This is a genomic window from Alicyclobacillus acidiphilus NBRC 100859 (assembly GCF_001544355.1).
Lineage (GTDB): Bacteria > Bacillota > Bacilli > Alicyclobacillales > Alicyclobacillaceae > Alicyclobacillus > Alicyclobacillus acidiphilus.
The window spans coordinates 1-41,067 of the sequence record NZ_BCQI01000026.1 but is presented as its reverse complement, the minus strand read 5'-3'; the positions used below and the strand labels follow the sequence as shown (position 1 = coordinate 41,067).

The window sequence follows — 41,067 nt, the reverse complement described above, 5'->3', positions numbered from 1 at the left end:
TCGAACGCTTATTTCGACCGCGAATTAGAGCGGCCGCGTCTCACAGCCACTTCGCCGAAGCCGTTTTGGGACTTGAAGTTTCTCCGTAACTCCCCCAGTGACGGAGGGCACTTACGAACACTTCTTGAACCACGTCATATACGTCATTTGGATCTCCGAGCGTGAGCCTTGCGTACCGATAGATGTCGTTGAATTCAACTCATAGAGTGAAAGAACGGATTCCTGAGCGCTCAGTGCGTTGTTCAACTTGTCTTCTCCACCTCACTGCCTACACTGTATTAAACGTACTTGGAATATGATTTGCAGCAGTTCACTGCAACCAAACCCTTCCTCTTCCTGCTGTTCTCACCTTGTATAATGAGAAGATAACGACAAAAGCGTCACCCGACCGTCTCTACACTGGTCCAGGTGACGCTGTATTTACATATGCGGGTCATATGCGCGGTGAATGGCGATCCCGCTCCGATGACGCGGTTTAGGCGTGCGCTTCCGCCAACTTGCGGAACTGTTCGTTGACGTTGTCTGTGCAGAGGCCGCCGTGGTAGCAGATGACAGTCTCGATATCGTAGTTCGTAAACTTGGAGATCGACTTCCACGCCAGATCCAAATCAGGCGTGAAGTTTTCATTGGGGCCAATCAGCTGACCTTGGTTGGAGATGATCGCGTCGCCGGTGATCAGCGTTTTGCTCGCCTGATGATAGAGGCTGATGTGACCCGGCGTATGACCTGGCGTAAAGATCACCGTGATGCCGCCGCAGTACGGCAAGACATCGCCGTCCTCGACGGTGACATCCACCTTCGAGCTTGGTGCGGGGCCACGAGAGGGATCGTGCTTGATGAGCGGCTTCTCTCCCTCGATGTACGGCTTGTCCACCGGATGGGCCACAACCTCGACAGGATGTTCCGAAGCAGCCAGCAGTTCTGAGACGCCTCCAATGTGATCGACATCCTGGTGCGTCAGAATCACTTTGGAAAGATGGTTGAACAAGACACCGGCCTGTTGGATTTCCTTGCGGAGCGACGGGAATAGGCCAGGCATTCCGGTATCGACCAAAATGGCGTGATCGTCATCCCACAACAAGGTTGGGTGCAGTTCCATCTGATGTTCGCCAAATTGTACAATCTGATCTAGCATAGCAATACCTTGGGCGACTTGTTTCATCGTATACAAACCCTCCTCCGACATTTCATCTCCATTGTACTAGAGAAAATTAAAATTACGATTGAAGGTTTCAGGATTCAGTATAATGATGGAAGATTGACAATCCATGCGGGCAACCCAAGTTCATGATCCAATCCAAATTGCTGCTGGAAGCGATCGCGGTGGAGGCTGGATTCAATGCCGAGGGCGGATCGAGAGGGAATCAATTTTCCACGGTGGCGACGGAAGCACCGTCGTCCGAATACCTGCGGCTGAGTTGGTTGCCCAACGCGACAGATGGGTTCTTCTTCCGCGCGAGAGTCTCTTCAATTTCGCCAGCTACCTGGACGACACCGTCAAGGAAGCCAGGGTCGATCCGTATGCAGCGTACGCCGGTCGATCGTTGCACGAACAATCCCACGGTGAATCGTTCCTCAACTTGTTTCACAGACGGCTGTCCAATCGCCGACCCGCATTCGCCCATCCTGTTAGGCTATCCTGGGGCGACGTTGCTCAGCTTTGACGGCGAAAGGATCGAGCCCATCGACTATCATGACACGTCACACTACATCATATCGAAGCAATTTCTGCATGCCCCTGAGAAGATGCTGCACGAGTTATTCCGAGATGACTAAACGTTCAAACCGAGGAGGAAATGTGTCATGCCCAGGTACAAACGCGTTTTGCTCAAACTCAGCGGCGGAGCTTTGGCAGGAGAAACGTCGTTCGGGTTTGCGCCGGATCGACTCAATCACATCGCGTCGGAGCTGCTTGCGGTGGCCGACCTTGGCGTCGAAGTCTGCGTCGTCGTGGGCGGCGGGAACATCTTCCGCGGCAATATGGCCGATTTGTGGGGCATTGAGCGAGCGGAAGCGGACAACATCGGCACGCTTGCGACAGTCGTCAACAGCCTCATGCTTCGCGGCGTGCTGAGTTCAAAGACGGAACGAGAGGTTCGAGTGATGACTTCGGTGCCTATCAACGCTGTGGCCGAGCCGTACATCCGGCTGCGCGCCATCCATCACCTGGAGAAAGGCTACATCGTGATTTTCGCTGGCGGCAACGGTCAACCGTACGTCACGACAGACTATCCATCCGTCCAGCGCGCGATTGAGACGCGCTGCGACGCGATATTGGTGGCTAAGCATGGCGTGAACGGCGTGTACGAGTCGGATCCAAAGAAGCATCCGGACGCCAGGGAATATGCTAAGCTCAGTTACAGGGACGTGATTTCCCGCGATATTCAGGTCATGGACCAGTCCGCAATTCTACTGGCGCGCGATCACGGCCTTCCCATGCACATCTTCAACTTTGAATCCGTCGGCTCGATGCGGCGCATCTGCGAAGGCGACGATCTCGGCACACTCGTGCACGAGGGCGAATCGCTGCTTCGATAACGTGAATCGAGCAGCTCGACAGGAGGTTCACCATTGAATCAGCCAGAGGGATCCTTGAACTTGCCCTTCAACCGCGAACGGCTCCAACACCTGAAAGGACTTGCGATGGTCCTGTTGGGGGCAGTTCTGTGGGGCATTTCAGGAACAGCCGCACAAGTGCTGTTTCAACGAGCAGGCGTGCGCCCCGATTGGCTGGTCGCAACCAGAATGAGCGCCGCTGGCATCCTCTTGCTGCTGTGTGTGGCCTTCCGCTCCGGGCCAAGATCGGTCCTGCGAGTTTGGACTCAGCGCGGAGATGCCCTGCGGCTTGTGCTGTTTGGAATCGTCGGGCTGCTCGGGGTCCAATACGCCTATTTCGCGTCAATCCGCTACGGCAACGCGGCCACGGCCACCATTCTTCAGTATCTCGGCCCCGTGTTCATCACGGTCTTCCTATCGTTGCGGCAGCGGCGTTTGCCCCGAGCATCGCAAACTGCCTCCGTCTGCCTGGCCCTCGTCGGCGCGGCGTTGCTCGTCACGGACGGCAACTTCCACCGCTTCTCCATTTCGCCGATGGCCGTCGTCTGGGGACTGATTTCCGCGATCGCGGTGGCGTTCTACTCGCTGTACCCGCAACGGCTGCTCGAGCAATACGGCCCTGCGGCGACTGTGGGATGGGGGATGCTGATTGGCGGGATCGGCATATCGTTCGTATCGCCTCCGTGGGCCTTCGTCGGTGCCGGATCGATCACGACCTGGGGGCTCACCGCCTTCGTCGTCCTATTCGGGACGTTTGTCGCATTCTACGTATATATCGCCAGTCTGCGCTACATTTCCCCAGGGGAGGCAAGCGTCCTGTCGTGCGGCGAGCCGCTGTCCGCTTCCATCATCGCGATGGTCTCGCTGCATGTGCATATGGGCTTTGCGGCGATGATTGGCGCGCTCTGTGTGCTTGTCACCGTGACGATGGTGGCTGTGGAAAAATGAGGACTGCATAGCAAGCCTCGATGACGGCATCGGGATATGGGCGGACCGAATCTATGTAACTGATCCATTCGGCAATCGGCTGGAGTTCCTCGAATGGATATGACAAGCCAACACGGCAAGGAGGCAACCATCGTGAACAAACGGGCGACGATTCAGGATATCGCGCGCGAAGCAGGTGTGTCGATTACAACGGTATCCCGCTTCCTCAACGGCCGATTCGATTCGATGAGCGCCGCGACGAAACAGAAAATCGCAGACGTGATTCATCAGTTGGGCTATCGGCCCAACGCGCTCGCACGAGGGCTCAAAGCGAGCCAGACCAAATCGGTTGCCGCCATCGTGGTCAACATGAGCTACCCGTTTTGCGTGGGCTTTCTGCGCTCCCTGAGCCGCGTGCTGTCGGTCCACGGATATCACCTGTTTGTCGCCGAGACGGGAGGCGCTGCGGAGGTCGAGCGGGACGTCATCCAATCGATGTTTTCACAGCGCGTGGACGCGATGGTGCTGCAATCAACTGGGGACAACAACGATTTGCTCGCGACCATCGCGGCCCAGGTGCCCGTCGTGCTGGTGGACAGGGCGTTCGAGATCGATGGCGTCACCAACCTCATCACGAACAACGCCGAAGCTTCCTTCGAGATGACGAGCCACCTGCTGGGACAAGGCTATCGCCAGGTCATCTACGTGACGGAGCCTGAAGCGGCTGTCCCTACGCGCGTGGATCGACTCCGCGGGTACACCGAAGCGTGCTCATCCTATGGCGTGCCACCTATGGTATTCCATGTTGATCGGGAAAACTCGGAGTCCATGCTCCATGTCACGAACGCGATCCAGTCGATGGCAAACGAAAGGCCATTCGCCGTGTACACAGCCAATGGCCTCATTATGATTGAATTGTATAAACCGCTGCGCAAACTGGCCTTCGGTGTTCCGCGCGAAATGGGGCTCGCCACGTTCGATCAACCGGACTGGGCAAGCTTGGTGGAGCCGACGCTCACCTGCATCCGCCAGCCGGTTGAGGAGATGGGAACATTGGCCGCCAATGTCGTCTTGGAGCGAATCAAGGGCGAAATCGAAACTTCGGATCCATTGGATGAAGATTCCCCTCGCGGCGAGACCCATATCATCCCGTCCACCTTGGTGCCGGGCGGTTCCACGCTGTGACGGCAGGTCTCAGATCAGTCCGAGGCGTTCGCACCAGGCGCGATATTGGTTGAAGCGGGCATGGAGCAGAGGACCGTGTTCTTCGCGCGGTTGCACGACGTCGCCCTGGCGCAGAGCGGGCGGCGCCAAATCAAGCTCCGCCACCTTCGCCGCCACCAGGGCAGCGCCATACGTCGCTCCATCGATTTCAGCCTGGGTCTCGACGGCCAGTTGAAATAGATCGGCGATCCACTGGCGGACCCACCCCTGCTGAAACAACTTGCCGGAGACAATCAGCTTGTCGGGCTTGCCCAAGGCGTTGGTGAACGTCTGGGCAATCCAATACGCGTTGAACAGCATCCCCTCGATGGCGGCGCGCATCAGATGAACCTGGCGATGGTGAATTTTGAGTCCAACAAACGTCCCGAACGCCGATTCATCCCACAGGGGCGCGCGTTCTCCAGAGAGATACGGAAGGCAAAACAGATCGCCCGGTTCGACGTCTCCCGCTTCTTCACATAACACCGGAAACCGTTTGTCGAACTCTTCGCCATCGACGGTGAACACATTCCGATACAGCCAGTCGAGCACGACCCCGCCACTGTTGCTCGGACCGCCCAGCACGTAATGAGATTCGTCGAGAATATAGCAGAACGTGCGGCTGACCACGTCCGTGTGCGGTCGATGCAGCCCCATGCGCAAGGCCAGACTGGTCCCCAGCGTCAAAATCATCGATTTTCCGTCCATGACGCCCGCGGCGAGTGTCGCCAGTACCCCGTCCGAACCGCCGATGCAGATTTTCGCGTCGGGGGCGAAGGGCAGATCGAGATCGACCAGCAGTTCCTCGGCCAATCGCGCGTAAGACAGCGGCACAGGCGTCGCCAAATTCCTCTCTTCGATGCCCGCCCACTCAAGCGCGGGCGGATACCATGTCAACGTGTCCGCGTCGAACAGGCCGGTCGCGGAAGCCATGGCGTAGTCCACTTCCCAGCGGCCAAACCAGCGGTGCCACACATATTCCTTAATGGAAACAAATCTGCTCGCCTTCGCAAAGATATCCGGGTGATGCGAGCGCAACCAGCCGATCTTCGCGATAGGCGCCATTGCATGAATGGGCGTCCCGGTACGCCGATAGATGTCTTTGCCAATGTCCGCAGCCCACAGGTTCTGCGCTTCTTCGCCCGGCCGGGCGTCCATCCAGGTCATGGCCGGAAACAACGGCTGATGCTGATGGTCCATCGGGATCAACGAGTGCATCGCGGCGCTGAAACCGAGGCTCGCGACCTGCACGCCCTGCTCCCGCAGCGAGGAAGCCAACTGCCGCAGCGAATCCGTCGCGGCCTGAAAAATGGATTCCGGCTGCTGGACCGCTTTTCCATGCTCATCTCGCGACGTCTCCACCAAAACCGAATGGCTCCCGATCTCGCCGCCATCCAAGGCGTACGCCACCGCTTTTAACGATGTTGTTCCCAGATCCAGACCGACGATACAAACCTGCTTGTTCATTTCACCACTACCTTGACAAAGGTTCCGAGCTGCGGTCGTCCGATTCTGCAAAGGCGGATGGGATCGTTTCGATTCGCCCAAGCATAAAGACGTAACACAAAATCCCCAAAATCAACACCAAGCCCGCGATGACAAACGCGGATTGAAACGATCCCGTGGCGTTTACCACAACCCCTGTCACGATGGGCGCCGCAATGCTCATCAAGTTGTTGACGAAATTCATGATACTGCCCACGATTCCGACCGTTCCCTTCGGCGCGATCAGAGACGGAATGCTCCAGCCAACAGGCGCCGAGAACGCGAGACCGCCGAGGGCGACGGCAATCCAGATGACGGCGATATTGGGATTCGAGGTGTACGCTGCCGGGATGACAGCGAGCCCAAGGATCATGCCCACAATCAAGACGGTTCGTCGAACACGTGTCCCATCGTAACCCCGGCTGATCAGTTTATCAACCAACCATCCACCAATCACCAGGTCGGTGATGGTCGCGACCAGCCATGGACCAGCAGTGTACCAACCGGACTTTAAAATGGTCATGTGCATCTGTTTTTCCAAATAGCCTGGCAGCCAAGTCAGAAACAGATAAAACGAATAGCCGTACGCCGCGAAACCGAGCGTCAGTCCCCAGATCTTTCGGCGGCTCAGCAAATACCCCATATTTCTTGCCACGCCGCCAGGCGCGACACCTGTCTGTTGCGCTCCACCTTCGCGCAGTAATTCCGCCTCTTCCGGAGAAAGCTTGGAGTCCTTTGGATCGCGATAAAATGACCAGTACAGAATGAGATACGCGACACTCAAGACACCCGTAAACCAAAATCCGCCTTTCCATCCCCAAACGGTCACCGCCCACGCGATGAGCGGCGTGCCGATCACATTCGAAAACTTCGCCGACGCGTCGAAGATCGATGTCGCCAACCCACGTTCGCGAACGGGGAACCAATACCCAGTGGCCTTGGACGCGGCAGGGAACGCCGGCGCTTCCGCGACGCCGAGCAACACACGGGCGAGAATGATGAGACCCATACCACTCACCATCGCGGTCAGAAAAGTCGCGATTGACCATAACACGGAACCGAGTCGCGAAAGCCATTTCACCCCGATTCGATCCAGCAGCAGGCCGACCGGAATTTGAAACGCGGCGTACGACCAGCCAAACGCCGACAAAACAACACCCATTTGGGCTGAATTCAAATGATAAAGATTGGATAACGGTTGTTGGGCGACCGACAGGTTTGTCCGATCAAAGTAGTTGATCAGAACACCCAACCCAATGAGCAATCCGATGCCCCAACGTTTCATAACGTGCCCCTCCCTGATTCGTGTCGTACGCCATTACCGAATGCCTCTTTATGATTTACTTCGGCGCAAGACCCAAGCCGGATATCCCAAACTCGTGTCGTTCACGGACCGTGTACCAGAAGCATCCTATGTAATGGCTATGACCATTCCATGAAAATTTTGATGAAAACGATATACGAAAACGTTTTACTAAAACGATGTACTTAATATACCGAGATGGCTTTCGATGTTCAAGCAAAATTTTTAAATGGATACATATGGATGAGGTGGTGAATGCGGCGCAGCGGACGAGGGGGGAACGGCTGAACCCAGGCTCACCCCCTCGTTCAGGGGTTCATGTCAGCCGTCGAGCCGTTTCGCCCAATGCTTGAACGTCTCGAAGGTTCCTTGAGGACTTGCTTTGTATTTCGCGTGAATGACGATGTGTTCCAAGGCCGACGAAACGCCGCCGATGTAGTACGCGACATCGGCGACCTCAAATTGGTGATCGCCCAGCCAAAGCTTCTCGCCAACCCGCGGAACGACATCGGATTCGCATTCATATGTCGCGGTTTGCCCGCCGTTTCTCGCAATCACTTTTAGTCGCACTCCGATATCCCTCCGATGGTTGGCGTTTGATCGCGATGCGCGTTCACCGTTCCAATGACCATTCGCGCCGTCACAGGCCGCCGACGTCACAAGTAATCTTCGACGATCCGCTGGATCCGCGCAATGCCTTCCCACTCGTCTCCCGGCGCATCGTACACGAGCGTGATGGGGCCCGCAAATCCGGCTTCACGGACGAGGTCCAAGCAGCGACGATATTCTGCTTCGTCTGGCATGCCGTGATCGTCGTATTGCGCCTTGCCGTGGACCGAGACGGCAAATGGCAGGAGTGCCGCGATGGCGTCGTACTTGTCTGAACCTTTGAAGTTGCCAAAGTCGCACACAAAACCAAGCTCACCGCCGCACGCGTCGTGCAGATAAACGCAATTGGCCGCTGTCGACGTCAAGGATCGGAAGTTCTCAGTCACCACGGTGACGCCTCGATTCTTGGCATGCTTCGAGAGCTGCTGCAGGCTGACGGCGGCTCGCTGCAAGCCGTCGCGATCCGCTGGATGGGCCTCGCCAGCGACCACTCGAACCGTCTTCGCGCCGACTTGCGAAGCGATGTCAATCCAGCGTTCGATAAAGCCGATGTCGGCCTGATGACGAACCGCGTTCGCGGTCGAGATGTCCCCGTAGTCGACGAGCAACGTGTAGAACTCGACGCCGTGATCGACAAAAGCCTGTCGCAGGGACGCCAGATATTCGGACGAAGTGCTGGGAAAGTGAAAATGGCAGATGTCCAACGCCTGAATCCCTCGCGCTTTGGCGAGACGTGGGAGATCAAGCAGTTGAATGAGATCAGGCTGCGGGACCTCTTCCATGATATGGGTTTGAGCACCTTCGTCCCATTGGGTCATTCGAAGCGGTCCCAAGCTGCGGTGCAGACTCCAGGACGTGAGTGATAGATACGGCATAGGAATGCCTCCTTTATGTCGCGGATCGTGTGATGACATACGTACCGCCCTGGATGACAGGGAACGCCAGCACGGATTGTTCCATTTCATAATACACCTGTGCGCCATTCTGACGGACGGCAATTCCAGGTTCGCCGTCAGTTTCCATCCGACAAACGCCGTCGCGCGTGGCCCGGACGACGACCTTGGTCCAGACGCCTTCGGCCCAGTCGAGATCAATCTCGCAGCCGCCGCGGCACCGTATCCCGCGAAGCGCGCCTCGCTTCCACGCCGACGGCAGCGCGGGCAGCAGTTCGATCACGCCGCGATGAGACTGCACCAGCATTTCGACGATACCCGCCGCAATCCCGAAGTTCCCGTCAATTTGAAACGGAGGATGGGCGTCAAACAGGTTGCGGTACACGCCGCCGCCGCGATAGCCCAGATTCGCTTCCCCCACGATGGTCAGCATCCGGTCCAGCAGTTTCCACGCCCGATCACCGTCGCGGAGCCGAGCCCACAGGCACGCCTTCCAGGCCAGGCTCCAACCGGTGCCTTCGTCTCCGCGCCGCTCCAAACTGCGCTTCACGGCGTCGAGGTAATGCGTGTTCCCTGGCAAGGTGAGTTGATAACCCGGGAATACGCCGTACAAATGGGAGACGTGGCGATGATGCTCTTCCCAATCCTCCCAGTCGCAAGACCACTCCTGCAACTGGCCGTGTTTTCCGACGGCGAGCGGACGCAGGGCGTCGACTGCGCGCTGCCACTGTGAGTGCAGGGATTCGTCGAGATTGAGCAATTCCGCTGCTTGAATCGCGTGCGTGAACAGTTCCTTGAGGAGCATGACGTCCATCGTGGAACTCGCCGAAACGGCGCTCGACTGCCCATCTTCCGTGATGAAACCGTGCTCTGGCGAAGTCGACGGAATCGACTGCCGCTTCCCTGACGGATCCGCAGCCAGCCAATCGAGCGCAAACAAGGCCGCGCCGCGCATCAATGGATAGGCCGTCTCCCGCAAGAAGACATCGTCCCCGGAGAAGCGGTAATGGTCCCACAAGTGCGCACACAGCCATGGACCGGCCATGGGCCACATCGACCACGATGGATTGCCTTCGCCGCAACCGCCGGCGGCGTCCGTCATCCGCCACAAATCCGTGTTGTGATGCGCGACCCAACCGCGACAGCCGTAATCTGCGGCCGTCCGCTGCCCATTCTCGGCAAGTTCGCGGATCATGCGGAACAAAGGTTCGTGACACTCGGCGAGATTGCAGGTTTCGGCGAGCCAGTAGTTCATTTGCGTGTTGATATTGAGCGTCAGATTGCTGCACCACGGCGGTCGCGTCTCGCTGTTCCAAACACCTTGCAGATTGGCTGGCTGCGATCCCGGCCGCGAGCTCGCGATCAACAGATAGCGCCCATACTGAAACAACAGTTCGATCAACTTGGCATCGTTCGCCCCATGCCGAATGATCCGTTCGTCCGTGGGCAGATGGGCGTCCCCGCCGCCGTCCTCCAGCCCTAGCCGCAATTCGGTCCGGCCAAACAACGACTGATGATCTTGGCCGTGCGCAGCTTTCAAAGCCGCATAGTCGTGCACCCTCGCGGTTTCGAGCTGCGCTTCGACGCGGCAGATCTCGTCGACGCCGCCATCGGCTCCGGGGGCTCGACCGGGCATCCGATGGAAACCCGCAAAACTCGTCGCGGCCGCAAACAGCAGTGTCACGTCGCGGGCATCCACGACGCGCAGCCCGTCGCCGGACCACTCGAGCCGCCCGTCGCAGCTGGTCACCGTCGTCCGCGCGTGAAATCGCATCTGCCGCTCGTCCGTCGGTGAATCGGCGTACTGCAAGGGATTGTCCGATTCCTGATAACTGGCCGCGACATGGACCGGGGTCACGCCGTCGATGGCGAGATCTCCCGCTTCCTGGCGAACGGAATACCGCAATTTGCCGTCGAACCTCACGGTAAAGTTCAGACGCAACGGGCCATTTGACGAGAGGTGGACCACCATGACCTGGTGCGGGTGCGACACGAAAACTTCCCTCTGAAACCGCGTCGCCCCAATGGCGTACTGGGTTCTCGCGATCCCGGCCGCCAAATCGAGACTCCGTTCGTAATCCGCCGCGAGATCTCCGTGCTCAAACGAAAGGAGCAGGCTGCCAAGCGGCAGGTACGATTCGCCATATGGCCCGGAGACTCGCCGGCTCAACTCGTGCGCTTCCTGGTAGCGACCGGCCACGACGAGCGAACGAATCTCCGCCAAGGTCGCTTTCGCGTGCGGCATCGGCTGGCGGTGCGGATACCCTGACCACAGCGTGTCTTCGTTCAAATCGATCCGCTCCCGCTCCACGCCGCCAAAGACCATGGCGCCAATCCTGCCGTTGCCGAGCGGCAGGGCGTCCGTCCACTCCCGAGCCGGAGATGTGTACCACAACCTCAGACTGTCCGGTGCGCTCGGGGCATCGCTCATGATTCAAGCACCCAGACGTCCTTCGGATTGACGCGCACCTGGCCCGTGACGGTTCCCCCGCCCAGCAGATCCTTGTATGTCCCATCGCCGAGATCGACCGTATGAACCACGTCCCCGTGATTCAACAGGAATGTGTACGATGAAGCGCCTTTCCGCCGGACCGTGACCTCCACGTCGGCAGGTGCGGCGACAGGCGGACGGATGTCGTGCCGTTGAAGAATCGTCGCGGCGAGATCGTCCAGGAAACTCGGTTCCGGGCTGGATGCGACGTACCAAGCGTGCCCCTTGCCGAATGGGTTGCGCGTGACCGCCGGCATACCCTTGTAGAAATCGTGTCCGTACACGGCGACGATGTCGGCGCCTTCGCTGTGCAGGAGATCGCAGAGCATACCGCAGCGATACTCGCCCTCAACCGCCCCCGCGGGAGACGAAACGACAAAGCGATTGTGCATGTCGGGCAACAACGCGTCGATCTCCTCGACCCAAATCCCGAGCAGCTTTCGCAACTCGCCGGGATAACCGCCTTGAATGACGAGATCGTTCTGATTGACGAGTCCGCTGAAGAACGTCGTGACGAACGTTCCGCCTGCGCTCACGAAATCTTCCAACCGTCGCGCGACACCCGGTTTCACCATGTACAGAACCGGCGCCACGACGACGTCATACTGGGAAAAATCGCTGTCGACGTGGATCATATCGACAGACACATGGTGTCGGTAAAATGCGTCGTAGTACTTCTGCACTTCGCGAAGATACTGCAAATCGCGGCTCGGTCCGCTGGAGAACTCGACAGCCCACCAGTTGTCCCAGTCGAACAGGATGCCGACTCGGCTCTCGACGCGGGAATCGAGCAGTGCGTCCCCCAGTCTCTGCAGTTCCTCCCCCAGCGCGGCCACTTCCCGAAAGACGCGCGTGTTCGTGCGGCCCGCGTGCGCAATCACAGCACCGTGGTATTTTTCACAGGCGCCGATCGATCTGCGCAACTGAAAGAACATCACGGTGTCCGCCCCGCGCGCCACCGCCTGGTAACTCCACAGGCGCATGACGCCCGGGCGCTTCAAAGCGTTGTACGGCTGCCAATTTTGCTGGCTCGGCGTCTGTTCCATCAGCATGAATGGCTGGCCGTCCTTCAATCCGCGCATCAGATCGTGGCGCAGCGCGGTGACGCTGACGGGCGTATCGTAGGCGGGGTAATTGTCCCAGGAGACGATGTCCATCTCCCTCGCCCACCGAACGTAGTCGAGTGGTTTGTACGTGCCCATGAGGTTCGTCGTGATGGGGATATCGTGCGAATGGCGGCGGATGGCGTCGCGTTCCAGGCGGTAGCACGCCAACAAGGAGTCGGACATGAACCGCATGTAATCCAGCGAAATGCCTTGGAACGCTGTCGCCCGATCACCCCATTGTTCACTCAGGACGTTCGGAACGACAATTTCATCCCAATCGTAAAACGTGTGTCCCCAGAAACGGGTGTTCCAAGCCCGATTCAGTTCGTCCAACGATCCATATCGATCTTTCAGCCACACCCTGAAGGCGCGCTCGCACTTGTCGCAGTAACAGGCTCCGCTGTATTCGTTGCTGATGTGCCAAACCAGCACGGCCGGGTGATGGCAGTAGCGCTCTGCCAGCTTTGTCGCGATTTGGGCCGATTGCCGCCGATAGCTGGGGCTGTGTGGACAAGCGTTGGCGCGGCCGCCGAACTTGTGCTGCCTGCCTTCGAAATCGACGCGCAAAATGTCCGGATACTTTTTCACCATCCAGGCAGGCGGCACAGCCGTTGGCGTCGCCAAACAGACGTAGATGCCATTCTCGTACAAACGGTCGATTACGGTATCCAGCCACGCGAAATCAAACGTGTCTTCCCCTGGCTGCATCAAGGCCCAGGAGAAGACGCCGAGCGTCGCAATGTCGATGCCAGCCTGTTTCAGCATCTCGATGTCTTCCTCGAGTGTCTCAAGATAGAACTGCTCTGGGTTGTAATCGCCGCCGTAGAAGATCTTGGGGAGTTTCGCGTTGATCATCGATATCCTCCATTCTCATTCGGAAGCCGTCAGGGCGCTGTCCGTCACAATTCAACGACCAGTTCCGTCCGCCCCTCGTCCGGAATCAATTTGACGCCTTCCTCCGTCTGCTCCACACGGCCGCCAAGGACCGTGCGAACGCCGTCGATGCCATGCAGACGAACGGTCCAATGGGTCGCTTTGTCGCCGCGAACCTGCACGGTAATGGTCCGCTCGTTACGGGTCGCCCTTGCCGCCAACCCAAGTTCGCCTTCCTTGGTGAACACATTCGCATTCGCCGCGGCGCCGTCGTCCAGCGCAAACAGATGCAATTCCACGCCATCCGTATAGTCGTAATCGGCCTGCGCCGCACTCTCCGCCGCCGCGAGCAGGGTGTTCGGCCTCACAAACAGCGGCAGACTCATGTAATCGTATTTCTCCGTCCGCCACGTTCCACCTCTCACGCGCTCGCCGTTCAACAGATGTGTCCAAGTTCCCGCAGGCAGATAGTACGTGACCTTGCCGTCTTCTCGGAAAATCGGCGCGACGAGCAGCGCGTCGCCGAGCATGTACTGCCGATCCAAATGCTCGCACGCCGGATCGTCCGGAAATTCGAGCAACATCGCGCGCATCATGGGTACGCCTGTGTCTTTCGCCTCCACGGCTTTCGCGAACAGGTACGGCATCAAGCGATTCTTCAGATTCGCAAAATGGCGGAGGACGTCCACCGCTTCCTCGTCGAACAGCCACGGCACGCGGTAGGACGAGTTCCCGTGCAGTCGGCTATGGCTCGACAGCATGCCAAACGCGACCCAGCGCTTGTACAGGTCCGGCGTCGCGGAATCTTCGAATCCACTGATATCGTGGCTCCAAAATCCGAAGCCGCAGATGCCGAGCGACAAGCCGCCGCGCAGGCTCTCCGCCATCGAAGCGTACGACGCGGAACAATCTCCGCCCCAGTGGACAGGGAACTTTTGTCCGCCCACCGTGGCTGATCTCGCAAACACGACCGCTTCCTGTTCGCCAAGTTTGTCGCGCAGCGTCTCAAAGACCACTTGGTTGTAGAGATAGCTGTAGTAGTTGTGCATTTTCACTGGGTCCGATCCGTCGTGGTAAACGACGTCCACCGGGATGCGTTCGCCGAAATCGGACTTGAACGCGTCGACGCCCATGTCGATCAGCCTTGCAAGGTGATCGCTGTACCATTTGCGGGCGTCTGGATTCGTGAAATCGACGATGCCCATGCCCGGCTGCCACAAATCCCATTGCCACACGTCGCCGTTTGGCCGTTTGAGCAGGTAGCCCTTCTCCACGCACTCATCGAACAACTGGGACTTCTGGGCAATGTACGGGTTGAGCCACACGCAGATTTTATGCCCTTTGTCTTTGATTCTGCGCAACATGCCGACCGGATCCGGGAACCCATCCCGATCCCATTCAAAGCTGCACCATTCGAACGCCCGCATCCAAAAACAATCGAAGTGGAACACGCGCAGAGGAATGCCGCGCTTTGCCATCCCATCGATAAAATGCATGACAGTCGTTTCGTCGTAATTCGTCGTGAAGGACGTCGTCAGCCAAAGGCCAAACGACCAAGCAGGGGGCAAGGCCGGACGCCCTGTGAGGGCCGTGTACTTCGCGATGACTTCTTTCGGCGTCGGCCCATAGATGATGAAATAGTCGAGATCTTCGCCCGCCACGCTGAACTGCACTTTCGAGACGTGCTCCGATCCCACTTCAAACTCCACATTTTCCGGATGGTTCACGAGCACACCATAGCCGCGGCTGCTCAAGTAAAACGGGATCGTTTTGTACGCCTGATCTGTGCTCGTGCCGCCGTCCCGATTCCACGTATCGACGGTCTGTCCGTTTTTGACAAACGGCGTAAACCGTTCGCCGAAGCCGTAAATCTGTTCGCCCACGCCGAGATCGAGCAATTCGCGAATGTACGGCTCGCCGCGATCGCGCACATACGCCAGCCCTTTGCGCCCGCTTCCTGTCAGGCGATCCCCGTGTCCGAAATACTCGATGCCCCAGTCGCCGCCCTTTCGGACGCGGACGGTCAAATTCCCGGACGTCAGCGCGACATCGGATTCGGTTTCCGCAGTCAAGACCGCGCAGTCACTGGTCGAGATCGAAAACTTTGGACCGGGCCTTCGCTGACCCTTGAAGTGGTAAACCTGCACTCGAATGACGTCAGGCATAGGCGAGGAAAGGCGCAAGGTCAAGGCCGGCCCCGCAAGCGTCGCGCCGCGATGGCGAATGGGCTGGCATGGCGCGAACACGTCCAACGATGCCGCGCTCCTCGTGATTTCGTAAGCTTCTGCACACGCGTGAATCGACACGCCCTCGCGCGTGAGCCAGTTTCCGTCTGTAAATTTCATAAGCTGACCACCTGACGTTGCGAAATTGGTATAAGGAAGATGGATGAAATGATTGAAAGCGCTCACATGATTGGTGAAAAGTCACTTGGAGAGAACGCCCCCAGCGTCGATGATTCGCATTATACTTACATCTCATGAGGATAAATTGAACTTTCCTGATGAAAACCGGTACAATTTTAGCATCTGAACAGCCGTCGCTCGAAGGAAGGTGCTGGCCCTTATGGAATCGCGAGATTTGCTGGAAATCCGTGAACATGGGTCAACCATGTTCCATTTGCAAGTCTATGAGGTCGTCCTGACTCGGGGACCGAAGCAGCAGCCTGTCAATCTTCATTGGCACGCGGAAACCGAGTTTGTTCTCGTGACAGAGGGCACGGTGCGAATTCGAGTGGGCACCGACTGGGTGGACATCGAGAAAGGTTCGGCAGTCATGATCAACGGCGAAGAACTCCACAGTATGATCGCTCCAGATGATTTGCCGAGCGAGTGCAATGCCATCGTGTTCGACCTAAGTTTGCTCGACAGCGCCCGGTACGATTTGATCCAGCACCAGTACATCCAGCCATTCGTCGAAAAACGCTACCGCTTCCCTCGGCTCGTACGTCCAGGCTCCGTTTGGTCCGACGCCGTCTTGCACGACTTGTCGCGCATCTGCGATCTGTCTCTGACGCGGCCGATCGCGTTTGAAATGCGCATCAAATCGCATCTCTATTCCATCTTGGCCGAGTTGTACCAGCACAACGCGTACGACGGTGATCGAAAAACAAACAAATTTCAGGAGGATAAATTCGATCGCCTCAAGCACGTCCTCACCTACATCGACGAACATCTCAGCGACCGCCTCCGCCTGGACGAACTCGCGGCCGAAGCGCACATGAGCGAAGGCCACTTCTGCCGCTTCTTTCGAGAAATGACGCAGCAGAAACCCATGCGCTACATCAACGAAAGACGGGTGCAACACGCGACGCGCATGCTGGAGGATCCGGATCGGAGCATCACGTCCATCGCCCTCGATCTCGGTTTTCAAGACGTCAGCTACTTCATCCGCGTGTTCCGTTCTTTCAATCACTGCACGCCGCTCGACTATCGCAAACGTTTGATGCAGGCAGATGTCCGCGCAAATCCATGAGCAATCCAGGCGGGTTGGGGGGCGGAGGCGGCAAGGGCGGAGGCACCAGGGGAGCGCCGGGCGGGCGAATAAGCGGCGCTCAGCCGCTTATTCCGGCGAATCCGCCGGATCGAAGACAAATAAGCGGCCCCACGCCGCTTATTTGTCTTCATTTATCCCGGAATGGCGCGATTTCAGCCGATTAAGCCGCCTGGCCCCCCCTTATTCCGCACAGATTCGCCGATTCGACACACTTAAGCGGCCTGAGACGGCTTATTTGCCTTCGCAGCCCGCTAGCGTGGCCCGCGAGTGTGACCGGAAGCCCGAGGCGAGCGCCGCGGAGGCGCGATCGCGATGCCGAGCCATGACCCTCGTCGATGCCTCGACCAAGCTCACGAAGGCTTAGGAAGCGACCGCCTTCAATTCGCGGCCGATTTTGCTTTTCCTGTCCGCGATGATGAAGTACACCAGCCCAGTGACGATCGGGGCGGCAAACGCGGTCAAATCGGCACCGCCGAACCAGGCGTTCGACAGCGGGCTCACCCACAACGCGCTGTTTGCGGTGAAGAAGGTTGCTGCGATACCGATGATAAACGCAATCATCGCCCGCCAGTTGACGCCGCCGGTAAACCAATAGGTCGATCCCGGCGCCGTATCGACCAACGCGTCTGAATCGTATTTGCCGCGATGGATGAAGTGATGGACGAGGAAAATCGTCGCCCATGGCCCGATGGCCATAATCATCATGTCGAGGAAGTTCTGAAAGAACGTTACGAAATTATTGGAGAAAAAGAGCGCGTAAATGCCGATGATGGTACAGATGGCTCCGTCAATCGCCACCGCCCAATACCGCTTGAGACGAACGCCCATCGACAAGAAACTCATGCCCGAGCTGTAGGCGTTCAAGTAGTTTGCGCAGATATCGCCGATCACGACGGCAATCAGGAACGGAATGGCCGCCCATGCGGGAATCGCCTTCGCGATCGCGAGGACAGGATTGCTTTCAAAAGCGGTGGGATTGACGAACGTCCCCAACAAAATGCCGAGGCCCATCATCACGAAGCTGGCGATACCGCCGCCCAAAAACGTCACGCCCACGATGCGGCGGGTCGGCGTTTCCGTCGGAAGATAGCGCGAATAATCCGCCGCGAAGTTGACCCATCCGTAGAACGTACTAGCCAGGCCAATGGAGAGCGCGAGCAAAAATGTCGGAAAGGAGCCATGCGCGGCCATATCCTTGACTGGCGTCGAAAATCCCCAGTGCACGGACGGCAGCACGGCGAAGACCACAATCACTGCGCAGATGCCCAAGACGAATGCGAGAATCCGCTGCATCGTGACCAACGTCGCATGACCCAGGATGGGCACGGTATAGGTCAAGATCAAGGTGATGATCAGCGAAACGACCGTCGGGCCAACACCGCTTGAAGGAAGTCCAACATATTGAGCCAGGCTCAAAATTGCCCACACGGTCAGAACCATGGTGACACTTTCCCAGCCGACGGCGGTCAACCAGCTGAAGAATGCCGGAACCTTGTTGCCATGGACGCCAAACGCCGCCCTGGAAATGGTCAGCGTGACAGTGCCGGCTTTGGGACCGGCGGCGCAAGCAAACCCGAGCACTGCGAACGACAAGGAACAAAACAGCGCGGCGAGCAAGCTCTCCCACACATTCAAGCCGAGCGAAGTGAACAATTGCCCTGTGATGACACCCGTGTAGGTCAATACTGCGGCGAACCACACGAAAAACAGCTCTCGCGGCATGCCGTGTCTCTTATCCTGCGAGATGATGCCGTTACCCTCGGTTTCCAGATGGAATGCGGCATCGGTCTGCGCAGCGTTCGACATCGACGCTTGCGATATCTTTGTAGCCATCTCCTCGACTCCCCCTAGAAATGAAAAAGACCCCTGCCAGTGAGGACTCGTCAGTCAACTTCACCAGTAGAGGGCGTCGCGAGAAAGTATTTCAGGCAATGCCGAGACGCAGGCACTCACGCCGGAACCACCATCAGGTACCCAGAGCGGGAGCCGCGCAAGGATCCGCACGCCACCATTCACAACGTCCTCGTAGGCAAGTGATTGACGGTCACTTGGTAGAGACTGCCGAGCCATATTCTCGGCATTATACGAGGTCTAATAAGTTCACACCTAGTCTACTGGCCGAACAGCCAAAGAAGCAATAGTATTCCTACGCAAATGAGGCAAATTGTATCACTTTGTTTGCATTTGTCGAAATTCGGACAAGGGAGGATCGGGCTATTTTGGTGGTGTTATCCATGGGCGGGATCGAAACGCGGCGGGAGACCCTTACGGCCGTGAGACCCTCACATGCCCCTTCGCGCGATGTCGATCCGCCTGAAGCAGCAGGGAAGGACCAACCAGGCGGATTATCCAATCCGCACTGGTTGACCCGATGTCGCTGACTCATAGGCCGCGAGGGCCACTTCGAGCGCGCGCAGACCGTCCTCGCCCGTTACGGACGGCGAAGCCTTTCGTTCAGCTACGCTTCGGATAAAGTCCGCGACGAGCAACGAGTCCATGTCGTCTCCCCAATTTTCGTGTGTGGTGTGTCCGCTGAGATCGCTGTGGAGCAGCATATGTTGACGAAAGACATCCAGCGAGAGCGTTCCTTCCGTGCCGATGATTTCCACCGTCACGTCGCCCCACGTCGGATAGGAGGCGCATCGCGACCAACTCGGATCGTGCGACGCGATCACGCCGTTTGCGAATTCCAGCGTCAGCAGCCCGCAATCGTCCACCGCGAGCGAGTCGTGAAAGCGTGTGTCGATCTCGGCGTACACTTCGCGGACCTCACTGCCGGTGAACCAGCGCATCAGATCGACGACGTGGACGGTGTGATCCAGGACTGCGCCGCCGCCGGACAGAGCCGGATCGACGAACCATCCCCCCGGGTTCTGCCCGCGGTTGGTGCCCCGCATCGCCAAAATCCGTCCGACGCGCCCTTGCTCCAAGAGCCGCTTGACCCGCTGAACCGCAGGATGGAAGCGCACCGGGAAAGCGGTTTGCAACAGCACGCCGGATTCCCGACAGGCGACGATCATCGCTTGCGCGTCAGCCAGCGTGGTCGCGATCGGTTTCTCGCACAGGATGTGCTTGTTCGCCTTGGCTGCGGCGATCACGACTTCGGCATGCCTTGCGTTCTCCGTGCAGACAATCAGTGCATCGATGTCCTCAGCCAGCAACGCCGGATAGTCGCCGACGTACCGAACGCCGTATTGATCTGCGGCAGCCTGTCCCCGCTCTGGAAGATCATCCGCAATGGCCGCGAACTCGACACCTTTGATGGATTGCAGGGCGTTTGCGTACGAATGGGCATGCATGTGCGCGAAGCTGACGATTCCGACTTTCATGATCTCACCTCCAGCTCGATTGGACGGCCGGTCGCAGCCGATTCCAGGGCCGCGAGACTGATCCGCAAGGCCTCGTAAGCGTCCCTTGCGGTGACAATCGGCTCTGCTCCAGACTGGATGCACGCCAAAAAGTGTTCCAGCTCCAACTGATACGGATCTTTCGCCAGCGGACTTTCAGGTACGGCGACCCCTTCGGATCGGCCGATCCGTTCGCGCAGCGAGAGGTGAATCGGCATTTCCTCATCGCCGACGTGTTCCAACACGCCGCCCGTCCCCGCAATCTCAAGCCGGGTCTGGAAACCGGACGGATAGGCCCAAGTGCCTTCGACGTGGGCGATCACGCCGTTTTCGAAGCGAAGGCTGACGAAGGCGTGATCGAGCCGATTCAAATCGCGCCCGCGCAGACTCTTCGCATAAACCCGCCGGACGTCGCCAAAACACCACCGCAAGAAGTCAAAGTCGTGGATGATCATGTCGACAATCAACGTGCCGCTGTTCTCCGCGCTCGCATACCAGTCGTTCCACGATGTCGGAAAGACGCCGCCGCGGGTTGTCCGCACCGTGCCTACCTGGCCAACCGCGCCAGCCTGCAACAACTCGTACGCCTTCCGATATTGCGGAAAGAAGCGCAACACTTGCGCGATGAACAATCGCACGCCGTTTTCCTCGCAGACGTCGATCATCGCCTGCGCGTCAGCCAAAGTCCGCGCCATCGGCTTCTCGCAAATGACGTGTTTGCCCGCTCGGGCCGCTGTCTCCACGTAGCCGCGATGGAGGTACGTCGGAACGCAGATGTCGATCACGTCGACCTCTGCCTCCTCGAACAGCGCCTCGATGGTCGGGTACCACGTCGTGTGAAACAACTGCGCCATCGCACGGCCGTGATCCTCGCGAACCTCAACGATGCCCGCAAGTTCGACATCCTCCATACGGGTGTACCCTTGGGCGTGAACACTGCCAATCGTGCCGCAGCCGACAAGTCCTACTCGGAACATAGCTCATACACCTCTCAATTGACGCCTTGGGCGGACGTACTCCTCAGGCTCCGCAAAAATGACAGGCTGGCGTGAACGCCCTCGAGCTCGTCTCCTTCGCCTTCGTACTCCACCGACAGGGCCCCTGTATAGCCGATCGTGTCGAGCATCGAAAAGATGTCCTTGAACGGCACAATCCCTTGGCCGCATGCCGCGCCAGCGAAATATTCACCCGTCGTCGCAAGCAGGCCCTTGTCACTCGGCACAAAGTCTTTCACGTGAACGTGACCGAGATAGCCGGACAGTTGAGCCAACGCCTCCATCGGCTGCTGGCCAACCAGGTAGAAATTGCCGACGTCGAATGTCGATTTCAGCGCGTTTGAACCAACTTCCAGAATCACGCGTTTGACCTGATCGCCGCGTCCAGCCAGTTTTCCGTGATTCTCCAACGCAAGAATGACGTCGTCCCCCGCTTCGGCAGCGGCGGCCTTCAGCCCTTCCACGATATAACCGAAGGCAGATTCAAAGTCGTAACCTTCTTTTAAATCGCCAGAGAATACGCGGACAACCGGGCTTCCTAGTTTTTTGGCGAACGAGATGCCGTTTTGTACAGCCTGCAAAGCCGATTCCCGGTTCGCGACGTCGGTGTGGACAAAGTCGTTTGTCACGGCGTACGCCGCAACCTTCATGTCGTGGCTGCGGAGATATTCGAGAACCGCCGGGACCTCGGTATCGGCGTCGCGCCAGAACAAATCCAGCAATTCCACATGTTGAACGCCCGCTTCATGGCAAAACTGAAGAAAGTCGATCACGCTCCAACCGTCGTTGTAAAACTTTCTGTGGACGCTCCACATGCTCACACACAAATCCATCGCCATGTCCTCCTCTATCCTCGGCTCACCGGTCATCATACTTCGATTTCTTCGACATCCACTTCTCTGCGCAATTCGGACGATTGACGAATACCGCTGAGCATCTGCACCACTGCCGCCCCTTGCGACGGCGGAATCAACGGCGTGCTGCGGCGAACGACGCAATCGACGAAATGGTTGATCTCCTCTTCATAAAAATCGTTGGAAACCACATCGAGTTTTGCCTCGCCAAACACTTGATTGTGTTCGCCGTAGTAGCAAAGCGGTTCCAGCGAAATTCCGCCTTTTGTCCCATACGCGTCCACTTTGACGGCATCGTCCTGCGGACCGTTCAAGGCCCAGCTCACTTCCAGGCTGAGGACCATGCCATTCTCAAAGCGAATGTACGCGGTCGAGAAGTCCTCCACGTCGAACACGGAGTTGTCCTGGTTTGCGGCATCGGCCGACTTCCAACGCCCGGTCATGAGCGTATTGTACTTGCCAATCCCCTGGACCAACTGGCCAGAGATCTTGGCGGGCTTTTGCATGCCTGTGATCCACCAGGCGAGATCGAGCGCGTGAACGCCGATGTCCATCAACGATCCGCCGCCTGACTTCGAACGATCCGTGAACCACCCCGTCGGCGTTCCGCGCCTGCGGAGAATTTTCGCCTTGACGTAATAGATGTCGCCGAGCTCTCCCGCATCGACCAAATGCTTCAAAGCCCGCGCCTGGTTGCGGAACCGGTGCGGCATACCAATCATGCAAATGCGGTTTGCCTTCTCCGCTTCCGCGACGAGTGCCTTGGCCTCGCTGTAATCCGTCGATAAGGGCTTTTCCAACAAGACGTCGACACCATGCCGAATCGCGGTCAGCGCCAACGGAACGTGGCTGGTATTCGGGGTACAGATACTGACCGCGTCGATGTTTTCGTTCGCAAGCATTTGTTCAACGTCGGTATACGCCGCCGCAACGCCGAACTTGTTGGCCACCGATTGAGCGCGCTGCTCGTTGAAATCCGCGACCGCGGCAAGAACCACCTGGTCATTCTTGCGGTAGTTCGGAAGGTGGGCAATCTCAGCAATGGATCCAACACCAATCACGCCTACACGTATGGGCATCTTCATCACTCCTCAAGAGTCTGTTCATATAGAAACGATTGCAGGGCCGCGCCAACGACGCCTGCTTCAGCGCCAAATTGCGCGGCCGCGATGGCGACGGGCCGCACAAGGGAGGACATGCCGAGCGTTTTGACGCGCTCCCGCACACCCGTGAGCAACCACTCGCCACTCTCCATCACGCCGCCTCCAAGCACAATCATCTGCGGATTGAACGCGTGGATCAGGCTGACGCACGCCATCGACAGGGCGTCCAGCATGTCGTGGACCACGGCGGCGGCGACAGGATCGCCAGCTTGCGCCTGTTGCAATACAGCCCGAGCGTCGAGTGTCGGCGATGGAGTCGATCCACCTGTCTGCGCAAGACGTTCCCGCATCATCCGCGCGATACCTGTGCCAGACGCGTAAAGCTCAAGGCAGCCGCGACTGCCGCAATTGCAGTCAGGCCCGCGATAATCCACACAAACGTGGCCGAACTCGCACGCCGCTCCCCAATCGCCCCGCACCAGCCGGCCGTCTTCCCATGCCGCCCCGCCGACTCCGGTGCCAAGGGCCAACATCAGGACATGCTGGCGGCCTGCAGCGACGCCAAACCGCGTCTCCGCGAGCAGGTGGACGTTCACGTCGTTGTCCACCCAGACCGGGAATCCAATCGGCTCAAGGGCGGATCGCAAATCCACATTCATCCAGTCGCGGATGTTGGGCGTCCCGGAGACGACCGTACCCGCTTCGAAGTTCACCTGACCGGCGGTCCCGACACCGACGCCAACCACTTCGTGCGACTCCGAAGCCGCGTACGCGGCGAGTGTTGCCGCCAGTTCGACAACGGTCTGAACGACTCCATCGCGATCACTCGCTGGAGTCGCACACCTTACTTGATGGATGATTCGCCCATCTTCGCACACGACGGCCCCGAGGGTTTTCGTTCCGCCTACGTCAATGCCAATGCTGCAGCGCACAAGTTCCACTCACCTTCGTCGGTCTCATCGAGCCGACGGTTTTGCGGTTGGTCGAACCATCTTCAGCCGTTCGACAAAATGTTTCGTAATTTCCTGCGGTCTGGTGATGGCCGAACCCACGACCACGCTGGTGCATCCAAGTTCGATGCAGCGCGCCGCGTCTTCGGGCGTTCGGATATGTCCTTCGGCAATCACTGGGATATCGACACTTTGAACGAGCTGCTCAATGAGGTCGAAATTTGGATTCGGGTCGTGCTCGGTGTAGGGCGTGTAGCCCGACATCGTGGAGGCGACGAGATCGAAACCCAAATCGGCGGCGCCGATCCCTTCTTCGAGCGTCGAGATATCCGCCATGACGAGAAGCTCAGGAAATGTGCGGTGAATCTGTTCAAGGAGATCGGAAAGTTCAATCCCATTGGGACGCGGTCGAAACGTCGCGTCCAACGACACGACTTCCGCCCCGGCCAAGGCGACTTCCTCCACTTCACGCATGGTCGGCGTGATGTAGATGGGACTGCCTTCGTACGTTCGCTTCACGATACCGACGACCGGGAGATTGACTTCCTTCTTAATCTCGCGAATATCGTTCGCACCGTTGGCCCGAATTCCGACAGCGCCACCTTCGGCAGCCGCAACAGCCATGCGAGGCATGACGTTCGCGCCGTGCAACGGTTCGTCGTCGAGCGCTTGGCACGAGACGATTAAGCCGCCGCGAATTTGATTAATTAACGTTTCCAACTTCATATTCCATCACCACACCCTGCTCTCCGGTGTTGTAGATGTTGCCTATTGGAGACATATTCTACATACAAGCGGAATATCCCTTCAAAATTAGTAGTCGAAGTGGAGTATTCTTTTATAATAGAATGAAGATAGCGTTTGCATAAGGAGGCGTCTTTCCTATGAATATTGCTGTGACTTCCGATTTGCACTTCATGGCCTGGGCCGACACGCTTGAACCAGTCGACTCCGTGCCTGGTCTCTACCACGCTTTGCACGACATCGCCGAACAAAACCCGGACCTCGTGGTGATGAACGGCGACCTTACGAACGGCAAGGTCCGAGACTATGAGTTGGCGATGCGCGCGGTGCGCCACTACCTCGATGCGCCGATCCTCTTCACAATGGGCAACCACGAATACTATGGCTACTACGAAGACGAAATGTATTCATGGTCGATGGCGCAGCAGCGCTTTCTGTCGTACACGGGACAGGACGCCATCTACAAATCTCTGGATTTCGGCGACGTGCGGCTCGTGCTTCTCTCTCCAGAAGGTTATCACCCCGATTGGCACGACGCTGCATGGCTGTCACCTGCCCAGTTGCGTTGGTTCGAATCCACCGTAAGCCAGTGGCGCGGGAGACTTCTCGTCTTTCTCCATCAGCCTGTCAACGGCACCGTCGCCAATTCCGAGATGACGTGCTTCCAGAGCGAAGAGCTCCAGGCCATCCTCGCCCATCGCCCCAACACGTTCGTCATCAGCGGCCACACGCATCAACGGATGGACCAGCCGGCGCAATTTCTATGCCGCGACGGCGTTTATTACGTAGGCGGAGGATGCACGCTGAACGCCCACCCGCAAAGCCGCTTCGTCGAGTTGACCGAATCGACGACGACGTTTCGCATTCGCGATCACAAGTCGCTGCGCTGGCTGGACAACGACTACCGCTTCACCGTGCCCGTCGCAAACGAAACAGTGACGACAAGCGACAAAGGCTGAGGTGTCCTTCAGTACATCTTGTCCACGACAGACTTTGCGCTTTTGCTCAACGCTTCAAACGTCGACGCTCGCTGTTTGAGCGACACGATGGTAGACAGAATGTCCAGCACGTGAATCTGTGCGAGCTTTGACGCAAATGCCCCCCCTTGGAGGGGCGTTTCCTTCGAGGCCGCAATCAAGACGGCGTCAGCGTACGACGTGATGGGCGATCTCGCATGGCTGGTCAAACAAATCACATAAGCCCCGTTCTCTTTCGCCAGCTTCATCGCGTCGACCAAGTCCTTCGTGCTGCCCGAAGTCGAAATGCCCAGAACGACATCCGCCGGTGTCATCATCGAGCAATTCATGGCGATGATGTGCGCGTCCGACGCGGCGTGGGCGTCAAAACCCAGTCGCATGAAATGATACTGCGCGTCTTGAGCGGTGATGCCGGACGATCCCACGCCAAAAAAGAATTGACGCCTTGCTGCAATCAACGCGTCAGTCGCTTTCTGAAGCTGCGATTCTTGGAGTAGACTCAGTGTGTCCTCGACCGCCTGCGTGCTGAACGCGGTCATCTTTTTGCAGATGACGTCAATCGGATCGTCTTCTTCGATTTTTCCATACACCTGTTGACTCGGACTGACGAGATCCTGAGCGACGGCAAGTTTAAATTCTTGAAATCCGCGATACCCAAGCTTTCGACAGAATCGAATGACCGTCGTCTCGCCGACTTCAGCGGTTTCAGCGAGATCGGTGACCGAAGAGTACACCGTGTTGCTTGGATTATCCAGAACCGCCTGAGCCACCTTTTGTTCCGCGTTTGACAAGGATGGCAAAATGCTGTGAATCATTGCGATGGAATTGGCCCCGGCCTGCACAACCTTCTCCATATCTCGTTTCACGCTCACCCATCTACCCCTTTCTCCTCAATTTTTCTCGTACATCTCGCACAGCGCGCGCAGCCCCCTGCAGGTTTCCGCGACATTGTACGAAGCGTACGTCGATCCCGACGGAATCTCCGCTGTCAGATACTCATCGTATCCGATTTCCTTTAAGGCAGAAAGCACCTCGCGCCAGGGCACGTCTCCCGCAAACAACGTCGTGAATCCCCGAATGTTCCCCACGTCGGTCCGGAAGTCTTTCACGTGGACGCGCCGAACTCGATGTCCAAGGATGCGAACCCACTGATCCGGATAGCCGTTCGGCAGCACGTTCCCAATGTCCAAGTAGGCCTGCACATGCGGGTGATTCACTTCGTCGATCCATCTTCTGAACTCCAGCGGGCTCAGCAAGAAGCGGTTCCACACGTTTTCGATCGCGATCGTCACACCCGCCGCAGCCGCTGCCTCAGCCAACTCCACCATCGCCTCCTGCGCGCGCTGGTACGCTTCTTCGTAGCCGACCGCCTCCGTGACCAATCCCGGCACAACCAGCACCGTGTCCGCGCCTATCCCTGCCGCCATTTCAACCATCCGAAGCACGACGTCTTTGGCTTGCCGTTGAACCACCGGACTCGAATCGGTCAATGGATACTTCCACAGCAAATCCGTTGACACACTTGGCAGCACAATGCCAAGGTCGTTCGCAAACGATCGCGCTTGTTGCCAGGAACGAGAATCCCCGGACAGCGTGAACGGCCCGTCGTCCGACAGGTTCACTTCAATGGCCCGGACCCCATGTTCGGCAGCCGCTCGGCACGCTTCTTCGAAGCTCCACGATGCCGGGAAACACCACATATTCAACGCGCTTTTCACCATCGATCCCCCCAATCCGGCGTCGCCGCGTCGAGTCGAGTCGGCAAGGCGTTGCGCACGAATGCTCCCGCGATCCGCTCGACGTAATCGCCTCTGCTCACGCCGGCACCAGCCCAGAAGTGTTCAGCCGCATGCACGTGCGCTTCGTATTGCCGGGCTTCGGACGTCCATTTTGCGCTGGAGAAATGGCCGAGCCAAGTCGTTTGCAACATGCCCATCGCCCCTGCGCGCTCCACGTACTCGGCAAACGTCTGAATGTTCTTCGGATTCCACCACGTCGCGCCCAGCACATCGAATCCGCTTGCCTTCAGGAATTCGGTCGAGGCGTACTTGCGAAACGGAACATACTGCCAGTCCACCATGACGATGTCGCGCGACAAACGATCGATGTGCGCAGCAAGATCCTCGCCCAACACGACATCCGCCCACATCCACGGGCGAATTCCCTGTTGCAGCAGAAACTCCGCCAGCCGGTTCACGTCCTCGACAAACAGCTTCGAGAAACCCATGGCCTTTCCCTGGTTGGATTTCGGAAATGTCCCAATCATCCGAACTTCGTCGTGGCCGATGTGAAACGCCGTCGGCTGCAGCAGGTCAATCACTTCTTGGTAGATGTCGAACAGCACATCGTACGTGCGCGGCGCAAGCGGATTGTAGGCGTAGGGAACCGTGTCGTCCTCACAGATGTCGAGGTTCCTGCCGTGGTAAAACAGCCATGCGCAGTGCCCAAGCGACTGAACCAGCGGCACGACGTCCAGATACGCGTCCGCGAGGATTTGTTGGACTGCCCGAAGTTCCGCCCGCGTGCCTGCCTCAGGCTGCCAAATCTCCGGATGCGAGCGCCATCGAACCATCGAACATTCCAACACGACGGTGTTGAACTTCAGGCGCGCAATCATATGATTCACAAGTTCCCGCATATGGTCCAGCGACAAAAAGTCCATGAAGATGTGGACACACCGCTGCGACAAAGCGGGCCAGTCGCGAATCGTACAACCGCCTATCGTCAGTTCGCCCTCGTCCGGCAACATCTGAATCACGGTCTGGGTCGCATAGAACAAGCCTCGCTCCGTGCGAGCCGCGCAAACGCAGACATATTCAGCGACATGAACGACGTAGCCTTCGTCGTGTTGCGGAACATCCGGGAGTTGAATACCAAGTTGATCGCGAAGAGCGACGAGATCGTCGACGAACGCCAAAATGACCGCCGATCTCGTCGCGCCGGGCAAGCTTGCGCCAACGTCCAGCGGCACCCCTAAGCGCTCGACCAGCTCAGACTGCAGTTGGCTCGCGGCTCTGATCGCCCGCACTCGCGAATGCCCGGACGCCCACAGCACGGTGTCTCTGGAGAGACGAAACGCACCCGTTCCCAACTCGACCTCTTTCGGCGTCGGCAACACCCTGTTCACGGGATGTCCGGTTGGATGTCCGGTCGAGTCACCGATGGACTCTTCCTTGGCCTCGGACACATCCGCAGCCGTCGTCTCAAACACGTCGACGTTCCACCACCAGGCTTCACCCGTTCCACCAGAGGTGAAGGAAATCGCGTAAAGGGTGGCTCGCACGGTTCCGGTTGGCACAGCCGTACGAAGTTCCAGACTGGTCCAATCCGTGTTGGAGAGGATATGGCTCGACATCGCGCGCTTCAGGAGCTTTCCCTCGGCATCCTCGAAAAACAGCCGAAGCTGCGCGGTCGTATCGCCAACGGTCTTTAACATCCCGCGGACGACCAGGTTCTCGGCTTCCCGCACATCGAACCGCTGCCAGACGTATTCCGCGCTTCTGCCCCGGCCGCGGACAATTTGCATGCGGCCTGCTTCACCATCGGGCCCCTGCGCCTCGATCACGGCGTAGTCGTCGCACTCGGTCTCAGGATTGATGGACCAATGTTTCGCGACGCGCGCATCCGTTCCCTCGCGGTCAAAATCAGGATTTTGCACGAAACCCTGATGATGTGCGGTATCGACTTGCGGCACTTGACGTCCCTCCCCTACGCCCACTCGGACATGGCCCAAGGGCAATTGTCATCATAAGTGTCTTTGAGCTTCGTCCGCGTGGTGACAGGCCACGTGGTGGCCAGGCGTCAGCTCTGTCCACTCCGGCGCCACGGATTTACATACGTCGGTCGCCAATGGACATCTGGTGTGAAAGGCGCAGCCTGACGGCCGATTGATGGCCGAAGGACGATCCCGCCGGGCAATCGGCGTCGTCGGCAATGGTTTGACCTCGTCGCCAATAAAGGCAGGAATCGCCTGGAACAACGCTTTTGTGTAGGGATGAGACGGATTCTTAAAAATCTCCGAAGACGGGCCGGCCTCGACGATCCTACCGAGGTACATGACCGCGATATCTTCGCACAAGAGCCGCACAGCGGCGAGGTTGTGCGAAACAAAGGCGTAGGTAAGCCCCATTCGCGTCTTCATCTCCTGAAGGAGATTGAGAATTTGCGCCTGGATGGAGACATCCAAACTCGCCACCGCTTCGTCGAGCACAAGCAGTTGCGGAGACAGCGCAAGTGCGCGGGCGATGGCAACCCGCTGCTGTTGGCCGCCAGACAACTCGTGTGGAAACTTCGAGTACAGGTCAGGCGCCAGTCCCACAGATTCCATCAAATCCAGCGTCCGTTCCAACTGTTCCGCCTTGCCGCCAACCTTGTGAATTTTGAGTGGCTCGGCAATGTTTTTCCCCACAGAAAAGTGCGGAAACAACGAACCGAATGGATCCTGCGCGACAAATTGGACATTTCGGCGATAGCTCTTCAACTTGCGCGGCGGCAGCCCGCTGACGTTGACGCCGTTCATCCAGATTTGCCCTTCGGTTGCCGGCAACAGCAGTTGCAAAACCCGCATAACCGTCGATTTGCCGCTGCCGCTCTCGCCAACCAGCCCAAAGCTGCGCCCCTTCTCGATGGTCATGTTGATATTCTCGCAGGCGATCAATTCCCCGCGCGATGTCGAGAACGTCTTTTTGACGCCGCGCAGTTCGACCAATGCCTGCCGCGATACGGACAAAACAGCCTCCGGCATCACGCGATCCCTCCCTTTTCCGCAAGCCAACAGGCGACCTGATGCTGTTGGTCGAAATCGATCAGCGGCGGCCGCTTCTCGCACACGGACATCTTCGCCGCGCATCGTTCCGCGAAGATACACCCGGCTGGCAGCGGTCGAGTCGTCGATATCGGGTTGCCTGGGATGTACGGAAGCGGCTCAACGGGACCGTCGAGCGGCGGGATCGATTGGATGAGTCCGCGAAGATACGGATGCTTGGACGCCCGCACCAACTGCGGCACGGGCAGGTGCTCCATCACCATGCCGCCGTACATCACGTACACCTCGTCGCAAAGCTGCGCGGCGACGGCTAGGTCGTGCGTCACGAAGACAAGCGCCATACCCCGCTCTCGCTGCAACTTCTTCAGGAGCATCAGAATCTCCGCCTGTACGGTCACGTCAAGCGCTGTCGTCGGTTCGTCGGCAATGAGAAGCTTGGGCGACGCAATCAGAGCCATGGCGATCATGACGCGCTGCAGCATGCCTCCGCTGAACTCGAACGGATACATGTCGAATCGTCCGCGTGGATCGCCGATGCCGACTTGGTCCAGCAGGTCGATGGCCTCTTCCTTGGCCCGTTTGGCCGATGCGATGTGATGGTACAGCAACGGTTCGACAATCTGCTGGCCAATCGTTTTGGTCGGATTGAGGTAGGCCGTCGGGTTCTGAAAGATGACCCCAATCTCCCGGCCACGCAGCGAACGCATTTGCTTTTCGTTCAGCGTCATCAGATCGCGGCCGTCAAACCAAATTTCGCCGTGGACGACGGCATTCCCCGGCAGCAAGCGGGGCGCGGCCATCATGACCGTGCTTTTGCCGCTGCCGCTCTCTCCGACAATCGCGACGGCGCCGCCGGCGGGAACGGTCAGATTGACGCCGTTGATGGCGTTGACAGTCGCTTCATCTGTGCGAAATTGAATGGATAAATCTTTGATCTGCAAGAGCGGAGTCATTGTTCTTCCCCCATCGCGAGACATTCAGCGTCCCCGTCGAGAACTTTTTGAGTCAAACACGTCGCGCAATCCGTCACCGACAAGCGCAAAGCAGATCAGCGTGACCGCGAAAACAATCACGGGGCAGAACAGCAGATAGGGATACGAGAAGAGCGCCGACTGTCCTTCGTTGATCAGTTCGCCGAGATCTGGCGTCGGCGGTTCGATGCCAAGCCCAATCACGCTCAGTCCAGCCTCAGCCATCATGTTGGCGGGAATGCCAAAGGTAATGGCCACGAGGATGGGACCCATCGAATTCGGAATGATATAGCGAACGATGATTCGCCACCAAGACGCCCCCATCCCCATGCTCGCTTCAACGAAGCCCGACTCTCGAACCCGAATCACCTGACTTCGGGCGATTCGCGCCATTCCCACCCAACTGGTGGCCGAGACCGCGAGCAAAATAGCCCCGAGGTTGTGACCGAGCAGCACCACCAGAATGATGGAAAACAAAAAGCTCGGAAACGCGTAAACAATATCGACAATACGCATCAGGATGTTGTCGATGGTTCCACCGACGTACCCTGCAATCGCTCCAACGAGGATGCCAACGGTCAGTTCGACCACTTCGGCGCCAAAGCCGACTGCGCACGCGCTGCGCAAACCGCCCAACACCCGGCTCAGCATATCGCGCCCCAGCGAATCAGTGCCAAACCAATGCCTCCAGCTCGGCGGCTGATAAACGTGAAGAAAATCGCTTTGGGTCGGATTGTATGGAGAGATCCAACTTGCAAAAGCCGCACATAGGACAAGAACGATCAGTAAACCAAGCGCGATCACGGACAGCCGGCGCTTGGAGAATCGCCTCCAAAATCGTTGAAACGCTGTATCTGTTCGGCCGAGGGCGCGTGATCCACCGGGCTCTGCTACTGAGATGGACATCCGATTCACCTGCCTTTTGCCTGCGCTTTGCGAATCCTCGGATCAAGAGCGCCGTAACAAATATCCACCAATGAGTTCATGACCATAATCAACACCGCGTAGATCATCGTGGAATCCATAATCAAAGGGTAATCGCGCGTCGACGACGCACTGGTAAACACTTTTCCGAGTCCGAGAATGCCAAACATCTGCTCGATATAGACAGTGCCCATCATCAAGGACGCAAGTTGAGGTCCAACGACGGTAATGAACGGCAACAGGGAGTTGCGCATCCCGTGACCGAACAACGCGGCCCGCAGTCCGCCGCCTTTCGCGTACACCGTGACCATGTACTCCGAATTCATCGTCTCGACAAGGCTGTTGCGCATGTAGCGCGACATCGAGCCGCACATCGGCAAAGCCATGGCGACGACGGGAAGAATGAAATACTTCGGGCCAGCTTGGCCCACGACCGGCAAAAGATGAAACCAGACGCCGAAGATCAGCATCAGAAAGACCGCGACGACGTAGTGCGGAATGGACGCTGCCAGCGACGCGACCAACACGGTCCCTCGATCCGCCCAGGAATTCGCCCTGAGCGCGGCCAACGTGCCAAGAATGATAGATAGAACCACGGCTAAGGCGATGGCTAGAATGGCAATCATGATGGTCAGCGGAAAGGTCTGGCCAATCAGTTGCAATGTCGGTGTGGCCGGGTATTCGAACGACGTGCCCATATGCAGGGTGAAGAAGCCCCAGAGGTAACCCCAATACTGCTCGTACCACGGTTTGTCCAGATGAAAGACATGGATAAATTCCTGAACCGCCTGAGGATCGTGGACGCCGACGCTGCCGAGACCGAGATCGACGCCGACGACCCCGCCGCTGCCCATTTCCAGGAAGCTGCCCGGCGCGGCCCGCATCAACAGAAAGGTTACAAAACTGACAGCAACCAACGCGATAATCATGTAGCCAATCCGGCGTAGGACGTATAACAGCAAACTTTCACCCCCTATAGAAGACGTCGCACCGAGGTCCCCACGGACCTCGATGCGACATGAGCGGGACGCCCATTATCAGCTCACGGTGATGTTGTTCAGCCAGTAAGGCGGGGCAATCAAGAGCAACTGGTCCGGTTGATAGCCCTTGACCTGCGGGCTCAACAATTCCGGCACAATCGGGGTGTAGATGCTGATGAAGAACGCGTTTTGAATCTGTTGCCCATAGTACTGTTCCATCTTGGCTTGATTGTTCGTCGCAAATGCTTGGATACCCAGTTTCAGGTTGCTCAAGACGCTGTTCGGCAGACCCTTCTGGTAAATCACGAACTCTTCGGCCTTCTTCTGAGCAGCGGACAAATTGGAGTTATTGTTGATTGTCGACCACGCTTGGAAATTCGACGGCGACAGGTAACCATTCACGAGGTTGATGCCGCTTGGGAAGATCCAGCTCAAAAGCGACTGCGGAAGTTGGAGATTGGCGTATATCGCGTTCGTCGAGACGTTTGCAAAACCGACCTGATCTGCCGGGAGCTGCGTCGTCAACGCGTTGACGTACTGGCCCCATTCAAGACCCTCAAAGTTGACCTTGACGCCGAGCGTTTGTTCCCACATCTGTTGGACAGCGGCAGCTACCGGATCCGTCGTGCTGCCAACGACGATATCCACGGTCGGGAAGCCCTTGCCGCCCGGATAACCCGCTTGCGCCAACAATTGCTGCGCCTTCTTCGGATTGTACGCTTGCGCATATTTGCTTACCCACGGATTGAGCCATGTTGGCAAATAGTAGTTGTAGGCAGGTGCTCCGGCACCTTGCAAAACAGACTGCGTAATGACGTTGCGGTTGATGGCAAGCGCAAACGCTTCACGGACTTTTTGGTTTTGCAAAGCGGTGTTCTTCGACGGCAAAATGGTGAATGTGTACTGCGCCGACGACGGGTACATTTTCAGGTCTTTCTTCAGCGTAGGATCTGATTTGACTGCGGCCAAATCCTGCGGTTGTAGCTGCACTTCTTGCATTTGTCCGCTCTTGAACGAGGAGAGGCTCGTATCATTGGTAGCCGTGCTGTTGTAATAGACCGTGATGGACTTCAATGTCGTTTTCGCATAGTAATGCGGATTCGGCTTCAACGTCGCCGAGGTTTTGAGTTTGTAAGACGTCAATTCATAAGGTCCGTCAGAGACGATTTTCGTCGGATCGGACCAGTCGGAAGGCTTCATCGCGTTGACGACCTTCGGATCCAAAGGAACCACCCAGCTCGACGTCGGCAAGGTCAAATCTCTCAGGAACGTCGGATCTTTGCGAGAAAGCGTAATCTGCAAGGTGTAGTTGTTGACAGCCTTGACACCCAGGTCTGTCGGTTTGTAACCACTCACGCCGTTGATGATGTTCGAAGCGTTCACGATAGGCAGGTTGTTGACCGTAACCGGGCCTTGCCCATCCGCGACGGAGGTCTGCGGATTGACCGCGCGCTGCATACTGAACACGAAGTCCTGCGCCGTCACCGGATCTCCATTCGAGAATTTCGCGTTTTTACGCAGGTTGAACGTATAGACTTTTCCATCCTTACTGACGCTCCACGACGTAGCAATACCTGGGATCGGCTTGGTCGCCGCGTTGGGGCCAGGGATGACCAACCCTTCGAAAATTCCCTCATCGTCCAGATAGGCTTCCCAGGATGATGCGTCGGGATCGAACCCATGCCCGTCACCTAAGTTGAAGAACATCGAGAAGCTGCCACTATTGCTGCTTACACTTGCTTCGCCAGTCGACGTACTCCCAGTGTTCGCGCCTGTGTTTCCCGCGACACCGTAACCAATGGCCGCAAGGGCGAGCACTCCGGTAACACCAGTCGCCAGCACCGCCTTGTACTTTCGCATACAGCTACCCCCTGAGAAATGTGGTAAGGGTTTCCCAGCATGGCCGTTCTCGCCATCCCAGGCGAAACCTATATCGTTGAAGCCAGTTCGCCATGCGGCGGATACAGGGAACCCAGCACAAAAGCTGGGACCACAGTTGCGATGACAGGCAGATAAGCGAATCTGGCTACAAACAACCGCAGATGGACAAGTGGATCATCCGACAACAATCGCACCGTTCCGACAGCAATCGAAACTTTTTTCTATATTTTTATTTATGGTGGTTTTCTCCTTCAAATGCTATCAATATGGAGATTTTTTGTCAACGCTTTTTGCAAGAGTCTCACTTGCCTGACTCGCGCGACAAAACGGATCCAATCACGGAACCTCGGCCCACGATCCGGTGCGGACGCTGTCTCGAGCCGCCAACAGGACGCTGCAAATGTGGACCGCGTCCGCAAACGACGCGGATGTCGATGCACCTTCGACCATACCTAGAAAATTCTGGACACACCCCCGATACCCATACTGCTCCAGCAAATCTCTCGATTGGTCGTTTGGTATAAACACAGAATCCAGGCCCGCCCGCGAAACAACCTCCATCTGATAGCCATGCAAGATGGTCGAACCAACCACCCGAACGGTTCCAATCATGCCGTCGGCGTACTGCGCTTGAATCACGGCGACGTCTTCCGATTGGGACGCGGTGAAATAGCGGCGATCGGCAGCGGCAAACACGCGCTTGACACCCGGCCCTGCGTTCAGCAACAGCAGTTCGAGCCCATGCACCCCCATGTTCACCAGGGTTCCACCGCCTATCTCAGGAATGTCCTGCCACTCGTTTCCAGGCTTCAGGTAACCCTCGATAGAGTGGTAGACGGTCGCCTGCGCCAACAGCCGTTCATGGCGGGGCAACGCATGGGTTCTCTTCGCCTGGGCCGCAAAATCCGGACTGTAGCGCAGGATCGAAGAACTGAAGACGGGTGTCCGCGTCCGCTCCTCGGCATCGACCAGCTCGGCGAGCGCGGAACGACTGACGACCATGCATTTATCGATAAACGTCGGCACCGCCGCTTCCAGACACGCGATGGCGTAGGTGTGATGAAGGCTGCTTTCCGTGCAGACCATCGCGCCATCGGGTCGGACCCGCAGCAGCGAGTCGAAATCTTCGTGCACCACTGCACCGGGATGGCCGTCGACAAAGGCGCGGACGCGATCGATCGACGAATCCCACACGTGCAATTCCACTTCGGCGGTTTCCAGCATGATATCGGCAAACGTCCACGGATGGCTCAACGCCAGTCCGCACAAGGCAATCTTCCTCAAGCGCCCGCACTGCCCAACACAATCTCGCGACCGGTGCGTTGAGATTCATAAATGGCGAGAATGATATCGACCGCTTTACGCGCCTCTTCGCCGGAGACGAGCGGATCGCGGTGGTCCAGAATCGCCTCGACCATGTCCGCCACAAACAGCTGGTGCCCGTTCGCCGCTGCCGCGCCGCTTTCCGGTTTCAGCCCCTGTGCCGCATCATCCGCAAACGTCCACTCGATCACGCCGTTGTCGTCGAACACAACCGTTCCGCGTTCGCCATGGATTTCGAAGTGGCTCGGCCGTTCCGGGTAGACGCTGGTGGCGCCCTCGATCACGCCGAACGCCCCGTTCATATATTCGACAACGGCCACCGCCGTATCCTCCACCTCGATGTTGCGTACCAAGGCCGCGGTCCGTCCAAACACGCGGCGGATGCCGTCGCCGAGCCACTGCACCATGTCGACGCCGTGCACGCCTTGGTTCATCAAGGCGCCGCCGCCATCGACGGCCCACGTGCCGCGCCAGCCAGCACTGTCGTAGTAGGCCTGGCTGCGGTGGTACTTGAGATACGCGTCGCACAGAACCAGCCGGCCAAACGCGCCAGCTTCCAGCGCACGTTTCAGCGCGATCGCGACAGGAGACACGCGGCGCTGATACACCGCACCGAGCCGCACGTCCGCCGCCCGGCACGCCGAAATCATCTCCGTCATCCGATCCGGCCTGATGTCCAGCGGCTTTTCACACAACACGTGTTTACCGTACTTTGCCGCGGCTAACGTGACGTCCGCGTGCATCCCGCTCGGCACGCAAATGCTGACAGCGTCGATCTCCGCCTCGCGCATCATCTCCTCGTAATCCGCGAACGTGCGCGCGGCCCCGTATTCCGCCGCGAACGCCTGACGGCGCTCCGGATCGACATCCGCCACGGCCACCAGTTCCGCGTCCGAGCAGGCGGCAATCCCCTTCGCGTGCAGCGGCGAGATCACGCCACAGCCGACAATCCCAAATCTCACTTTGTTTCGCGGCATCGTATATCCCCCAATCTGTGGTCAGTCTGTCAATTTCCGCTCAGGCGGTAGGTCTGTCGGGTCCATGGCGCGATGCGTTCCTCGTCGATCACGCAGCCAAGTCCCTCCCCGGCTGGCAAATGGTACACCCCATCGGCGATCCGCCCCTTGGGCGTCACAGGATCGTCGGCGAGGAAAAACGGTCCATTCAAATCCACCGGCCTTTGGATGCCAATGGCATCGAACACCATGGCGCTGGCGGCCAAGCCGATGGTCGACTCTGTGAGGCCCCCGCCCAACACGTCCAACCCGCAGGCTCGAGCCACGTCGCCAGCCAGTTTCGCGCCCGAAGGTCCGCCCATTTTCGTGAGCTTGACGACCACCGCGTCGCACGCCTCGCGCCGCGAAGCCTCGGCAACCCCGGCGGCTGTCCAAATCGATTCGTCGAGCGCGATGGGAACATCCACCAGCCGGCGCAATTGCGCATGTCCGTGCAAATCGTCGGCCTGCAAAGGCTGTTCAAACACGTTCGCACCAAGTCTTGCCAATCTGCGCCCAATCGTGCGCGCCTCCGACAAGCTGTAGCCCTGATTGGCGTCGACCCGGACGAACAGTCCAGCCACGTGCGGTTCGAGCGCTTCGATCAACGCCAAATCGGTCGACAGACCAAATCCCAGCTTGACGTCGACACCGTGAAAGCCTTCCGCCCTTGCGGACGCCACCTTGCGTTCCAATTCGGCCGGATCCTCGGTCGTGATCAAATACGACAGCGAGATGTTGGACGGCGGCCTGCGCCCCCACAGAAACGACATCGGGCGGCCGACGCTGCGCGCCAGCAAGTCGTGAATGGCGGTATCGACTGCCGCCTTCGCGATGGGTTGTCCCGTCGTGATCCCCTTGGCAATCACACGCTCCATCGACTTGCGCACAAGCTCGGCGTCGTCGATCTCGGCGCCCACGATGACGGGTGCCAGATAATCCCGCAAGGTCGTGAAGACGGATTCCGCAGTCTCGTAACTCCAGCGGTGGCTCGGCCTGGCTTCACCCCATCCAACGACTCCCTCGTCCGACTCGATGCGAACGTAGATGTGAGGCGCCCCGAGACTCGGGTTCGCCACCACGCCGCCCGAAATTTGAAATGGCTGGCGAAGCGGCAGAGCCGTTTCATAGATGGTCAATCCCATGCATCGCACAATCGTCGCCTCCACTCCCGACAGACGTTACTCGTACTCGCTGTGCACGCGCGCCGCCAAAGCGTCCGCTTCGCTCGACAGGCCAAGCTCCCGCAGCCGCTGGATCCACGCTTCGCGGCTGATGTAACGATACGGCCCAGTCGCAATCACCTGCTCCATCGGGTCCATGATCTCTCCATGGCGATCGCGGTTCGACTGTACCCAATCGGCGATCCGGCGATCCATGAGAGCCACCACGTCCGGGTGCTTCTCGGCGACGTTGACCAATTGGTTCGGATCTCTCTCCATGTCGTAGAGGACGACGCGATCGAACTCGTAGAATCCGGGATCGTACGTCCGAATGTAATGCCATCTGGAGTCCCGCACAGCCCGCTGGCAGGCGTACAAAGCGTGCTCCAGGATCAAATAATCGCGGCTCCACGCTGCGTCTTGGCTCTGAAGGAGCGGAAGCAGCGACTGTCCGTCCCAGCCGATTGGAATCGGAAGACCGGCGAGTTCCGTGATGGTCGCAACCACGTCGACGTTGTACACGAAGCGGTCGATCTCGCCGCCCGCACCAGCCATGCCGGGGATTCGCACAATCAGTGGGATGTGGTGCACCGATTCGGTCGCCATCCCGTGCTCCATGTAAATGCCCTGTTCGCCGAATGATTCGCCGTGATCGGCGCTGATAATGAAGCAGATTTCGTCTTCGATACCCAGCTTCCGGTACGCTTCGACAATCTGCCCAACATGCAGATCCATGAAGGCGATGCCTGCGTCGTAGCCGTTGATCAGCTGTTCGAAGTCGGATCGGTTGCGGATATAATGCGGCATCTTGCGCGGGATGTTGGGTGTGATTGCCCAGTGAAACGTGCGGGCCGATCGCGGATGGTACATCTTCTGGTGTTCCGCGATAACCTCTTCACTTGGGAACGCCGGGGCCGGTTCGTTCGCGAATCGCTCCGCGAATTCGTCAGGCGCCGTGTAGAAGCCGTGCGGATCCCAGTACTGAACGTGCAACAGATAATTGTCCTCCGCGCCATGTTCCATGATCCACGGAATGACGTGCTCATTCACCTCATTCGCATCTTCGTTGCCGCATTTCAGCGTGTGCGAGTGAATCTCGTTCCACCCTGCGAAGAACCACCACGCCTGGTGTCGATCGCCGAAGCTGGAGATGGTGACCGTCTTGTAGCCCGCTTGCCGAAGGTAGCGCGTGAAGAAAGGATAGCGCGTGCTCCACCGTTCCTGGCCAGGGTGATAAAACTGGCCCCCCGGCCCAAAGTGCGTCAGCGCGCCGTGATTCATCGCAAATTTCCCGGAAATGAAGCTTGCTCTCGATGGAACGCAGGGAGATGCCTCGCAATAGGCACGGTTGAATCGCACCCCTTGCGCCGCGATCGCGTCGATGTTCGGTGTCGTCTGCCGCGTGTATCCATAGCATCCCATGTGATCAGGCCGCAGCGAGTCGATGTCGATGTAGACGATTCTCACGTCTGTACCCCTCCATGTTCATTTGTCCGCGTTTCTCGACTAGAATGAAATTGCTGAACATTCGTTGTGTCTGGTGGTGCCTCCGGTGGTGCGTCTGGGTGGTGCTTATAGGAGAATAATACCACTTTATTAAGTGTGAAAGAAGGAATATACCATCCAAAAATATAATACCTTTTCTAGTTCAACTTGGGCAGGCTTGCGCAGAGATCGAACGTGGGAAGCAGGCGTGGAAGTGCGTGGGCAAGACCCTCGTTGGCGGAAGAATAGAGGGTGCGGAAGGGAGTAGTCGCTCGGGCTGGGCCAGGTGGTGACGCACAGGGCGGATCGGCTGACGACGCGGGGCCGGGGCGGGCAGCGGATCGGCTGGCGGCGCGGAGCCGGGGCGGGCAAATAAGCGGTCCAGGGCCGCTTAAGTCGCTGAAAGACGACCATTGGGCCGAAAATAAGGTGCCTCAGGCCGCTTATCTGCCTCTGTGCCCCCTCGATCCGCCTCTTCCAGGCCCAATAAGCGGCTGAGAGACGCTTATTTCGCCCGGCAACGAAAATTCGACACAAATAAGCCGCCACGGGACGCTTATTCGCCGCCGCGAGCCGCAACCCGCCGCAACCCGCCGCAACCCGCCGCAACCCGCCGCAACCCGCCGCAACCCGCCGCGAGCCGCCCGAGCCGCCCGAGCCGCCCGAGCC

Annotated in this window: 34 protein-coding genes and 1 riboswitch; of the genes, 6 read left to right on the top strand and 28 right to left on the bottom strand. The window is 58.1% G+C overall.

Annotation, left to right across the window (positions count from 1 at the left end; genetic code table 11):
* Window positions 1–40 precede the first annotated feature (40 nt).
* Together AAC01S_RS20230 and AAC01S_RS10905 are read right to left on the bottom strand one after the other, a co-directional pair.
* Window positions 41–184, bottom strand: a complete 144-nt coding sequence (locus AAC01S_RS20230; RefSeq protein ID WP_083511713.1) for an RNA polymerase sigma factor — start codon at window positions 182–184, stop codon at window positions 41–43.
* A 291-nt stretch (window positions 185–475) separates the two neighbouring features.
* Complete coding sequence (locus AAC01S_RS10905; protein ID WP_067621916.1) at window positions 476–1,162, bottom strand: MBL fold metallo-hydrolase; 687 nt, start codon at window positions 1,160–1,162, stop codon at window positions 476–478.
* Window positions 1,163–1,287: 125 nt separating this feature from the next.
* On the opposite strand from AAC01S_RS10905, the gene AAC01S_RS10900 reads away from it, so the two are divergent.
* The 4 genes from AAC01S_RS10900 to AAC01S_RS10885 all read left to right on the top strand — a co-directional run bounded on the left by AAC01S_RS10900 (window position 1,288) and on the right by AAC01S_RS10885 (window position 4,668).
* Entirely contained in the window at window positions 1,288–1,776 is a 489-nt protein-coding gene (locus tag AAC01S_RS10900; protein ID WP_067621913.1) for a hypothetical protein, read from the top strand.
* Between the two features lie 27 nt (window positions 1,777–1,803).
* A complete protein-coding gene (pyrH, locus tag AAC01S_RS10895; RefSeq protein ID WP_067621910.1) occupies window positions 1,804–2,538 on the top strand; it encodes a UMP kinase in 735 nt (244 codons plus the stop codon).
* A 33-nt stretch (window positions 2,539–2,571) separates the two neighbouring features.
* Entirely contained in the window at window positions 2,572–3,504 is a 933-nt protein-coding gene (locus tag AAC01S_RS10890) for a DMT family transporter (protein WP_245630180.1), read from the top strand.
* A gap of 93 nt (window positions 3,505–3,597) precedes the next feature.
* Window positions 3,598–4,668 (top strand): LacI family DNA-binding transcriptional regulator, encoded by a 1,071-nt coding sequence (locus AAC01S_RS10885; protein ID WP_245630179.1) that lies wholly within the window; start codon window positions 3,598–3,600, stop codon window positions 4,666–4,668.
* 9 nt (window positions 4,669–4,677) lie between these two features.
* Here AAC01S_RS10885 and AAC01S_RS10880 read toward each other — a convergent pair whose 3' ends face one another.
* From AAC01S_RS10880 to yicI, 7 genes are all read right to left on the bottom strand, one after another.
* Window positions 4,678–6,153 carry a gluconokinase gene (locus tag AAC01S_RS10880; protein ID WP_067621907.1) on the bottom strand — a complete coding sequence of 492 codons (1,476 nt, stop codon included), beginning with the start codon at window positions 6,151–6,153 and terminating at the stop codon, window positions 4,678–4,680.
* A gap of 7 nt (window positions 6,154–6,160) precedes the next feature.
* Complete coding sequence (locus tag AAC01S_RS10875) at window positions 6,161–7,456, bottom strand: MFS transporter (protein WP_067621904.1); 1,296 nt, start codon at window positions 7,454–7,456, stop codon at window positions 6,161–6,163.
* A 339-nt stretch (window positions 7,457–7,795) separates the two neighbouring features.
* Window positions 7,796–8,044 carry a hypothetical protein gene (locus AAC01S_RS10870; protein WP_157071139.1) on the bottom strand — a complete coding sequence of 83 codons (249 nt, stop codon included), beginning with the start codon at window positions 8,042–8,044 and terminating at the stop codon, window positions 7,796–7,798.
* Between the two features lie 86 nt (window positions 8,045–8,130).
* The gene (locus AAC01S_RS10865) at window positions 8,131–8,958 is read right to left on the bottom strand and encodes a sugar phosphate isomerase/epimerase family protein (protein ID WP_067621898.1); all 828 of its coding nucleotides are present in this window, start codon (window positions 8,956–8,958) and stop codon (window positions 8,131–8,133) included.
* A 13-nt stretch (window positions 8,959–8,971) separates the two neighbouring features.
* On the bottom strand, window positions 8,972–11,407 hold the full coding sequence (locus AAC01S_RS10860) for a glycoside hydrolase family 95 protein (protein WP_067621895.1): 2,436 nt from the start codon (window positions 11,405–11,407) through the stop codon (window positions 8,972–8,974).
* The gene (locus AAC01S_RS10855) at window positions 11,404–13,428 is read right to left on the bottom strand and encodes a beta-galactosidase (RefSeq protein WP_067621893.1); all 2,025 of its coding nucleotides are present in this window, start codon (window positions 13,426–13,428) and stop codon (window positions 11,404–11,406) included. The genes AAC01S_RS10860 and AAC01S_RS10855 overlap by 4 nt, the downstream gene beginning before the upstream one ends.
* 44 nt (window positions 13,429–13,472) lie before the next feature.
* On the bottom strand, window positions 13,473–15,791 hold the full coding sequence (yicI, locus tag AAC01S_RS10850) for an alpha-xylosidase (RefSeq protein WP_067621890.1): 2,319 nt from the start codon (window positions 15,789–15,791) through the stop codon (window positions 13,473–13,475).
* 220 nt (window positions 15,792–16,011) lie between these two features.
* On the opposite strand from yicI, the gene AAC01S_RS10845 reads away from it, so the two are divergent.
* Entirely contained in the window at window positions 16,012–16,920 is a 909-nt protein-coding gene (locus AAC01S_RS10845) for an AraC family transcriptional regulator (protein ID WP_169794035.1), read from the top strand.
* Window positions 16,921–17,301: 381 nt separating this feature from the next.
* Here AAC01S_RS10845 and AAC01S_RS10840 read toward each other — a convergent pair whose 3' ends face one another.
* From AAC01S_RS10840 to AAC01S_RS10810, 7 genes are all read right to left on the bottom strand, one after another.
* The gene (locus AAC01S_RS10840; protein WP_067621887.1) at window positions 17,302–18,774 is read right to left on the bottom strand and encodes a purine-cytosine permease family protein; all 1,473 of its coding nucleotides are present in this window, start codon (window positions 18,772–18,774) and stop codon (window positions 17,302–17,304) included.
* 173 nt (window positions 18,775–18,947) lie between these two features.
* Window positions 18,948–19,049, bottom strand: a riboswitch (purine riboswitch).
* 237 nt (window positions 19,050–19,286) lie between these two features.
* Window positions 19,287–20,270 carry a Gfo/Idh/MocA family protein gene (locus AAC01S_RS10835; RefSeq protein ID WP_067621884.1) on the bottom strand — a complete coding sequence of 328 codons (984 nt, stop codon included), beginning with the start codon at window positions 20,268–20,270 and terminating at the stop codon, window positions 19,287–19,289.
* Window positions 20,267–21,265, bottom strand: coding sequence for a Gfo/Idh/MocA family protein (locus AAC01S_RS10830; RefSeq protein WP_067621881.1), 999 nt, complete (start codon window positions 21,263–21,265; stop codon window positions 20,267–20,269). Before AAC01S_RS10830 ends, AAC01S_RS10835 begins: the two co-directional genes overlap by 4 nt.
* Before the next feature lie 14 nt (window positions 21,266–21,279).
* Window positions 21,280–22,116 (bottom strand): sugar phosphate isomerase/epimerase family protein, encoded by an 837-nt coding sequence (locus AAC01S_RS10825; protein ID WP_067621878.1) that lies wholly within the window; start codon window positions 22,114–22,116, stop codon window positions 21,280–21,282.
* 35 nt (window positions 22,117–22,151) lie between these two features.
* Complete coding sequence (locus tag AAC01S_RS10820; RefSeq protein ID WP_067621875.1) at window positions 22,152–23,216, bottom strand: Gfo/Idh/MocA family protein; 1,065 nt, start codon at window positions 23,214–23,216, stop codon at window positions 22,152–22,154.
* A gap of 5 nt (window positions 23,217–23,221) precedes the next feature.
* Window positions 23,222–24,172 (bottom strand): ROK family protein, encoded by a 951-nt coding sequence (locus AAC01S_RS10815; RefSeq protein WP_067621873.1) that lies wholly within the window; start codon window positions 24,170–24,172, stop codon window positions 23,222–23,224.
* Between the two features lie 24 nt (window positions 24,173–24,196).
* Entirely contained in the window at window positions 24,197–24,916 is a 720-nt protein-coding gene (locus AAC01S_RS10810; RefSeq protein WP_067621870.1) for an N-acetylmannosamine-6-phosphate 2-epimerase, read from the bottom strand.
* Window positions 24,917–25,074: 158 nt separating this feature from the next.
* Between AAC01S_RS10810 and AAC01S_RS10805 the strand changes: the two genes are divergently transcribed.
* Window positions 25,075–25,893: a metallophosphoesterase family protein gene (locus tag AAC01S_RS10805; protein WP_067621867.1), complete on the top strand. Its 819-nt coding sequence runs from the start codon at window positions 25,075–25,077 to the stop codon at window positions 25,891–25,893.
* 8 nt (window positions 25,894–25,901) lie between these two features.
* Here the strand turns inward: AAC01S_RS10805 and AAC01S_RS10800 are convergent, their stop codons facing one another.
* The 12 genes from AAC01S_RS10800 to AAC01S_RS10745 form a co-directional block, all read right to left on the bottom strand.
* Window positions 25,902–26,765 (bottom strand): MurR/RpiR family transcriptional regulator, encoded by an 864-nt coding sequence (locus AAC01S_RS10800; RefSeq protein ID WP_067621922.1) that lies wholly within the window; start codon window positions 26,763–26,765, stop codon window positions 25,902–25,904.
* Window positions 26,766–26,801: 36 nt separating this feature from the next.
* Window positions 26,802–27,629: a sugar phosphate isomerase/epimerase family protein gene (locus tag AAC01S_RS10795; protein WP_169794034.1), complete on the bottom strand. Its 828-nt coding sequence runs from the start codon at window positions 27,627–27,629 to the stop codon at window positions 26,802–26,804.
* On the bottom strand, window positions 27,626–29,605 hold the full coding sequence (locus AAC01S_RS10790) for a glycoside hydrolase family 20 zincin-like fold domain-containing protein (RefSeq protein WP_067621862.1): 1,980 nt from the start codon (window positions 29,603–29,605) through the stop codon (window positions 27,626–27,628). Before AAC01S_RS10790 ends, AAC01S_RS10795 begins: the two co-directional genes overlap by 4 nt.
* 51 nt (window positions 29,606–29,656) lie before the next feature.
* Window positions 29,657–30,655: an ABC transporter ATP-binding protein gene (locus AAC01S_RS19270; RefSeq protein WP_067621859.1), complete on the bottom strand. Its 999-nt coding sequence runs from the start codon at window positions 30,653–30,655 to the stop codon at window positions 29,657–29,659.
* Window positions 30,655–31,629: an ABC transporter ATP-binding protein gene (locus tag AAC01S_RS10780; protein WP_067621856.1), complete on the bottom strand. Its 975-nt coding sequence runs from the start codon at window positions 31,627–31,629 to the stop codon at window positions 30,655–30,657. Before AAC01S_RS10780 ends, AAC01S_RS19270 begins: the two co-directional genes overlap by 1 nt.
* Before the next feature lie 24 nt (window positions 31,630–31,653).
* Window positions 31,654–32,553 carry an ABC transporter permease gene (locus AAC01S_RS10775; RefSeq protein ID WP_083511710.1) on the bottom strand — a complete coding sequence of 300 codons (900 nt, stop codon included), beginning with the start codon at window positions 32,551–32,553 and terminating at the stop codon, window positions 31,654–31,656.
* A 5-nt stretch (window positions 32,554–32,558) separates the two neighbouring features.
* A complete protein-coding gene (locus tag AAC01S_RS10770; protein WP_067621850.1) occupies window positions 32,559–33,533 on the bottom strand; it encodes an ABC transporter permease in 975 nt (324 codons plus the stop codon).
* A gap of 75 nt (window positions 33,534–33,608) precedes the next feature.
* Window positions 33,609–35,411: a peptide ABC transporter substrate-binding protein gene (locus tag AAC01S_RS10765; RefSeq protein ID WP_067621847.1), complete on the bottom strand. Its 1,803-nt coding sequence runs from the start codon at window positions 35,409–35,411 to the stop codon at window positions 33,609–33,611.
* Window positions 35,412–35,768: 357 nt separating this feature from the next.
* Window positions 35,769–36,716, bottom strand: coding sequence for a Gfo/Idh/MocA family protein (locus tag AAC01S_RS10760; RefSeq protein ID WP_169794033.1), 948 nt, complete (start codon window positions 36,714–36,716; stop codon window positions 35,769–35,771).
* Window positions 36,713–37,732: a Gfo/Idh/MocA family protein gene (locus AAC01S_RS10755; RefSeq protein ID WP_067621841.1), complete on the bottom strand. Its 1,020-nt coding sequence runs from the start codon at window positions 37,730–37,732 to the stop codon at window positions 36,713–36,715. Before AAC01S_RS10755 ends, AAC01S_RS10760 begins: the two co-directional genes overlap by 4 nt.
* Window positions 37,733–37,761: 29 nt before the next feature.
* The gene (locus AAC01S_RS10750; RefSeq protein ID WP_157071140.1) at window positions 37,762–38,895 is read right to left on the bottom strand and encodes a mandelate racemase/muconate lactonizing enzyme family protein; all 1,134 of its coding nucleotides are present in this window, start codon (window positions 38,893–38,895) and stop codon (window positions 37,762–37,764) included.
* A 36-nt stretch (window positions 38,896–38,931) separates the two neighbouring features.
* Window positions 38,932–40,380 carry a sulfatase family protein gene (locus AAC01S_RS10745; RefSeq protein ID WP_067621840.1) on the bottom strand — a complete coding sequence of 483 codons (1,449 nt, stop codon included), beginning with the start codon at window positions 40,378–40,380 and terminating at the stop codon, window positions 38,932–38,934.
* Window positions 40,381–41,067: the final 687 nt, after the last annotated feature.

Excerpts from the sequence above, each read along its gene's own strand:
- AAC01S_RS10820 (WP_067621875.1), bottom strand. The coding sequence starts at position 23,216 with ATGCCCATACGTGTAGGCGTGATTGGTGTTGGATCCATTGCTGAGATT.
- AAC01S_RS10810 (WP_067621870.1), bottom strand. The coding sequence starts at position 24,916 with ATGAAGTTGGAAACGTTAATTAATCAAATTCGCGGCGGCTTAATCGTC.
- AAC01S_RS10835 (WP_067621884.1), bottom strand. The coding sequence starts at position 20,270 with ATGAAAGTCGGAATCGTCAGCTTCGCGCACATGCATGCCCATTCGTAC.
- AAC01S_RS10775 (WP_083511710.1), bottom strand. The coding sequence starts at position 32,553 with ATGTCCATCTCAGTAGCAGAGCCCGGTGGATCACGCGCCCTCGGCCGA.
- AAC01S_RS10780 (WP_067621856.1), bottom strand. The coding sequence starts at position 31,629 with ATGACTCCGCTCTTGCAGATCAAAGATTTATCCATTCAATTTCGCACA.
- AAC01S_RS10845 (WP_169794035.1), top strand. The coding sequence starts at position 16,012 with ATGGAATCGCGAGATTTGCTGGAAATCCGTGAACATGGGTCAACCATG.
- AAC01S_RS10865 (WP_067621898.1), bottom strand. The coding sequence starts at position 8,958 with ATGCCGTATCTATCACTCACGTCCTGGAGTCTGCACCGCAGCTTGGGA.
- AAC01S_RS10855 (WP_067621893.1), bottom strand. The coding sequence starts at position 13,428 with ATGATCAACGCGAAACTCCCCAAGATCTTCTACGGCGGCGATTACAAC.
- AAC01S_RS10755 (WP_067621841.1), bottom strand. The coding sequence starts at position 37,732 with ATGCCGCGAAACAAAGTGAGATTTGGGATTGTCGGCTGTGGCGTGATC.
- AAC01S_RS10750 (WP_157071140.1), bottom strand. The coding sequence starts at position 38,895 with ATGGGATTGACCATCTATGAAACGGCTCTGCCGCTTCGCCAGCCATTT.
- AAC01S_RS10905 (WP_067621916.1), bottom strand. The coding sequence starts at position 1,162 with ATGAAACAAGTCGCCCAAGGTATTGCTATGCTAGATCAGATTGTACAA.
- pyrH (WP_067621910.1), top strand. The coding sequence starts at position 1,804 with ATGCCCAGGTACAAACGCGTTTTGCTCAAACTCAGCGGCGGAGCTTTG.
- AAC01S_RS10805 (WP_067621867.1), top strand. The coding sequence starts at position 25,075 with ATGAATATTGCTGTGACTTCCGATTTGCACTTCATGGCCTGGGCCGAC.
- AAC01S_RS10825 (WP_067621878.1), bottom strand. The coding sequence starts at position 22,116 with ATGGATTTGTGTGTGAGCATGTGGAGCGTCCACAGAAAGTTTTACAAC.
- AAC01S_RS10840 (WP_067621887.1), bottom strand. The coding sequence starts at position 18,774 with ATGGCTACAAAGATATCGCAAGCGTCGATGTCGAACGCTGCGCAGACC.
- AAC01S_RS10875 (WP_067621904.1), bottom strand. The coding sequence starts at position 7,456 with ATGAAACGTTGGGGCATCGGATTGCTCATTGGGTTGGGTGTTCTGATC.
- AAC01S_RS10765 (WP_067621847.1), bottom strand. The coding sequence starts at position 35,411 with ATGCGAAAGTACAAGGCGGTGCTGGCGACTGGTGTTACCGGAGTGCTC.
- AAC01S_RS10860 (WP_067621895.1), bottom strand. The coding sequence starts at position 11,407 with ATGAGCGATGCCCCGAGCGCACCGGACAGTCTGAGGTTGTGGTACACA.
- AAC01S_RS10800 (WP_067621922.1), bottom strand. The coding sequence starts at position 26,765 with ATGGAGAAGGTTGTGCAGGCCGGGGCCAATTCCATCGCAATGATTCAC.
- yicI (WP_067621890.1), bottom strand. The coding sequence starts at position 15,791 with ATGAAATTTACAGACGGAAACTGGCTCACGCGCGAGGGCGTGTCGATT.
- AAC01S_RS10885 (WP_245630179.1), top strand. The coding sequence starts at position 3,598 with ATGGATATGACAAGCCAACACGGCAAGGAGGCAACCATCGTGAACAAA.
- AAC01S_RS10900 (WP_067621913.1), top strand. The coding sequence starts at position 1,288 with ATGATCCAATCCAAATTGCTGCTGGAAGCGATCGCGGTGGAGGCTGGA.
- AAC01S_RS19270 (WP_067621859.1), bottom strand. The coding sequence starts at position 30,655 with ATGCCGGAGGCTGTTTTGTCCGTATCGCGGCAGGCATTGGTCGAACTG.
- AAC01S_RS10880 (WP_067621907.1), bottom strand. The coding sequence starts at position 6,153 with ATGAACAAGCAGGTTTGTATCGTCGGTCTGGATCTGGGAACAACATCG.
- AAC01S_RS10830 (WP_067621881.1), bottom strand. The coding sequence starts at position 21,265 with ATGTTCCGAGTAGGACTTGTCGGCTGCGGCACGATTGGCAGTGTTCAC.